Origin of the sequence: Nocardia vermiculata NBRC 100427 (assembly GCF_001613265.1) — a bacterium.
In the GTDB taxonomy this organism is placed as follows: Bacteria; Actinomycetota; Actinomycetes; order Mycobacteriales; family Mycobacteriaceae; genus Nocardia; species Nocardia vermiculata.
Genome location: NZ_BDCA01000014.1, coordinates 114,136 through 170,117, shown reverse-complemented (window position 1 = coordinate 170,117; position 55,982 = coordinate 114,136). Strand labels below are relative to the sequence as shown.

The window sequence follows — 55,982 nt, the reverse complement described above, 5'->3', positions numbered from 1 at the left end:
CAGAATTTCGCGCCCGGTGTCCTTGCCCGGCGGGCGGTGCTGTGCCCAGTCCAGTAGTTCGTCGACACCACGCCGCATATCTTCGGCCAGGCTGACGACGATGTCTTCCTTGGACCGGAAGTGGTAGTACACCGCGGCTTTGGTGATCGAGAGTCGATCGGCGATCTCGCGGATCGACGTGTGCTCGTAACCGTGCGCGGAGAAGAGTTCCATCGCCACCGAACGAATCCGGTCTCGGGTATCGGTTCGTCTGCCGGCCACGGACCTACCCTAGTTTCGCCCGTGCTCGGCCGGTCGATCCGCACCGCACCGGTTGCGGGCCGTTCAGCAGCCTTGACGGTCGCGTGCCGGCGATTGCGGTGCGGCTACTCGTCGTCCAGGCCGGCGGAGAGATAGGCGGCCGCGGCGATCCACTGCCGACAACCCAGGTGTCGATCGTGTGCGTGCAGGATGGCGCGAGCGCGGGGGTGAGTCAGTTCCCGAGGTTCGGTGGCGCAGTCGCCGACCGGATCGGCGCCGGTCGGCCGATGCTGGGAAATGCCGTGATCGCATGTACCGGAATGCTGAAGCAGTTGGTTCATGGGATGCCTTCGACCGTTGCGGGTGAGTGCGGAAGCGTGGGCCGAGTCTACGGCGCTGCAAGAAACAAATGCAAGTACATCTGCACAGTCGGATGGACTGCCGCGTGGGGTGGGAATCGTTGTGTGGCTTGGCGAGTGGCCGATGTTGCGGCCGCTGCGGAGCGAGGTAGAAAACCGACTGGTCGGACTCTGTGAATCTGCTGCTCGAGGGGTCGGCAATAGATGACAGGTCAATGGAAAACGCCTTGTCGCCCTTGTTTTTTCCAATTTTTCAGAGCACTCGATCCGAGCCTGTCGGCGTGCTATCGTTCAAATCGCGGTTTCAAATGCAAGTGCATTTGCTCGAACATATGCAAGAGCTAAGGCGTTGCCGTCGGTGTCGCCGATCGCTCATCCGGAACGCCGAGTGCGGACAACGCTGCCCGGCTCGGCCAGCACGAAACCTGGAGACAGCCATGACCGATTCCATTGCCACCACTGCCGGCCATCTCTCCGATGCCCCGTGGCGCAAGAGCACGTTCAGTAATCCGAGCGGAAACTGCGTCGAATTGGCCGATTTGTCCAATGGCCTGGTCGCGGTTCGCAACTCGCGGGACCCTGAAGGTGGGGTGCTGGTCTACACCCGCCCGGAAATCGACGCCTTTCTCCGCGGCGCGAAGAGCGGAGAGTTCGACGATCTGGCGTGATCGGCGGTAGCATGGCACTCGGCGCGGTGTCGGTGCGCGAAGGGGCAGTGTTTTCTGATGTTCGGCCAGCTGCTCTCGATGCTTGGTACCCTCACTGCCGGTGATCGTCGAGCATCGGAGTAGACCTCATGATGGCAGAGCCCGTCAGGATCGGCCGTGTGGATTCGCTTGTCGCTGAACGCGGTCCGACGGCCCTTCGGATTGCGGTGGGCGGCCAGCTTCGCAAACTACGGGAAGCGGCCAATATCACCCGCGAGCAGGCTGGTGAGCACATTCGTGGTTCCCACGCGAAGATCAGCCGACTCGAGCTGGGGCGCACCGGTTTCAAGGTGCGCGATATCCGCGATCTGCTGACCCTCTACGGCGTGCACGACGAGGAAGAGCGCGAGATCTTCCTCGATCTGGTGAGCAAGGCGAACCAGCCGGGGTGGTGGCACAGCTACAACGACCTGCTGCCCCAATGGTTCGAGACCTACCTGGGCCTGGAGCATGCCTCGAAATCCATCCGTACCTTCGAGGGACAGTTGGTGCCGGGGCTGCTGCAGACCGAGGAGTACACCCGTTCGGTCGTGGCGCTCGGTCATGAGAACGCAGAGGCCGCGCGTCGCGTCGAGTTGCGTAAGAAGCGTCAGGAGATTCTCGACCGTCCCGGTGCGCCGACGCTGTGGGCGGTCGTGGACGAGGCCGTCCTGCATCGGCCCGTCGGTGGCGAGCAGGTGCTGCGCGCCCAGCTCGACCATCTGGTGGATGTGTCCAACCGGCCGAACGTGACCATCCAGGTCCTGCCGTACGCGGCCGGCGGTCATGCGGCGGCCGGTAGCTCGTTCACCATGCTGCGTTTCGCCGAGGCCGAACTGCCCGATATCGTCTATCTCGAACAACTCACCAGCGCATTGTATTTGGACCGCCAGCAGGATCTGGAGTTGTACCGGCAGGTAATGGATCGGCTCAGTGTGCAGGCCGAACCGCCGGAGCGTTCGCGCGAGATGATGAAGAAGGCAGCGGCTGACCTGCCCGAAGTGGACTGAGGCGCAGCAGGCCGGATAGGTGCCCAGGGCGGAAGACAGTAGCAAAGCCCGGAAACAGCAGTGGCCGCCGACCTATAGGTCGGCGGCCACTGCTGTTGTCACTTTATTCCCTGATACAACTCGAGGCGATACGCCAGAAGGTCTCCGGCTGCATCGTGTCGAAATCCCAATCGTTCACCAGAGCATGCGCGGTGGTGACGATGCGATCGATATCGAAATCGTCTCGTGTGGCCGCGCCGGTGGACTCGACCGCATCGATGACGAAACACGTCGCGGTTTCCCGCGAGAAAATGTGATGTGCGGACCGATTCCGGTCCATAACTCCGAGCCGGTCGAGACCGCTTCGCTGGTTCATCCGAACGCCCCTGACGCCAGGCCGCACATGCCCCTCCGGCGCAATGCCTTCCGGCTCATCCTGCGGCTCACGGGTAGTCCCCTGCCTTGCCTTGCAGCTCGAAGTCTAGGGCGGCGTCGCGATCATTTGCAAGCACATCTGCAACATCGAAAGCCCGGTCAGAGCAAGGATTTCGGGTGCTGACGGGTTGCTGTCGACCCTGGCTCGGCCGGTGTCCGACAGGGCCGCACCAGGGGGGCGCGAGCCCCGCCCGCGATAGCGGCACAGATATCGGAGGCGGCGCCGTACCGGTCGTCCGACGGTGACTTGCTGCACAGTTCCCGTGTAGACCGGACGGGCGGTTCGGACACGAAAAAAATCTGGTCGCTACCCGGGCATATGCGACTCGCCGTCCGTCACCGGAACCGGAGTCGGCGCGGCGACCCGTGCACCATCCGGCGCGACCCGACGTGGAACACGGTCTCGTAGCCGTGCTATATCTCCCATGACCAGCAGGATCGGTTGCGGGCACGGTCCGCGACCCGAGGAGACAGGCGCACAGTGGACAGCTCGCACGGATATTTCGCGGCCGACGGTGCCGGCTTCACGCCGAACCGGATGGCTGCCAGCCAGTGGTCGGCCGAGCAGGTGGTCGGCCCGGCGCTGTGCGGTCTGCTGGCCCGTGCGCTGGACACCGAGCACGCCACCGACGGGTTCGTCCCCGTACGCCTGACGGTCGATCTGTTCAAACCGGCCCGGATGCGGCCGCTGAACGTCGCGACCACCCGCGTGCGCAACGGCAGGCGTATCCGGCTGGCCGATGCGATCGTGATGCAGGACGGCGAACCCGCAGCGCGCGCTTCGGCAGTTCTGCTGCAGCCGTCCGAGCAACCTCCGGGCGATATCTGGACTCGCGGCGTGCAGCCGGTGCCGCCCTCGCTCGAGATCGCGCCGGTGATCGACGGACCGGACGCGCCGTTGTGGCACAGCGACAGCTCGGCGGACTGGTCCCGGATGCCGTCGGAACACGAGAACGGCAGCCGCAAACGCAGCTGGCAGCATCCGGTGAACGTGGTGAACGGCGAGCGCCCGTCGCCGTTCGTGCTCGCCGCGCTGGCCGCGGAGCAGACCAGTATGGTGACCAACTGGTCCAGCCGAGGGGTCGGCTTCATCAATACCGACCTGACCCTGGCACTGGTGCGGATGCCCGAGAGCGGCGGCATCGGCGTGGAGGCCGACAACCACCTGAGTCACGACGGGATCGCGGCCGGCACTGCCACGTTGTTCGACCGGCACGGGTCCTTCGGCAGCGCCATGATCACCGCGGTATCCAATGCTGCCCGGCAGATTCCCGCGAGTCGCCTCGACGGACTGATCGCTGCGGCGGACGCCGGCCGGAGCTAGCTCGCAGCGCCCCGGTACTCGGCCCATCGGCGCGCCGCATCGCGTAGTCCGCACGTCCAGATGTTGGGCCGGCGATGTGCGGTGCCAGTCCATTCGGCCGCCAGCGCACCGGAGAACAGACGTAGGTCGCGCGCGGAGGCGGCATGCCAGGCCGGCACCCGCTGCGCCCACTGCTCGGCAACGGCCGGGGCGTGCCCGGCGAAGATCAGCCAGACGATCCAGCAGCCGGGATCGATCCATGGGGCTCCTCTGGTCGCCCACGGCCAGTCGACCAACCGGGCGTCGGTGCCGGTGACATCGTCGACGAGGACGTTGCTGTAGTTCCAATCGGTGTGCAGCAGGGCGGTGCCGCCGAAGGTCGCGACGGCTGCGTCCTCGTCCAGATAGGCGCCCCAGCGAACCTCGGCATCTTTGAGTTCGACCTCTGCCGGGCAGTGCAGCCGGCCCAGCGCGGTCATGGCCTCGGCGGTGGCAGCCAGGTCGGAATCGATCCGGTAGTCGGCGAAATGACCTGCGATGAATTCGAAACCGAGCAGATCCCAGCCGCCGGCCGCGAGCTGCCAGCGCAGTCGCGGGCCCACCGGCGTGACATGACGGGCCAGCGCGGCTTCACGGTGCTGGGTCCACACCTCCGGATCGCGTTGTCGCACACCCTTGATGAAGATCCGCCCGTGGGCGGTCTCGATCACCGTGGCGAGTTGGCTGCTGAATCCGGCGATCACGGAATCGGCACGGACGACCGGACCGGTCACCGCTTCGACCGCCGCGCGGGTCGCCGACGGTAGTTGTTCCCAGCTGCGCCGGTGCGCCGAGGTCTGCGCCCGATCAACTGTCACTCTGGAAGAGTTACCCCCAATTACCAGTTCTGGCAAGCGATCTCAGGTATTCGGGTGCCGGTTTCGTAAGTGTTCTTTCAGGTGTTCTTTCAGGCGATATAGGTGCGGGCGATGAGCGCGCTGCGTAGTTGCCACAGGCCGGTGGAGTGGGTGGGGTCGAGTCCGGTGAGTTGCGCGATGCGTTTGAGGCGGTAGTCCACGGTGTTGGTGTGTACATGCAGGTGCCGGGCGGTGCGCTGGCGGTTGAGGTTGTTGCTGATGTGGGTCTGCAGGGTGGTCAGGAGCTCGGGGTGGTGATCGAGGGGGTCCAGCAGCGTGGCGAGATGGTTGCGTCCGGGCCCCGGGCGGGTGAGCTGGTATTCGAGGGCGAGGTCGTCGAAGCGGTAGAGCCCGGGGGCGGTGCGCAGGCGGGTGACCATATCGAGCAGTTGATGGGTCTGATCGGTCGCGGTCGGGATGGTGTGGGCGGTGGCGGTCGTGGTGGTGGCGGTGATGGGCACGCGTGCGGCGTGTGAGAGTCGCGTGGTGAGGGCGTCGAGATCGGCGGTGGTGGTGCGGGTGGTGGGGATGAGTAGGGTGCCGCCGTCGGTGGACAGCAGATGCAGGGTGGTGCTGTGGGTGTGCGTGGCCAGGGCGGCTTGGATGCGCCGGAGTTTGCGGCGCGCGACGATGGTGGGGTCGAGATGGGGATTCGCCTGATCCGGATGGGGCGGGATGTGCAGAGCGACGATGTGATAGCTGTCGGCGATCTCGATGCCGCATTCCCGGGCCATGGTGGAGGTGGGGTGACCGGCGAGGAGAGCGCTGGTGAGGGTGTGCACCGCGTTGTGGTGTTCGGAGACGACGGTGCGCAGTTCGCGGACGTAGGCGCTCGACACCGCGGTGGTCATCGTGTCGAGTATCTCCACGAGGAGTTTGGCGCCGCTGATGAGATCGGCGTAGTCGGCGTGGGTGGGTTGGGCGTTGCTGTTGGTATTGGTGATGACGAGGTCGAAGCCGATTTTGAAGCCTTCGTGGATGGCGTGGTGAATGGTGTCGATGGGAACGCCTTCCCGAGCCCACCCGGCGGCCGCATCTTTGAGGCGTTCGGTCTTCTCCGGGATGTCGCGGCCGTCGAGCAGGCTGATGGCGAGTTCGAGGCAGGTGCGGGTGATGGTGGTGATGTCGCCGTGGATGGCATCGCCGGGCAGGGTCCCGCAGGGTGCGACATTTTCGACGAAATGGCCGACCATGTGGCGGGAGAGCGTCCAGACGTCTTTGAGCGGGGAGGAGATCGGCCGCCCCGACCACATCAGGCCGGTGGGGCTCGAGTTGTCCACGGTCATCACTGACTCCTTCCGCGCCCAAATTAATGTTTCGGCGATTAACGGTAAATGGCCGACCGCTACCCGACGCGGATTCGGTGACGGTTTGTGCGGGGATCGAAGAGATCCGGCAGGTTGTTGTGATCGTTCACAATGATCGCCCGGATTTCCAGCTTGTCACGACCATAATCGCCGGCAGGGGAGCGGACGCAGTCCGGGGCGAACCTTGCTGTCCACGGTGACGGCGAGGCCGGAGTGGACGGCCGCGGCCGCGAACTCCCACGCCTCGGCCCGCGTCGCGGCGTATTCGAGTATCAGTTCGCCGTTGGGGTCGGGGCCGTCGAAGTAGACGGTGATGCGCCGCGTCGGTGCTTCGGTGACTGTGTCGGGGAGGTTCATGTCCGCGCTCCTTTGCATCGGTGCAGGTTCGAAGCTACGTACCGGCGGGTAACAAAAACAGGTTTCAGTGTGGACTCGAGCTCCGAACACAGTGCCGCGCGCGCCGGCTTTGTGATGTGTCAGGGGGCGTTCGGGTCAGGGGGCCGATATCGATGCGGACTCGCACCGCGCACGATCGGAACACGTCGCCCGTTCGGCGGTGAGTACGCCGGTAACCTCGAAAGAACCTGGTTCAGCGTGGAATTCGGGTTGATGCGTCCGCGCGGCCAGGGGGTGCGTCCGAGTGGGCCGAGATCGGTGGGGGGAGTTATGCGCATTCGACATGCTCTGGCGGTGGTGCTGCTGTCGACCTGTGGTGTGGTCGGACCGACAGCGGCGGCGCAACCGCCGCCACCACCGTTGCCGTCGCTGCCTGCGCCCGGGCTGCCGCAACTGCAACAGTGGATCGACGTGCTGGTGCCGCCCCCGTCGATTCCGCCGCCGGATCGCACGGCATCCGGGCACGGTACGGCAGACCCCGACCTGGCCCGGCTGCAACAGGCGGTCGCTCCGTCGCCGGTCGGTGACCCGTTGCTCGACACCTGGCCGGCCGACCTGGACCGGTATCACCCCGGGGAGGTGATCGCCACCAGGGATGTGACCGCGACCGCGGCGCCGCTGCTGATGGTCCCCGTGCGCACCGCGCTGCAGCTGAAATTCCGCACCACCGACGCATCTGGCGGGCCGTCGTATGCCACTGCCACACTGGCGATTCCGGCGGCCGCATGGACCGGCGGCGGGGCGCGGCCGGTGCTGGTCAACAATCTGGCGATCGATGCACTGGGTCGCTCCTGTACGCCGGGCTACACCTTCTCGCACGGATACAACCCCGACACCAGCACCACCGACTTCGTGCCGCCGACCACGCAACTGGCCTTGCTGCGCGGATATGCGGTATTGATCACCGACCACGAGGGGCCGCGGATGGCCTATGCCGAACCGTATGTCGCCGGACATGCCGTGCTGGACGCGATCCGGGCGGTCCGCGCAGCGCTGCCCGCCGAGTTCGGTGCGAGCCGTTACGGGATGCACGGATACTCCGGTGGAGCGATCGCCACCCGGGGAGCGGTCGCGCTGATCGATTCCTACGCACCGGAGTTGGCGCCGGTGATCGCGGGTGCGGCGCTCGGCGGGGTGCCGGTCGACTACCGGCTGCTGGCGCAGAGCATGAACGCCAACCTCGCCTCCGGGATCTTCATGGCCGCCACCTTCGGCGTCGGCCGCGAACGTCCCGAGATCCTGGCCAGGATGAACAACCTGGCCCGATGGGTGGCCTTGTCTCCGTTCAAAGATGCCTGTTCGGGTGTCTTCTCGGTGCCGGGGGTGCTGTCGCTGCCGATCGATGTCGCCGCCGATATGCCCGATCCGCTGCACAGTCGGCTCGCCGACGACATCTACCGGGAAACCCGGATGCAGGGTATGAGATCCCCTGTGCCGCTGTACATCTACAACGGTGAACAGGAATTCTGGATCCCGGCCGCCGGCGCGCGCGAGCTTTATCGCGATCAGTGTGCGCTGGGTGCGGTCGCTGTCTATCGCAGCGTGCCGGGCGAGCATTTCATCGCGTCCGGAACCGGATATCCGGGAGCGATGGACTGGGTCGACCAACGCCTGCGTGGTGTGTCCGCACCCGACGAATGTTGAATTGCCTTTGTGTCGCAACCCCATCGCCCATATGCCGAATTGATGAATTGTCATCGTGTCGCCCGCCGCGGACGTTCGAAACGTTTTCGTGGCCGTACCGTGATAGGAACGCGGCACCGGAATTGCGCGGACGGTGCCGCGTTCCGCCCCGGCGTCGCCGCACCGTGAAGAAGAAAGGAGCCCGGTCTCGCGGACGTCGGACCGGCCGGCCGTGAGCGGCGCCGGTACTCGAGCCGTCCGCTCGCGGCGCACAGTCGGATTCGCGGTCGAGGACCACCAACCCGGTCCTCGCCGCGAACACTGTGTGGCTGTGGAATCCGCCCGCCGGATGCATCCGCACCCCGGCATTCGGCGGGCTCCCGCGCAGCAGGAAAGATTCCGGAGTGACCCGATGACCTCATCAGCACCCACCCTGGCGACGGCGCTGACCCGGCGTGCACACCAGCACACCCGCCGAGCTCGTACCGACGATGCCACGGAATTCGGCTCCGGAGTGCGGGAATGCCTCGCGCTCGCCGCGGATCTGGTGGCCGATCCGGATCCGGTACCCGCCGACGCGGCCCGGCTGGCGGAGCTGGTCGGGCAGGCAGGTGCCTGGGCCCGTGCCGGAATCGACCTCGATGCCGTGCTGCGGGCGTACCACGACGCGGTCCGGCGCGCGTTCGCCGATCTCGCCGGAGATCGCGGCACCGGCGACGAGTTGATCGCTGACGCCGACCAGGCACTGCGGTTGCTGGAAGCAGTGACGGTCGCGACGTCTGCCGCCTATCTCGACGAGCACCGCGCGGCGGCACGGCATCATCAGACCGCGGCGCAGACCCTGGTGACCGCCCTGCTCAGCGGACACGGTGGTACCGCCCTGGCGCGTCGTACCGGTATCGCGGTCGCCCCTGCCTATCAGGTGGTGGCGCTGTCGATCGGTGCCCATCCCGGCGAAGCCGATCCGCGGCGCAGCCGCGAAACCGTGGCGCGCCGGAAGCTGCGGCGGCTGCAGAGCGCCCTGGCTTCGGTACTGGGGTCGACGGCGTTGTCGCTGCTGTCGGCCGACGGCGGCACCGTCCTGGTTCCGGCCGGCGGCGACGATGCCGGGGCTCGAATCGACACTCCGGCAGTGACCGCGGAGTCGCTCGACGTCCTGTCGGCGGCAGCGTCGGTTCCGGTGACCGCGACCGTTCTCACCGGTTCGACCGCCCGCATTCCGGAACTGGCCGCACAGGCCCACGAGTTGCTCGACCTGGTGCGCGCACTGCACCGTCCGCCCGGGTTGTACCGGATCGCCGATCTGGCGGTCGAATACCAGCTCACCCGGCCCGGCCCTGCTCGTGAGCATCTGGCCGCGATGCTGACACCCCTGGCATCGCATCCGGAGCTGCTGGACACCCTGAGGGCGTGTGTGGAATCGGGTTTCGACAGCGCGGTGGCAGCGCGCCGACTCGGTATCCGGACTGCCACGGTGACGCAGCGGAAGCGGCGAATCGAGCGGCTCACCGGTCTCGAGCCGACCGCACCGGACGGGATTGCCCGCGCGAGTTCGGCGCTGCTCGCCTACGATCTCGGAATCGAGGCAGAGTCCGTGGCGGGAAATCCGGGCCCCGGCCGAGAGAACGGAGCGGCGGAACAGTGTTGATCCCACGAGTAGCCCTCGGCGCCGTTCTCGCCGTGGCCTCGGGGGCGATGACAGCGGTCCCGGTGCTCGCCGATCCGCCCGATCCGCCACCGCTGATCGATCCGTCGGTCGATCGGACCGAACTGACGCGCGTCGAACATCGCACATCGGCGTGGGACCGGCTGTATGTGGCCTCGGCCGCGATGCGGCGGGTGATTCCGATCGACGTGCTGCGCGGCGCGGGCCCCGGCCCGCGCCCGACGCTGTATCTGCTCGACGGTGTCGAGGGAGCGCAGACCTCGGGCTGGCTCACCCATGGTGACGCGGGTCGATTCTTCGCCGGCAAACCGGTCGATGTGGTGCTGCCGGGCGGCGGTATGGGAAGTATGTACACCGACTGGAAGCACTACGACGACAAGCTGGGTCTCAACCGCTGGGAAACCTTCCTCATCGACGAACTGCCGCCCGTGGTGGAGGGGTATCTGAATTCCGACGGCCGGCGCGCGGTGGCCGGTGTCTCCATGGGTGCGCAGGCGGCGATCATGCTCGCCCAGCGTCATCCCGGCTTCTACCGGGCCGTCGCCGGCATCAGCGGCTGCTACTCCACCGCCGATGGCATCGGGCAGGCGCTGACCCGGATCACGGTCGCCTCCCGAGGCGGCGACCCGGCGAATCTGTGGGGCCCGCCCGACTCACCGCAGTGGGCCGCCCACGACAGCTACCTGGCCGCCGACAAGCTCCGGGGTACCTCGATCTACCTGTCGGCGGCCTCGGGCCTGCCGAGTCCGCCCGATCTGGCCGCGATCGCCGCCGCCCGCAATGTCGCGGCCGCACTGGATTCCGCTGGGGGCGGTGCGGTGCTGGAGGCCGGTGCGCGCACCTGCACCGAGCGTTTCGCGGCCCGGCTGACCGAACTGCACATCCCGGCGACCGTGCGATATGCGGCTATGGGCACCCATTCGTGGCCGGACTTCGCGGCCGCGCTGGCGCCGGCATGGGACGCGCTCGCGGCCGGGCTGGGGATTTCGCGGCGCTGGGGGCCACGCTGAACGTGCTCAGCGCGCCGGGGCGACGACGTCGAGTACCGGCTGTGGCAGGTCCTGCGGGCTGAGGGTTCCGACGACCGGCACGCCCGCGCGGACGAAAGTGGCCACGGCACGTGGCATGTGGTTGGCCGAGGTGACCACCACCGCATCGACGATCCCCAGGGCGCGCATCAATTCCGCTGAGTTACGGGCGTTCTGGATGGTATCGGCGGCACGCCCCTCGACATGCACTCGTCCGGGTGCGATCCCGTGCCCGATCAGCCAGCCGGCCATCGCCGCGGCCTCGGTGGTGCCGCCCTGCGGATTGCCTCCGGTCACGATGATCGGCGAGACGGGGGAGACCATCGCCTGAACCTGCGCGGCCTGCAACCGGGCGATCAGTTCCGGCCGCATGGTGCCGTTGGGCAGCAGACCGTACCCGAGTACCACGATGGCGGTGCCGGGGCCGTGCGGAATCGGTATGTGCGGCAGCGACAGCGGAACGGCGGAACCGGATGGCCCGACGGAGCCGAAGGGATCGACGGAGCCGAACGGTCCGACGGAGCCGATGATGTCGGTGATCGGATCGGCGCGGGCCTCGGGTGCCGCAGCAGTGGGCGCGAGACCTGCGAACAGGGCGCCGGCAGCCAGTGCGGCGAGGGTGAGAAGGCGAATTCCGGTGGGCCGGAACGGTCTACGAAAGCCGGACATCGGGACTCCAGACGACGTAGGGACGGTGCCACGTGCTTACGTGCACCGGGCCGGTACGGACAACATTCTGTGATCATCCGAAATGCGTTCGTGATGGTGATGTAATTGGTTGCGAGGCTTGCTATGACGCATGGCAAAGAAATGTGCGTTCTCGATCGGTGGCACCGCATTGTGCGGTGTCACTGCGCCCGGTCGGGCCCGTCGTGAGATTCCGGAGAACTCGGCTGTTCACCTTCCGGGGGTCCGGAAGCGACTTTAGCGTCTGAATGCATGTGCGGCGTCGCGGCTCGCGGTCGGACTTCGCCACAAACCTTGCTGATTCTTCGAAGGAAGGGTTCACAGATGAGACCGACTCTGCGCCGCTGGACACGTGGCGCCGCGGTGGTCGCCGGTGTGTCGCTACTGACGTTGGGACTCACCGGGATCGACGCCGGAGCGGACCCGGCGGCCGTGCCGGACGTGCAGCGCCAGCTCGTCGAGTACATCGACAGCGGCCTGAAGGACCCCGCCGCACATCCGATCGCCGACTCCGGCAGCGCTGCCTCGGGGTCGGCGTGTACGTCCGGCAGTGGCGCCGGATCGGGTAACGGGTCCGGCGACTGTTACGGCGGATCCGGTTCCAGTTCCGGATCCTCGGGCGGAACCTCCACCGATACCGTCGGTTACGGTCCGGAACAGACCTCGTTCGTGGGTGCCTTCGGCTACGGGCTGGCGCATCCCGACGTAGCACCGCCGGGGACCAACGACTGGAACTGCACTCCGAGTGCCGAACATCCGGAGCCGGTGGTGCTGGTGCACGGCACCTGGGAGAACGCCTATGACAACTTCGCCTATGTGAGCCGCCCCATTCACGATGCGGGCTACTGCGTGTTCACCTTCAACTACGGCAGATCGAACCTGCTGCAGGGCGGAGGGCTCGGATCGGTGCTGCCGGGCACCAACGGCACCGGCTACATCCAGGACTCGGCGAAGCAGCTGTCGGAGTTCGTCGACCGGGTGCTGGCGGCGACCGGCGCACCCAAGGTGAACATCGTCGCGCACTCCCAGGGCGGCCCGATGTCACGCTGGTACCTGAAGTTCGAGGGTGGCGCCGACAAGGTCCATCACGAGATGACCTTCGGTGCCACCAATCACGGCACCACGCTCGACGGGATCGGCGCACTGGGCCGTGCCGTCAACAACTTCGGTATCGACGTGCTGGGCCCGGTCGAGATCCTCGTCGGACATGCGGGTATTCAACAGACCGTCGGGTCGAATTTCGTCAACGAACTCAACGCCGGTGGTGACACCATGCCCGGCGTGGACTACACCGTGGTCGGCACCCGGTACGACGAGGTCACCACGCCGTACGACCTCACCTTCCTGCGCGCGGGGCCCGGAGCGACGGTCCGCAACATCACCCTGCAGGACGGCTGCGAGCAGGATGTGTCGGATCACCTCACTCTGATGTACTCACCGCGGGTGCTCTCGATCATCCTCAACACGCTCGATCCGGCCCGGACACCGGAGCTGACCTGCAGCTTCAACCCGTGGCTGGTGGGCGGGGGCGGCAAGCTCTGAGTCTGGTTCCGAGGCACCGGCCGGTCCGGGGCGACGGTGGTCCGCACAGGGGCCGTCCGCCGCTCCGGACCGGCCGGACGGTCGTCGTAGACTGTGCGGCGACGGATACGACGATGGGATGGTCGCAACGTATGATTCGGGCAGGTGTACTGGTGCTCGGCGGGGGCTCACGGTGACGTCGGCAGCTACCGAGATCGCATCCGGGACGGAACCGATGGCAGCGCAACAGCCCGCACTGGAGAAGTTCGGCTTCGCGGAATTCCGCCGCACTGCCGCTATCGGCACGGTCATCGGTGGCCGGGTGTCGCGGCGAGTGCTCCGGGAAGGACTGCGCCCGGCGCGGCGCCGTCGCGCAGTGGCCGAGGGAACCGTCGACGGATTCGAGACACTGGGCCCGATGTTCGTCAAGCTCGGGCAGTTGATCGCCTCCTCACCGGCCTCGTTCCCGGACGAGCTCGCCGATGCGTGTCTGCGCTGCCTCGACGATGTGCCGCCGTTCCCGGCCGCCGATGCCCGCGCGGTGATCGAGGCCGACCTGGGTGCCCCGATCACCGAACTGTTCCTGGAATTCGACGACGAACCGTTGTCGGCGGCCTCGGTCGCCCAGGTGCACGCCTGCGTCCTCACCGACGGGCGGCCGGCGGTGGTGAAGGTGCAGCGACCGGATATCGCCCGCCGCATGATCGTCGACCTGCGTGCGGCCTATCGCCTGGCCGGGGTACTGAGCAAGCGGTCGGAGAATGCGCGCGTCGCCAATGCCGAAGGCGTGGTCCGGGACCTGTACGACACCACCGTCGCCGAACTGGACTTTCGTAACGAGGCACGCAATCAGGCGCAGGTCCGCGAGAATCTGGCCGCCTTCGGGGACAATTCCGGAGTCGTGGTCCCCGAGGTGTACTGGGATCACTGCGGACCGCGGGTGCTGTGCATGGAACGGATGCGCGGCATGCCGCTGGACCGTTTCGACGACATCCGCACGGTGCATCCGGATCCGGAACTGCTGATCCGCCGGCTGGTCAAGGCATGGGTGGAGAGCGTGGTGGTGCACGGTCTCTTCCACGGCGATGTGCATGCCGGCAACCTCTGGCTGCTCGACGACGGGCGCGCCGCGATGCTCGACTTCGGCATCGTCGGCACGATGACCCCGCAATGGCGGGCCTTCGTACGGGCACTGTTCCACGCCAGCGCCGTCGACGGCGACTTCCGCCCCGTGGCCCGGGCATTGCGCGAACTGGAACTGGTCGACGGCGATGCCGAGGACGACGCGACCATCGGCCGGCAGCTGGCGACCGCGCTGGCCCCGGTGTTGTCGGGCAAACTGGCGAAACTCGATATGGGGAAGGTCGCGGCGCGGCTGGTGGAGTTCGGGAAGCGCCGCGGCGCCTCCGGTCCACAACCGCTGCTGCTGATGGGCAAACAACTGGGCTATTTCGAACGGTACGCGGTGGCCCTGGCACCGGGCTGGCGGCTGGGACAGGACCTGTACCTGTTCCGCAACATCTTCCCCGAGGAGGTGGCAGACAAGGCCGCCGCCGAAGGCATCGAACTGCCCGCCGACTAGATCCGGTCGGCGGAATCCCGCGTGGAATGGACAGGAGTGCAGATGTCGCCGGAAACCACCGCCGAACCGATGCCCGCCGTCTTTCTCGGGCACGGCAACCCGATGAACGCGCTCGACCGCAACAGGTACACCGAGACCTGGGCGGCCTTCGGCCGCTCGGTGCCCCGTCCGCGGGCGATCCTGGTGGTGTCCGCACACTGGTACACCAACGCGACCGCGGTGACGGCGATGCCGCATCCGCGCACCATCCACGACTTCTACGGGTTCCCCGACGAGTTGTTCGCCGTGCAGTATCCGGCGCCCGGGCTCCCCGAACTGGCCGAACAGGTGGCCGATGTGGCACATCCGCAGTGGGTCGGCTGCGATACCGACAGCTGGGGGCTGGACCACGGCACTTGGTCGGTGTTGGTGCACGCCTTTCCCGATGCCTCGATTCCGGTGGTACAGCTGTCGCTGAACGCGTTCAAATCGTTGGACTACCACCTCGAACTCGGCCGCAAGCTCGATGCGCTGCGCTCGGACGGTGTGCTGGTCGTCGGCAGCGGAAATATCGTGCACAACCTGCGTGCAGTGGACTTCTCGGGGCGGCCCGACAGCGGATACGACTGGGCGTTGCGGTTCGACGAGGCGGCTCGCGAGGTCCTGACCCGCGCGCCGGCGCAGGTGGCGTCGCTGGACGCGCACCCCGACTTCGCCGCCGCTGTCCCGACACCCGACCATTTCCTGCCCCTGCTCTACATCGCGGGACTGGCCGGAACCGAACCGCTGGTGCCGATCGTCGACGGCCATTGCGCGGGTTCGATCTCCATGGCGGCCTATCAGCTGGGCGGGGTCTGCCCGCCGTCGGTGGACGGCACAGGTGCGCCCGGGCTGCCCGACCGGGTTCCGGCCGACGACAGCAATATGTGAGGTCCGGCAAGGGAGCGTGCGTGGCCCGCGCCGCGGTCGGAGTGCTCACCCCAGCCACATCGATCCGACCACGGCGGCGCATCCGAGCGTCAGCCAGGCGGCGTAGTCACCGAGGTGCCCACTGTGCAACCGATGCAGACCACGTCGCACACCGGTGAGCATCGCGGGCTGCGCGACGTTCCGCGGCAGGAAATTTCGCGCATAGATCCCGAGCAACGCGACAGTGATCGCCGCGACGGTCGACAGCACCCCGAGGGCTACTCCGTGCGGAGTCCAGGCAACCTCGGGTAGGTCCGACAGCTCGGGTGCCGCACCGGTCAGCGCGCGGTCGCGGTATCCGATATGATCGCAGAATTCGGCTGCGGCGGCGGCGATCTCGGACCCGAAGCGCCCTGGAATGCCGCACAGCACCCCGACAGCCAGCAAGGTGAACACCGCCGCGAGCATGGTCACCGGAATACGGCCCGGCGGGGTGTCGGCGTCCGGGGTCTCGTGCGCGCCGGTGGTCTCGTCCTCTCCGGCGGGTGGACGTGGCGTGCGTCCGAGTCCGAAGAACACTCGTAACCCCACCCGCAGCACGGCCGCGCCGGTCAGTGCCGAGACTGCCACCACGAGGATCGTCAGCGCCGCCGAGTGGACCGACTCCTCCAACAGAGACTTGCCGAAACCCGTGCCCGACAGGGGGACCCCGCTGAGCATCAAGGCGGCCAGGACAAAGGCGACGCCGGCGGTGCGGTGCCGCCGGGCACGCCCGTGCAGGTGCACCTCGTCGAGAGATCGGTACCGCGCCAGCAGAATTCCGGCGAGCAGGAACAGGGCGCCCTTCACCGTAGCATGTCCGGCGAGATAGACGGCCGAGGCCGCTATCCCGTCGGAGGACAGCATCGCCACTCCGAGCAGGAACAGCCCGATGTGCGCGATTGTCGAATAGGCCAGCAGGCGTTTCACATGCCGCTGCAGCACACACATGACCGTGCCGAGCACCGCGGTGATCAGCGCCAGGACCAGCAGGGTGCGGCGCACCCCCGGCGCCGGTACCACGGTGTCGAACACGGTCCAGTAGACCCGCGCCACCCCGTACACACCCAGTGGTGCCATCGCCCCCGAGAACAGCACGCACACCGGCGACGGCGCCACCGCATGCGCGTCGGCCAGCCAGAAATGAAACGGAACCACCGCGGCCTTGACCAGCCAGCCGGTCGCAATGAGGCCGAACGCGATGGGTACCACCGGATCCGGTGCGTTACGCGACAGCGCGACGCTCAACTGCGGCAGACCCAGCTGCCCGGTTCGCGCATACAGCAGGCCGATCCCGAACAGGCACAGATAGGCGCCGAGGGAATTGACGACCGCGAAATTCAATCCGCCCTGCACGGTTTCGGGATCTTCGATCTCACGTCCGGTGAGTGCGTAGGCGGCCACACTCATCAGTTCGAAGAAGACGAACATGTCGAACAGGTCGCCGGTGAGGGCGAAACCGGCCATTCCCGCGGTGAACAACAACAGCAGTGCCGGATAGTGCGCGCGCAAGGTGTCGAAGTAGTGCCAGCCGAACAGCAGTGCGGCGGTGGCCAGTACCGCTATGAGCAGGACCAGAGCCGCGCCCAGTCGATCGGCGACCAGCACGATGCCGACCGTGAACTGCGGGCCCGGATCCCAGCCACCCGACCAGGTCACCACCGCCCCGGACCCGGTCTCGACCAGTAGTTGCCCCGCGAGGGCCGTGGTGGCGGCCGCGGTCAGCAGTGCCAGCGCATCGATGACGCGGCGGCCCACGATGCGGCCGAGCAGCAGCAGGACACAGGCGCCGGCGATCGGCACCACGATGATCAGCGGGGGGAGCGCGCTCGAGGACACTCCCATCAGCCGCGCAGGGCGTGCAGTTCATCGGGAACCACGGTGCCGTGACGTTTGGCGACCTGGATCACCAGCGCGAGCAGCAGCGCGGTGACCGTCGCCGAAACCACGATGTCGGTCAGGGCCATCGCCTGCACCACCGGGTCGACCGCCGGGGAACCGGGCGGGTTCGACGACCCGAAGATGGGGGCGCCCGCATCCTTCCGGTATCCGATCGCCAGCAACAGGACATAGGTGCTCGACTGCGTGACCGAGACGCACACCACGGTGTGCACCAGATGCCGGCTCCGGACCACACCGAAGAGGCCGACCAGCAGAATCCACACCGCGACCAGATAAGGGAATACGCTCATGTCGCCCTCTCGTCGGCACCCAGATATTCGTCGAGGAACTGCGCCAGCAGCACCACGATGCCGCTGCCCACCGCAATGCCGACGGCGCAGCTGAACAATGCGACCGTGCCGGCCGAGAACAGCTGCCCGCTGGAACCTTTCGGCAAAAAGTTGGACAGGAATCCGGTGCCGGCCGCCAGCCCGGTGACACCGAGTGCGAGCACCGCTGCCATGCCCACCGCCTCACCGGCCTCGTACCAGATCAGCGGACGCACCCGCCGCAGGGCGCGGTAGTCGCCGGCGACGTAGAGCAGATGCAGACCGGTCGCCAGCACCACGCCGCCCTGAAAACCACCGCCGGGCGTCAGATGCCCGTGCACGACCACATCGACGCCGAGGAGCAGCGTCACCGGAAGCAGCACGTATCCGGCGAGCCGGGTGGCGGCGAGCAGCGGCGGACGAGTGGACGCGGTGACCGCGGCGCGCGGCGGACGCAGGCGTGGGCTGCCGGTCCGGCGTAACAGGGTCGCGGCGCCCACCACCGCGGCCACCAGGATGGCCTCCTCACCGACGGTGTCGAGGCCGCGCTGATCGAAGTTGATCGACGACACCGCATTGGCGGTGTGCTGACGAGTGGCGATCGCGATCGCGGCATCACTGTAGGGGTGGAAGTCGCTGCCGAAACCCGGAATTCGGGTCAGCGCGGCGAGGAGAGCGATCAGAATGACGACGGCTCCGGCGGCGAAGACCAGCAGCCGGCCCCGGGTACTCACGAGCGCCTCCGCCTGCGCACCGACCGGACGGTCAGCAGCACCATCAGCGGCACCACCGCGGTGCCGACCGCGATCTGCGACAGTGCGACATCGGGCGCGCCGAGCAGCAGGAACAGTGGCGCCAGCAGCGCACCGTACACCCCCAGACTCACAGCCTGCCGCTGCGGATTCCGGGTGAACACCACGATCGTCGCCGACACCGCCACCAGGACCAGAGCGAGACAGAGCAGCACATTCATGACTGTTCCTGTTCGCCGGTACGTTGTTGCGGCCCGCTGACAACGACATTCAGCTTGGCGATCGCCGCGGCGGACACCGCGCCGGTGAACCACAGCAGCATCACGGTCAGCGCGACGCTCGCGGTGGTCAGGCCGGGACCGTATTCGAGCAGTACGGCAAGCGTGAGCAGCGGACCGGTCACCGTGGCGAGCATGCCCGGATAGTGCAAGCGCGCGTAGACCCCTCGGGGCCGCAGCGCCGCCCACGAGGCGGCCACCGCGACCGCAACAGCCACACCGAGTGCGACGGCGGCGACGATCGTGCCCGGATCAGTCATCGCCTGCTCCGATCAGGCGCGTGAACACCAATGTTCCGGCGAACGCCAGCACCACCAGCACCGTCGCCACGATCAGGTAGTCGGGACGGTTCGCGGCCAGGCTCATGGTGATCAGCACGAGTACGGTCACCGCCGTGACCATCTGGAGTCCGACCAGGCGGTGTTCGGACCGGCCCCGCGAGGCCAGCCAGATCCCCGGCGGCATCGCACCCACCAGTAGGGTCACCGAGGCCACGGTCCACATCACCGCCGCCTCCCCGCATCCCGCACGGCGCGCTGCAGTCCGGTGTCGCCCACCGGCAAGGTGTGCAGCCGCAATCCCCCGGCCTGCGGATCGGTGGAGACCACGAGCGAGCCCGGTGTGGACGACAGCAGTACTGTCGCGACCGCCTCCCACCCCGCTCGCCGGGATTCGGGCCCGGTCGCCGGAGCATCGACATCGGTGAACCGCCCCACCGGCCGTCGTCGGCGGACGGCCACGGCGAGCGCGGCCGCGCTGTCACGCACGACGGCCGGCACGGTGAGCAACGCCCACATCGGTGTGCGGGCAGGCAGCCGCCAGCGACCGCGCACGGCCCGGCGCGCGGCGTGCGCGGCGACCGCACAGGGCACCGCGAGCACCGCCGCGACGATCCATTCCGCCCGCGCCGCAGTGGTGAGGGTGGCCTGCCAGATCAGCATGCAGAGCAGCCACCAGCACACCACTTCCACTACCGTGCCGACCTGCCGCATCGGGTCACTCCTTCTCGCCTCGTGCTGCCGTGCCCGGCTCGCCACTGCTCAGCGTGCCGGCGTGGCCGCGCGCAGCGGCGCGTCGAGTTCGCGCCGGTAGAAATCGATGAAGCCGTCCGGATCGGGGCCGGCGTTCTGCATCACCAGATGGTCGAACCCGGCATCGACATAGGCCTGGGCCGCCTCGAGATAGCGGGCCGGATCGGGGCCGCACGCGAAACTCTGCAGAATGTCCTCGATCCGGACGGTGCCGGTCGCGGCCGCGAAGTTCGCCGGATTCGGAAGTTCGCTCATCACCTTCCAGCCGGTCACCGCCCACCGCGAGGTGTCGAGCGCTGCCTGGGCGGCGGTCTGCTCATCGGGCGCCCACGCCATGCCGACCTCCGCGTAGGCGTCACCGCTGCCACCGGCCGCGTGATAGTGCTCCAGGAGCCGGCCGTCGGGATCGGTGGCGAACAGTCCGTCCCCGAGGTCGGCCGCGAGGCGCGCCGCCTTCGAACCGCCGGCCGCGACCAGGATTTCCGGTGCCCGCTCGGGCAGATCGAAGATCCGCGCATCCGAGATCGACAGATATTCGCCGCGATAGGTCTGGTAGCCGCCGCTCCACAGCAACCGCACGATCTCCAGCGCTTCCCGCAGCATCCGGTGCCTGATGTCGGCCGGCGGAAACTCGCGGCCGACGACATGTTCGTTGAGCCGCTCACCGGCACCGACGCCGAAGTGGAATCGGCCGCCGGAGACCAGCGCCAGCGTCGCGGCCGCCTGCGCGACGATCGCCGGGTGATAGCGCAGCGTAGGACAAGTGACACCGGTGACCAGCCGGATCCGTTCGGTGCGTTCGGCAATCGCGCCCAAGACGGTCCAGGTGAACGGTGAATGCCCCTGATTGTCGAGCCACGGGTGATAGTGGTCGCTCATCTCCACGAAATCGAATCCGGCCTCTTCGGCGCGGACCGCCTGCCGGATCAACTCCCGCGGGCCGAACGCCTCCGACGCCAGTTTGTAACCGATCTGCATGGCGCAACTCCTCCCGTCTGTGAAGGCCGGACGTTCCCCGGCTACCCCGGCCGAGCCCGGACAACCACGGCCCGCGCTGTTCGCTCGTCGCGTATCCCGGGATCCGGCGGCGCGAAAACGTTGTCGGGCCGGTCGGATCGTCGTAGCGTCGCGGGAGTGAGTGTCGTCGAGAACCTGCCCGCCACCGCGGGTGAACTGCGCGCCGCCGGATATCATCCGCGCGGGGTGAAGACCGAGATCCGGGAAAATCTGCTCGCCGCCCTGAAATCCGGGACCGATCCGTGGCCCGGCATCGTCGGCTTCGAACGGACCGTGATCCCGCAGCTGGAACGCGCGCTGCTGGCCGGCCACGACGTGGTGCTGCTCGGTGAGCGCGGCCAGGGCAAGACCCGGCTGCTGCGCACCCTGGCCGGGTTGCTCGACGAGTGGACCCCGGTCATCGACGGCACCGAACTCGGCGAACATCCGCTGGATCCGGTCAGCCCGGCCGGTAAACGGCTCGCCGCCGAACTGGGTGACGACCTGCCGGTCACGTGGCGGCACCGTAGCGAACGGTATGCCGAGAAGCTGGCCACCCCCGACACCTCGGTCGGTGATCTGATCGGCGATGTGGACCCGGTGAAGGTGGCCGAGGGACGCAGCCTGGGCGATCCGGAAACCATCCACTTCGGGCTGGTGCCCCGCGCGCATCGCGGCATCGTCGCGATCAACGAACTGCCCGACCTTGCCGAACGTATCCAGGTCGCGTTGCTCAACGTGATGGAGGAACGCGACATCCAGGTGCGCGGCTACACGCTGCGACTCCCGCTCGATGTGCTGCTGGTCGCCACCGCCAATCCGGAGGACTACACCAACCGCGGCCGCATCATCACCCCGCTCAAGGACCGCTTCGGCGCCGAGATCCGCACCCACTATCCCCTGGAAGTGGACGCCGAGACCGCGCTCGTGCGCCAGGAAGCCGATCTGGTCGCCGAAGTGGGAGATCCACTGCTCGAGGTCTTGGCCCGGTTCGTGCGGCAGTTGCGCGAATCCACCGCGGTCGACCAGCGTTCGGGTGTGTCGGCGCGTTTCGCTGTCGCCGCCGCCGAGACCGTCGCCGCCGCGGCACTGCGCCGGGCCGCCCTCACCGGGGAACATCCGGCCGTCGCGCGCCCGGTCGACCTGGAATCGGTGCCGGCCGTGCTGCGCGGCAAGGTCGAATTCGAATCCGGGGAGGAGGGCCGCGAAACCGAACACCTCACCCATCTGCTGCGCCGCGCGTTCGCCGAGACCGCCCGCCGCCGCTTGGCCGGAGTGGATCTGGCGCCGCTCGCCGAGTCGGTGAGTGCCGGACATCCGGTGACCACCGGTGAGCGGGTGCGTGGCCAGGACGTGTTGTCGGCGTTGCCGGAACTGCCCGTGCTGGCGCAGGTCGCGCAGCGGCTCGGTGTCGAATCCACCGATGCACCGGCACGGATCGCCGCCGCCGTCGAATTCGCTCTCGAGGCACTGTATTTGAACCGGAAGATAGCCAAGGATTCCGAGGACGGAACCGCCACCTATGGCTCCTGAACATCGAACAACGGTGACATCGTGAGCTCTCCCGATCGCTATCTGTACGGGCCTTATCACGACGGGCCCGACCCGCTCGCACCACCGGTGGACCTGCGTGAGGCCCTCGATCAGATCGGCCGCGAGGTGATGGAGGGCAGCTCGCCGCGCTCCGCACTCGAGGAGTTGCTGCGTCGCGGCACCGGGTTCACCGCCGGCCTGGACGAGCTGACCCGGCGGCTGTGGCAGCGCCGGTCCGAGCTCACCCGCCGCCACCGCCTCGACGGCACCCTGCAGCAGGTCCGTGAACTGCTCGACCAGGCCCTCGACGCCGAGCGCACCGCACTGTTCCCCGACCCGTCCGACGACGCCCGCTTCGCCGAGGCACAACTGGATGCCCTCCCGTCGAGCACCGCCGCCGTCGGGGAGCTCGCCGAATATCCGTGGCGGTCGGAGACCGGCCGCGAGAACTACGAACGCATCCGCGACCTGCTGGGCCGTGACCTGCTCGAATCCCGGTTCCAGGGCATGAAGCAGGCCCTCGAGAACGCCACACCCGACGATGTCGAACGCGTTCGGCAAATGATGGCCGACCTGAACGATCTGCTCGCCGCCCATGCGCGCGGCGAGGACACCGCGCAGCGCTTCGCGGAGTTCATGGACCGGCACGGCGAATTCTTCCCGGAAAATCCGCGCAACACAGAGGAACTGATCGACGCTCTCGCCGCCCGGGCCGCCGCCGCGCAGCGCATGATGAATTCGCTCACCCCCGAGCAGCAGGCCGAATTGAACGAACTCGCGGGGCAAGCCTTCGGTGATCCGCGAGTGGCGCAGCAGATCTCGGCGCTCGACGCGCAGCTGCGCGCGTTGCGCCCCGGACAGGATTGGGAATCGAGCGGACGCTTCCGCGGCGACGACCCGCTCGGCATGGGGGAGGGCGCCCAGGCCATGCAGGATCTGGCCGAATTGGACGCGCTGGCAGAACAACTCGGCCAGTCCTACCCCGGCGCCCGGCTCGAGGACATCGATCTCGACGCCTTGAGCCGGCAGCTCGGCGAGCAAGCCTCGGTCGACGCCGGCCGGCTCGCCGAACTCGAACGCGAACTACGTCGCCAAGGGCTGTTCGAGCGCGCCCCGGACGGCTCACTGCGTTTGACCCCCAAGGCATTACGCCGACTCGGCGAAGTCGCCCTCCGCGACGTGGTGGCGCGGCTGCGAGCCCAGCGCGGACAGCGCGAAATGACCACCGCCGGTGCGGCCGGTGAGCCGACCGGTGCCACCCGGCCGTGGCGGTTCGGTGACACCGAACCGTGGGACGTGCCGAAAACCGTGCGCAACGCGGTATTACGCTCCGCGTCCACCGGCAGCCGCCGGGTATCGCTCGACGTCTCCGATGTCGAGATCACCGAAACCGACGCGCGTTCCCGCGCCGCGGTCGCCCTGTGCGTGGACACCTCGTGGTCGATGGTCCAGGACGGCCGCTGGCTCCCGATGAAACGCACCGCCCTGGCCCTGCATCAGCTGATCAGCACCCGATTCCGTTCCGACGCACTGGAAGTCATCACCTTCGGCCGCCACGCCACCACCGTCGACGTGGCGGAACTGACGGGCCTGGAAGCGGTGTGGGAACAGGGCACCAACCTGCACCACGCCCTGCTGCTCGCCGCCCGGCACCTGCGCCGCCACCCCGACGCCGTCCCGGTGGTACTGGTGGTTACCGACGGCGAACCGACCGCCCACCTCGAACCCGACGGCCACTCGTACTTCAACTGGCCACCGGATATGCGGACCTTGGCGGTGACGATGGCGCAGGTCGACGCGCTGGCGAAACTCGGGGCATCGGTTTCCGTTTTCATCCTCGGGGAGGACCCGCGGCTGGCGGCGTTCGTGGATCTGATGGCGCGGCGCAGCGGGGGACGGGTGATCGCACCGGATCTCGACGGGCTGGGCGCGGCGGTGGTGTCGGATTATCTGAGCGGACGGCGGCGGTAGGGCGGCTTACCGCGGACGATGGCACTGCTACTGCACGGATGCGATAGTCGATCCGACGCCGGGCAATGCCGCAAACTCGAGGCAAGTTCTGACCACAATGGTGCGGCATGCCCGACTCCGGCCGCCGGTAACAGACGGCGCAGTCGCACCACGCCATTGACTGATGCGCCGGTTTTCTCCTGGTCAATTGTCGGGCATCGAGCTGCTAATCTCACAGTTCAGGGGGCATCGTCGACAAAGGGAGTGGAGATGACCGGCAGGTTCGAAGGTTCCCAGCGTAAGGAGATATTGTCCGCTACTGCCTGCTGGGAATTGCTGGAGAACCACCGGCTCGGCCGGTTGGCGACAGCTGCCGACGGCAGGCCCGACATCATTCCTGTGAATTATCGGGCTCAGGATCATACGGTCTACTTCAAATCTGCGGAAGGTAGCAAACTCGCGGCATTGACCGTCAATCCGCAGGTGGCCTTCGAAGTCGACGGGATGTCCGAAAATGCAGCGTGGAGCGTCGTCGTGCACGGTACGGCCACAGTCGTTCAATCATTCGGTGAAATGGCCATACTCGACGAGCTCGGAATCGAGCCGTGGGAGAAGGGCGCGAAATACAACTACATCGCCATCACGGCGGATCAGGTGACCGGCCGGCGCTTGTCCGGAGTCGAAACTGTCTGATCTGATTCGGTCACCCGCCAGACGTCCGGTGGACATGACAGCGCCCATCAGCTGTGCCCCTGATGTTCTCCATGACGACGTCGACCGCTGCGGGAGACCACCAGCCTCGAGGAGGTCGGGCACGTGGGTGAGATCTGGGTCGAGAACGAGTACGCGCCCCTGAAGACGGTGGTCCTGGCGCAGAGTGAGATCTGCGTGCCGCGGTCGGCGCTCGAGGACCCCGACATGAGTTTCCTGCCGGAACGGCCCACTCGGCTGGGATTCACCGGCGATCTGAGGGACGCGGATCCGCCGCGGCAGCAGGCGTGGGAGGCCGAGCGACGCGCCTTGGCTGCGGTGCTGGACCGGCACGGCGTCCGGATCCTGCGGCCACGGCTGCTGACGGCCGCCGAGAAGGAAGCCGCCGGTGACCGGGGGGTATTCGAACTTCTTCGCGAGGGACCCGTTCTTCAGCGTCGGTGACCACATCATCGAGGGATCGCTGCGCTTCCGCCATCGGCGCGGCGAGGTCTTGCCGATGCGTGACATCTTCCGTGCGGAGGTCTACCCGTCCCCGGCGCGCTACGTTGCGGTCCCCGCACCCGAAGTGGCCGACGCCGACGACCCGACGCTCGGTCCCGGCCCCTTCCTCGAAGGAGGCGACGTCCTCGTCCTCGGCCGGCACGTCTTCGTCGGTTCGTCCGGGCTGGCATCGAACGGTCTCGGGCATCAGTGGTTGCGCAAGTACCTCGAGCCGCACGGATATACCGTAGAGAGCGTGCGGCTGCACGAGCGTATTCTGCACCTGGACTGCGCACTCGGACTCGTCCGCGACGGCTTGATGGTGGTCTGCCCGGAAGCATTTCTCGATGGCATCCCGGAGACGGTCCGGACGTGGGACCGAGTCGAGGTGTCGTTGGAAGACGCCGGTCGGCTCGCGACCAACGGTCTCCCGCTCAGTGCCGACACCTATGTGACCGACCCGGAATTCTCTGTGATCGGCTCCCAGCTCGCGAGTCGTGGCGTCAAGGTCGAGTACGTGGATTTCTCCATCTCCCGGTCCTTCGGCGGTTCCTTCCGATGTAGCACGCAGCCACTGCACCGTGCCCTGCTGCCGAGCGCGCTGCCACGGCTCCGCGACTCCGGGCGGGAGACTGGATAGCGTGAGCGTCTTTGTGCTGAAATGGACTTCGTCATGGCCTACGGCGATATCATCACGAGTCCTGCCGGAGTGTGAAATCCTTTCGGGCCCAGCGGGACACGATCGGTGACTACTCGGACAACTCGTTACGGGGCAGCCGGCCCAGCGGTGGCGCCGGCAAGACGCTCGGCACCGGTTCAGTTTGCCGGCTCCTGATGATCGGTCGGTGTGTGGACGATGTCGAAGAATACGGCCTCGTCGTCCTGGTTCGGATAGACGCGGTAGGTGAATTCTTTGCTGTTCAGCGCCACGATGTCGGAGTCGCGACGGAACTGTTCGGCGCCGTCGTCGGTTTTTGCGACGATGGTGCGTGTCGTGCCGTCCGGTGTGACCGACCAGTCGCCGTGCATCTTCGGCGCGTCGTCGAGCGTGTACATCGTAAAGGTGCCGTTCGGCTTGAAGTAGGCGAATCCGACGTAGTTGCTCACCTCGGCATCGGTGAGCGGAACCGGGGCACCCGACGCGTCCCGGGCCGAGGTTGTCTCCCACGGTGTGGAGGACAGGCTTGCGGACGGTGTTCCCTGGGAGGACGACTGCGAGGTCGTTGCAGGTGGCGTGGAGGTGGTGCCTCCGCTGTCGCCGCCGGTACCGCATGCGCCGAGGACGCCGGCGGCCACGAGAGCCGTCAATGCGACTGCCAACTTTTTCATGTGATGTCACCTGTCTCGAGATGGGTGGTTGAGGGTGTCGTTCTGATTGAGTACGTTGCGCCCCTGTTGGAGTGAGTTGCGGCGCAACGGGTCCAGAAATCGAGACGAACGGCCACCTTGCACTGCGGTGTGACGGCGCCGTGTCAGGGTGGAACCGGCGGTGCGATCGGTAGGACGAGTGCATCAGCGCGTGGTGGCGTCCGATTCGACAATCAGTCTGTATGGCCTGGTGTTATAGCGTCCAATACGGACTTCCGATGGCTGCAATTGAGCGCATCAATAGCCCCTCGGGGTGCTACGGCCTGGCCGCCCGTTGTATATCCCCTGGTTTGCGCGAATGCCGCGCGCCACAGTCGTCTGCCACGGCACTCGGCCAACGGCCGGTCCGTCGGCGTCAGACTCTGGCGCATGGTACGTCAGTGAAAATTATTGTGCGAAGGTATTATTCGCGATTCAGGGTGTCCGAGGTAGTCGAGGATTCGTGGGTGCCGCCTCCGGGATGGGCACGGACGAGAACTTTTCGGAGTCGGCTCAGGCGCCGAGGGGATGGGCTGCCACGCGACGCCGGAAATCGGTGGTGAGCGGGGACGTTCTCAGGGGAAGAGCCGGAAAACCGGTTGGCTGTCATTGCCCGAAATGTCACGATCACTGTCGTGCGAACCCCAGCGATCGTGATCGGCGCAGGGCAGGCCGGTATCGCCGCCGCGCTGGCGCTGCAGGACGAAGGGTTCCGGCCCCTGGTGCTCGAATCCGGCATTGACACGGCCGGCTCCTGGCCGCATTACTACGACAGTCTGCGGCTGTTCACCCCGGCCGGGCTCGACGCCTTGCCCGGACGGCCGTTCCCCGGTGCGCAGGACCGATATCCGACACGCGACGAGATGGCCGACTACCTGCGAGAGTGTGCCGCGGACATCGTCGGCGAGGTATATGTCGGACAGCAGGTCACCCTCGTCGACCGGGCCCGCGACGGCTACCGCGTGCACACCCGTGCCGGGGCGGATTTCACCGCACCCGTGGTGGTCTCGGCGACCGGTGGGTTCGCCAACCCCTATCGGCCCCGGATCCCGGCGCTGGCGGGCTACACCGGGGAACTGCTGCACGCGGGGCACTACCGTGCACCGAACCGGTTCGCCGGTCGGCGCGTCGTCGTGGTGGGGTCGGGGAACTCGGCGGTCCAGATCGCCGTCGAACTGGCCGGTGTCGCCGACGTGATCCTGGCCTGCCGGACACCGCTGCGATACGCAACCACGGAACCGATCCCGGGCGACTCCCGCTTCTGGCGGGTACTGTCGTGGGCTGCGCGCCTGCCCGCGGGGCGGTTCTTCCACAGTGACACGATCCCCGTCGTCGACACCGGCGGGTACCGCGCGGCAATCGACCGCGGCCACCCCGAGGTACGCCCCTTGTTCGACAGTTCGGCGGGGACCACGCTGCGCTGGACCGACAGCCACGCCGACCGGGTGGACAGCGTGATACTCGCGACCGGCTACCGCCCGGCGCTCGAGCATCTGCGAGAACTCTGTCCGGTCGGCGACAGCGGATATCCGCGGCACCGTTCCGGCCTGTCGACCACCCACCCGGGCCTGGCCTTCCTGGGGCTCGACTATCAACGAACCATCCTGTCGGGCACCGTGCACGGGGTGGGACGCGACAGCCGCTGTCTCGCCCGCCGGCTCGCCCGCTACCGCTGAGCTGCCGAGGACGGCGCCGCCGGTCGGGGCCGGACCGAACCTGCCGCCGAAATAGGCGCTGCGGGCCCGGTTGTGCCGTAGGTTTGCGGGATACCCTTCACCGGGCGGGTCCGACTCCGAGGAGGCGTGTCTACTGTGACGGTGCGGCCTGGCGTTGCCGATGAGTATCCGTTGTCCACAGCCCAGTGGAGCTGGTGGCTTGCTCAGCAGTTGCAGCCCGAGGTGCCGGTGACGGTCGCGATGTATCTGGATCTGTCCGGGCCCGTCGATATCGACTTGTTGGCGCGGTGTACCCGGCAGGCTGCCGTCGAATTCGAGTCACCGCTGCTGCACCTGCGGCTCGTCGGAGACAGCCCCCATCAGTATGTCGACGCCGATGCGGATCTGCCCCTGGAACCCTTCGATTTCACCGCGGAAGCGGACCCGGTCGCCGTGGCCGTGGACCGGATGGAGCGGGACTGCAGTGCACCGCTGGATCCGCTCGCCGACCGGCTGACTGTTGCCTGGGTATGTGCGGTCGAACCGCGGCGGCACCTGTTGTATCTGCGCAGTCATCACATCGTGCTCGATGGTGTCGGAGCGGCCGCGGTGCTGCGCCGCACCGGTGAGCTCTACCGCGCCGGGCTCGGCGCAGCCGCGGCGGACGGCGAGGAGGGTACCGGGACGGGCCCGGTGCGGGCGCCGCTGTCGATCGCCCGGATTCTGGAGGACGATCGTGCCTACCACCGGTCGCCGCGTGCCGAGTCCGATCGAGACTATTGGTGCACGCGACTGGCCGGAGTGGGCGGACCTGCGAGCCTGGCCGAGCGTGCCGCCGCTCCCGAGGCCAGGCCGTACCACGTGAGCGCGACGCTGGGTGCCCCGACGGCGCAGCTGCTCCGCGCGGCCAAAGCGCGTCACGGTGCCACCTTTCCCGAACTGGTCATCGCGTCGTTCGCGTGCTACCTGGCGCGAATGACCGGACGCGCCGACCTCACCGTGACCATGCCGGTCCCCGCGCGTCCGACGGCGGTGCTGCGCCGGTCGGCGGGATCGATGTCCAACGTGGTGCCGCTGCGGCTGCGCGATCTCGACCGCAGCACGATCGGCGCCGTCATCGCACAGGTGCGTTCGGCGGTGATCGGTGCCGTACGCCATCAACGACACCGGCACGAACAGGTCCGGCGTGACCACCCGGCGCTGCGCGACGGATTCGGCCCGGTCGTCAACGTCCTGGGATTCGCCGAACCCCTGCGATTGGGCCCGGTGACGGGCACTGTCCGTCTGCTCGCGCTGGGCCCGGTGACGGACTTGCACGTCAACGGTTTCCAGATCGGCCCCGGTGAGGAATCGGTGTGTATCGACTTCCAGGCGAACCCGGCCCGCTACCGCCGCGACACCGTCGAGCAGCGGCACCGCGCATTTCTCGACTACTTCGCGAACTTCCTGGCGGCCGACCCGGAATACCCTGTCGCACACCTGGATATCGTGACCCCGGCGCTGCGGCTGCCGGTACCGGCAGGTCCGGAACGGTTGTTGCCCGAGCTGTTGTGCGCGGGGATGTCGCCGGATGCGGTGGCGCTGCGTGACGGTGATCGCAGCCTGACCTATCGGCAGCTGGACGAGGCATCCTCGCGCTGGGCACGGGCCCTGATCGCTCGGGGAGCCGGGCCCACCGAGTTCGTGGTCGTGGCGATTGCGCGGTCGATCGAATCGGTGCTCGGGTTGTGGACGGTCGCGAAAACCGGTGCGGGATTCGTACCGGTGGACCCCGACGAACCCTCGAACCGCATCGCCTCCATCGCCGCCGCCTGCGGGGCCCGCTGCGGACTCACCGTCGTCTCGGTGCGCGGCGGCCTTCCGGGGCATGCGGGGGCCGCGGAACCTCTCCACAACGGGGACCGGGATGCGGCCGCGATCTGCTGGATCGCCTTGGACGACCCGGCGGAGATCGCCAGGGTGGACCGGTACAGCAGCGCCGCGGTCGGTGACGCCGACCGCCACCGGCCGCTGCGCCCCGAGCACCCCGCGTATGTCATCCACACCTCGGGAACCACCGGAGTCCCCAAAGGGGTCATGGTCACCCATCGTGGTCTGGCGGAGCTGACCGACTATCTACTGAAACAGTATGCAATCACCCGGGATTCGGTCCTGCTGCACTCTCATGCACCGATCTTCGATGCGCATCTGCTGGAGTTGCTGGCCGGATTCGCGGCCGGCGCCCGGGTGGTGGTCGCGCCACTGTCGGCCACAGCGGGCGCGGAGCTGGCCCGGCTGATTCGCGACAGCGGCTGCACCATTTTTCAGACTGCACCGGCGGTGCTGGCGACACTGTCTCCGCACCAGGTGCCGGGTCTGCGGATGGTGGCGATCGGCGGAGAATCCTGCCCGGTCCGCCTGCTGCAGCAGTGGGCGCCGCACCTGCCGGTGTTCAACGGCTACGGGCCGACCGAGGCCACGGTGATGGTGACCGAAACCGCGGCACTGCAGGGCGAGGGCCCGGTCACCATCGGCCACGCACTGCCCGGAGTTTTCGCGGTAGTACTCGACGGCCGGCTGCGGCAGCTCCCCACCGGCGCCCGCGGCGAGCTGTATGTGGGCGGCCGGTGTCTCGCCGACGGTTATCTGCACGCCCCGGCCACCACCGCCGCACATTTCGTCGCAAACCCCTTCGGTCACGGTGACCGTCTCTATCGCACCGGCGATCTCGCCTCCGCACGCCCCGATGGCGACTTCGAGTTCTGCGGCCGACTCGACAATCAGCTCGAACTGCACGGTAGACGCGTCGAACCGGCCGAGATCGAGGCCGCGCTTCTCGCCGAGCCCGACATCGCCTACGCCGTGGTGGCACTGTCGGACACCGGCGCCGCGAACGGGCAGGGCACCCGGCTGCTGGGCTATGTGGTCGCTGCGCCGGGCGCACGGATCGACACCGCGGCGACGCTGCGGCGACTACGGCTCACCCTGCCACCGGCGCTGGTTCCCACCACCCTGATCACCCTCGACGAACTGCCGTTGGCCGGCAACGGGAAGGTCGACCGGTCGGCGCTGCCCGCTCCGGTGGCGTCAGTGCGCCCGCTGCGAGTGCCACGGACCGGTCTGCAGCGCTTGATCGCCGACCGCATCGCGGCCGCGGTCGGCGCCGAACGCGTCGGGATCGACGACGATTTCTTCGAACTCGGCGGCAATTCGCTACTCGGGGTGAATATTTCCGCCGAGCTCACCGCCGCGACCGGGGTGCCGGTGACAGTTCGCTGGCTGTACAGCACACCGACGGTCGCGGGCCTCGCCGAACGGATATCGGCCTACGACGGCGGCCGCCGCGACGATGATGCGCTCGGCACCGTTCTCACGCTGCGACGCCACGGATCCCGGCCACCCCTGTTCTGTGTGCACTCGGCGGTTCCGCTCGCGTGGTGCTATGCAGGATTGGCGCGCTACCTCACCGATCGGCCGGTCTACGGGCTGCAGGCCACCGAGCTGACCACCGATTCGGCCGCCGCGACCGTCGAGGCACTCGTCGATCGGTACGTCGACGCCATCCTCGCGCTGCAGCCGGACGGGCCCTGCAACCTGCTCGGCTGGTCGTTGGGTGGGCAGCTCGCGCATGCCGTGGCGGTCCGGCTGCAGGCTCGCGGCAAGACGGTATCGATGCTGGCGATGCTGGACAGTGTGGTGATTCCACCCGGCACCACGCCGCCGGTGCCGCGCATGCGTGATCTGGTGACCCATCTGCTCGGTGACGAGCCCGAGGACGCCGACAGTGCGCCTGATCTCACCGCAACCGAGGCGGCCGCCGAGTTGGCTGCCGCCGCAACGTCGTTCGGCTCCGGATTGACCGCCGAGCAGCTCGAACGATTACACCGTGGCTATATCGCCGGTGTCGCACTGTCGCACAACTACCGCCCGGAGAAGTACGACGGCGACCTGCTGTACTTCTCGGCCACCCGGGGCGTGACCGCGGCGCTCGGCGCGGAGCTCTGGCGACCTTATGTCAGCGGAGAGCTCATCGAACATCGCGTCGATGCCACCCACGCCCAGATGGCCAACACCGCGGTCTTCGCGAATATCGGCCCGGTCCTCGATCGTCACCTCGGATCGCAACCGGCGGCGGTCGGATGAGCGCGCCCTTCGAGGCGTGAGCAGGACCCGTCGTGACCGGTGTGCGGGTCGTGCACGTGGTGTGCGCAGCGACCACGTGCAGCGTTCCGCTGTGTGGGAAGCCGCGCGGGCCGGCCTGCGGTGAAGTGATTGGGTGCAGGGATCGCGTCGAGAGCAGGAGAGGCAACTATGGCAACGTCGGAACAGATTCGTGCTGCGGTGCAGCGTTATATAGAGACCGTCGGATCGGGAACCTCGGCCGAGATCGCGGCGCTGTTCAGCGAGCACGCTACCCTGGAGGACCCGGTGGGATCGGATCCGTTGTCGGGGCGACCGGCAATCGAAAAATTTTATGCTGCACTCGATTCCGTACAGACCTCGACCGAGCTGTACACCGTGCGGGTGGCGGGGAACAGTGCCGCATTCGCGTTCCGCGTCGTCACCGAAACGGGTGACCAGGTGATCACCGTCGAGCCGATCGACGTCATGACCTTCGACGACGACGCACGGATCACCAGCATGCGCGCCTTCTGGTCCCCCGAAGACGTACAGGCGCGATGAACGCATTCTTGCCCTGAGTGGCGCCGGGCGAGCATCGGTGGGTGCGGGCGGACGATTGAATGTAACCGCTAGTACCGCTAATGTGGCCGGTGGGTATCACCACAGAAGGAGACATCGCCGATGCTGTCCGCCACTTCGACCGACGCGCGCTACCGCGAGATCCTGCACGAGCTCTCCGAAGGGTCGGTGCGCAAGAATTTCGATCCCTACGACGACATCGACTGGGATTCTCCCGACTTCGCGGTCGACCCGACCGACACTCGCTGGATCATGCCGGCGGAGGATCCACTGGGGTGTCATCCCCGGTACAAGGCGCAGCCGGTGCACAAGCAGATCGCCATGGGGATGTGGCGCCAAGCCGGCATCGCCAAGGTGGGACTCGATTTCGAGCAGTTGCTGATCCGCGGGCTCATGCAGTATTCGGTCTCGGTTCCAGGCGGCGATCCCGAGTTCCGGTATATCGCGCACGAGGCTGCCGAAGAGTGCAACCACACCATGATGTTCCAGGAGATGATCAACCGGATCGGCGAGGACGTCGTCGGGATGGGGTCGATCGACCGCAAGCTCACCATGGTCATCTGGCCGCTGGTCAAGTACTTTCCGGCCGCGTTCTTCACCATGGTTCTCGGTGGTGAGGAGCCCATCGACCACATGCAGAAGTCCATTCTGCGCGCGGGCGACGAGATGCATCCGATGGTGCAGCGCGTGATGCAGATCCATGTGGCCGAGGAGGCGCGCCACATCTCCTTCGCTCACGAATACCTGCGGCGGGCGGTGCCGGTCCTGCACCCGCTGCCGAAACTCTTTCTCTCCCTGACCTTCCCGTTGACGATGCGGGTCATGCTCGGGATGATCATGACCCCGCCGAAGGAATTCGTCGAGAAGTTCGACATCCCCGACGAGGTGATGCGGGAAGCGTACTGGTCCGGGCCGGAATCGCGCACGGTCAAACGCAACATCTTCGGCGACGTGCGCGCACTGGCCACCGATATCGGCCTGATGAACCGAGGTTCGGAGCTGGTGTGGCGGGTGCTCGGCATCGACGGGCCCGCCTCTCGCTACCGCAGCGAGCCGGCCCGCACCGCCGCCGCATGAACCGATGGGTGGTGACGCGGAGCGGCGGGGCAGGCGTGGTTCAGGGCCGGTCGGGCGCGGTATCGCCGAGGCGTTCGGTGATCACGGTCCACGGATCCGCGTAGCTGCGTCCGCTGCCGCGATACGGCGAGAGCCGGCGCAGGAACCAGCGAGCCGCCGGAGTCAGTGGGCCCGTGAGGAAACCGAGGCGGTGCATCGTCGCGGTGCGCGCCCGGATCTCGTCCAGCATGCCGGGAAAGGAATGATGCTGGAACTGCAGGATCTTCTGGGAGTACTCGGTATCCATCCAATCGGTCGCGAACCACGCGTCGTCGCGGTCCGGATCGCCGGGCAGCCCCTCGGGAATCACGCCGGGCATCCCGGATGCGGCCGCCACCGACGACCCGATATCGCTCTGCCGCAGCCGATGTGACTCGTCACCGCCGATCAGGAACACTTCGCCGGTGTGCGGGGTCGAGGTTGCCGCAACCATCGCGGCGGCGACGTCGCGCACATCGACGGTCTGCAGTTTCCCGTCTGCCGGAATCGCGGCCTCGAAGGCGAGCAGATCGGTACTCGGGCTCGGCATCGGCTCCACGGACAGTACGCCGCCCAGGCGCAGGATCACCCACTCGAGTGAGGAATTCCGGACGAGGTCCTCGGCCTCCACCTTGTGTGCACCGTAGATGTCGGATGGTGCGCGGGGCGTCTCGGCGGTCAGGAGTTCGTCGCCGCGGTGCGGGTTGCGCGCGCCGTAGACCGCGATACTGGAGGCCTGCACGAACCGCGGCGGTTCCGCGAGCGCCGCGGCCACCTCGAGCAGAGTGGCTGTGGCACCGACGTTCACCGCGCGGGCCAGACCACGATGCTGGTAGCAGACGGGTGGAATGACCGCGGCCAGATGGATGATCGCGACGGGGCGTACGGACTGCAGCAAGGTCTGCACCGCGCTGGAGATCGTGAGATCGGCCCACCGCACCTGCACACCACGTGGCAGGCCGGCGCCGGTGCGCCGATTCGCCGGAGTGTCGAGATCGGTGGCCACCACCGGGATTCCCTCGTCGGCGAGCCGGCGCACGACTGCCGAGCCGACCAGTCCGAAGGCGCCGGTGACCAGAACCGGTCGCGCCGGGCGATCGGACGGGGGAGTGGAGTCGGCCTCGCGGTCCGGGTGCTCGCCGGCCCCGTCTGTCGCGCTGGCTTCCATGTGTATCCGCTCCTCGTGTTCGTGGTCTGCCCGGTAACCGCCCCCATCTTGCTCGAGGTCCGAACAACTGTCCAGACCTCGGCGGCGACAGCTGTCCGGCCGGTGCGGGTTCATTCGGTCCGATATCTGGAACGTGTTCTAATTCGCGTGGTAGCGTCGCATCGATAGGACGTGCCGTGACCACCGTCACCGGATGGGTAACCGGTGGCGCGGGACGGGCACACCGGATTCACGAGGATCGGAGATCATGGCCGAAACAGCAACAACCACAGTGGATCCCGCAACCCGGCTGCGGTTGCCGACGCACAACGGCCACACCCTGCTGGCAAGTCTGCGCAGGCATCGGCGGGAACCGGTCATGACACTCGGAGAGACGGTGCTCACCGGCGGCGATGTGCTCGACAACGTCAGCCGCTACATATCCGCCTTCGCCGCGCACGGTGTCGAGGCCGGCACTCCGAGCGGCCTGCTGGCACTCAATCGCCCCGAGGTGCTGTTCATCCTCGGCGCGGGCCAGATCGCGGGACATCGGCGCACCGCGCTGCACCCGATGGGCGGCCTCGACGACCATGCGCACGTCCTCACCGACGCCGGGATCACCAATCTGGTGATCGATCCGCAGCCTGCCTTCGTACAGCGGGCGCGAGACCTGGTCGACCGGGTGCCCGAGCTGAAACGCGTCCTGGTGCTGGGGCCGGTGCCGGAGGAACTGGCCGATGTCGGCGTCGACCTGATCGCCGCGGCGGCCGAGTTCAGTCCGCAGCCGATCGAAGCGGTCGATCTGGCGCCCACCGACGTCATCTCCATCAGCTACACCGGTGGCACCACCGGAAAGCCGAAGGGCGTCATCGGAACCGCCGCCACCATGGCCACGATGACGCAGATCCAGCTCTCGGAATGGGAGTGGCCCAAGCGTCCTCGCTTCCTGATCTGCACCCCGCTCTCGCATGCCGGTGCGGCATTCTTCCTGCCGGTGGTCGTGCTCGGCGGCCAGTGTGTGGTGCTGCCCCGCTTCGACGCCGGCGAGGTGCTGCGCGCCATCGAGGAACATCGCATCACCTCGACGATGCTGGTGCCGTCCATGCTGTACGCGCTGCTCGACCATCCCGATATCGACAAGCGGGACCTGTCGTCGCTGGAAACCGTCTACTACGGTGCCTCGTCGATCGATCCGGCCCGGCTCACCCAGGCGATCGACCGCTTCGGCCCGATCTTCGCCCAGTACTACGGGCAGTCCGAGGCGCCGATGGCGATCAGTTATCTGGGCAAGCACGAGCACGACGAGGCCCGCCTGACCTCCTGTGGCCGGCCGTCGGTCGCGCTGCGCACCGCGCTGCTGGGACCGGACGGACAGCGGGTCGAGCGGGGCGAGGCCGGTGAGGTCTGTGTGTCGGGACCGCTGCTGGCGGGCGGATATCTGAATCTGCCGGAAGTCACCGCGGAGACCTTCCACGACGGCTGGTTGCACACCGGTGATCTGGCGCGTGAGGACTCCGACGGGTTCTGGCACATCGTCGGACGCACCAAGGACATGATCGTGACCGGCGGCTTCAACGTGTTCCCGCGTGAGGTCGAGGACGTGGTCGGTGCACATCCGAAGGTGACCGGGGTGGCGGTCGTCGGTGTCGCGGATCCCCGCTGGGGCGAGGCCGTCACCGCGGTGGTCGTGCTGACGCCGGGGACCGCGGACGATCCCGATGCGGTCGCGACGGTGATCGACGAGATCGGGCAGGAGGTCAAGCGTCGCAAGGGTTCGGTGCAGGCACCCAAGCATGTGATCGTCGTCGACGAACTGCCGCTGACGGGTCTGGGCAAGATCGACAAGAAGGCGGTGCGGGTGCGCGCCGAGGCCGAACTGGCCGGCTAGATTCCGACCCCCGGTTCCAGCTGCCGCCACTCGCGCCCCCATTCGGTGGCGCGGTGGCGGTCCAGGCCGTAGCCGGTGGCCCGGGCCAGTACGTAGGCCAGACCCCAGCAGGCGAGCAGTACCGCGATCCCCGTGGCGATCCCCGAGGCCACGGCAGCATCGTCGGCAACCGGTGGGCCGGTGACGGTGCCGCCGGGCGCCAGCCACACGGTGACCTGCTCTCCCGGTACGGCGGTCTCGACGACGTCCACCGTCGCGCGGTGCTGCTGCCCGTCCCGGATCCACTGCGCCTCGGCCTGCATCTGATCGGCGTACATCCCGGTCGGTGCGGGGGTCCGCACCGGATCGGTGACGATGACCGCGGGGACGGGTGTCTTGGCGGCGTTCTCGGCCCGGATGCGCGCCGCGTCGGTCTGCTGCTGGTGCATTCCCGCGACCACGGCCACCGCGATCGCGGCCACCGCCAGTAGTAGCAGCACCAAGCGCAGCGCATGCTCGAACCGGTCGGCGCGGCGCATCAACGGCGAGCGGGCGCACGGAGCGATACGCCCCGCTCGCAGCACCTTCGAGGTCGTACGCACCATCTCATCTCCCACCATGACCGGCAGTCGCGGACGCGTTACAGTCGTGACAATACCCCTTATCCCGATCCGGTCCGGGCACGGGAAAGAATCAGTCCGGACGCGGAAAATAGGAATCGTCGTCGTCGGATTCGCGGCGCACGATCTCCTCGACCGCTTCGGAGTCGCTGTCGCCGGTGGGCGAATCGGTGCGCACCGTATCCACGCCCTCGGCCGGCCCGGTCTCGGGAAGGCCCGGCTCCGCAGTCGGCGCTGCGCCGGTGTCGGGTTCCTCCTCGGCCAGTCGCTGGGCCAGCGGTCGTTCGCTGCGTTGCCCGCGCGCGGTCATGCCGTAACTGTCGGCGCCGGACCAGTCGTCGGGCGGTTCGACGACATCGTCACCGTCGGAGTTGCCGACATCGTCGGAATCGAGGCCCTCGGTCGCGTCGAGCAGCTCCTCGTCGGATTCGTTCGAAGTCATGTGGATCGCGTGCCCCCGAACACTCGTCGCAAACACTTGCGCGGCACCGGCCGCCGTTTGGTCCACCGGAGCGCGGGTAGCTCGACGATGGCCGTATCCGGCAGCAACGCAGAGTCGAGGTGGCAGTGATGAAAGCAGTGACCTGGCAGGGCCGCCGGAACGTCTCGGTGGACGAGGTGCCGGACCCACGGATCCAGGAGCCGACCGATGCGATCATCGCGGTGAGCTCCTCCGGTCTGTGCGGATCGGATCTGCACCTCTACGAGGTGCTCGGGCCGTATATGAGTGCGGGTGACATCCTGGGGCACGAACCGATCGGGGTGGTGGTGGAAGTCGGCGCCGAGGTTCGGTCGCTGGCGGTCGGGGACCGGGTGGTGGTGCCCTTCCAGATCGCGTGCGGGCACTGCGTGATGTGCGAGTCGGGGTTGCCGACCCAGTGCGAAACGACCCAGGTCCGCGAATACGGCAGCGGCGCCGCTTTGTTCGGCTATTCGAAGTTGTACGGCCAGGTGCCGGGGGCGCAGGCGCAGTATCTGCGAGTTCCGCACGCCGACTTCACCCACATCTCGATCCCCGCGGGTCCCGACGACAGCCGCTTCCTGTACCTGTCGGACGTGCTGCCGACGGCATGGCAGGCGGTGGAGTACGCCGGTGTGCCCGACGGAGGTTCGCTGGTGGTGCTGGGGCTGGGGCCCATCGGTGACATGGCCTGCCGGATCGGCGCGCATCGCGGGTATCGGGTGATCGGCGTGGACCGGGTGCCCGAGCGGTTGCGCCGGGTGTCCGAGCGCGGTATCGAGACGGTGGATTCGGCGGCGATCGGAGACGCCACGATCGGGGACGTGATTCGTGACCGGACCGACGGACGCGGGCCCGACAGTGTCGTCGATGCCGTAGGGATGGAAGCACACGGGTCCCCGGTGGCGGAGTTCGCGCAGCGGGCGGCCGGCTATCTGCCCGACTCGATCTCCGAGCGCCTGCTCGACACGGCCGCGGTGGACCGGCTCGCGGCCCTCGACAGCGCGATCGATATCGTGCGCCGGGGTGGCACGATATCGCTGTCCGGCGTATACGGGGGCATGATGGATCCACTGCCGATGCGCATCCTGTTCGACAAGCAGATCCAGCTGCGGATGGGCCAGGCCAACGTCAAGCGCTGGGTCGGAGATCTCCTGCCGCTGCTCGCGGACGGAGATCCGCTGGGCGTGGAAAGCTTTGCCACTCACCGCCTTCCGTTGTCCTCGGCCCCGCGCGCCTATCGGGATTTCCAGCGCAAGGCCGACGGCATGGTGAAGGTGGTACTCGATCCGGCGGCATGAGATTCGCCGGTGATTTCGATGCATAGCTCCGGGCGCCTCGGGTAGTGCGCAGTTGTGGCCGGACGGGTTTCCGGTCGCAACCGACGAACGAGCTACGACTGCGAAGGAGGTTCGTCATGGCAGACCCGAACAATGCAGGTCAGTTCGGTAATCGCAATGACACCGAGGAGCAGGCGCGTCGGGGTGGTCAGGCCAGCACCGGCAGCTTCGGCGAGAGCAACGCTGCCGATCCGCAGGCCGCCGGGCGTAAGGGAGCACAGGCCCAGCCGACCGCGGCCAAGCAGGCCGGCGGTGAGCACAGTCACAGCGGAAGCTGAGCGAGAACCGGACATGGTCTCGACGGGTGCGAATCGGATCGCATTGATCCGGTTCGCACTTCCCGTTTGGGGGGTTTGCCTGGTCTCTCGATTTTTTTCGTCCTGCGTGGTTAACATCGAGTTACAAGCTTCCGATGATCCCCATGCCGTCGCCGCGAGACGGCCCCGGGCGCGATGATTCCGCCCGGAAGGGATAAAGCTAGCGGACACGAGCATCGACGCTCGGCGTTACTCCACTGGCGGTCCGGCGACGAGGCCGGGTACAGCCGCCGATCCTCGACGATCTGCGAGACGAAAAACGGTGTGCGATGGAGATCGAACAGCGTTCCCCCGAAAGACGTTCCACTGTCACAGCGGCAGAGCTGGCTGTTCTGCTGCACGAGTCTGCGGAAGGGAATGCCGATTCCTTCGCCGCCTTCTACCGCAGTACCAACACCCGCCTGATGGCGCGGTTGGTCACCATTCTGCGCAGTCCGGTCCTGGCACAGGAGGTCTGCCAGGAGGTGTATCTGCAGGCGTGGACAGCGGCGGGTGACTACGACGCCGACCGCGCCAGCCCGATGGGCTGGCTGCTGATGTTCGCCCATCGGCGCGCTGTCGACCGGGTCCGGTCCGAACAGTCCCAAGCGGACCGGGAACGCGTCTTCGGCCGCGGCCAGTACCAGCGTGACCGTGACGTGGTCTTCGACGAGGTGACTCAGCACCTGGACGAGTTGTCGGTCGCGGGTGAGGTACACCGGCTGGGGGAGCGGCAGCGCGAGGCGATTCTGCTGGCCTTCTACGGCGGGCGCAGCTATCCGGAGGTCGCGCGCGACCTGGGCATCCCCCTGCCCACCGCGAAGGCGCGCATCCGGGCGGGGCTGCGGACCCTGGGCTCCCGGCTCTCGGCGCCCCAGCGGGAAGGCAGCCACTGATGCCCGCCCGCCGGGGCCGCCCGAAGCGTCATGCGCGCCGGATCGAGACCACCGGGATCGTGCGGATGCCCTCGGTCTTGCGGGCGTAGTCGGCGAAGCCCGGATAGCGACGGGCCTGCTCGGCGTAGATCCGATCGCGCCGATCGCCGTGGACCTCGGCGGCTGTCACCGCATACCGTTCGGTCCCGCGCTCGATCTCCGCGGTGGCTGCCGTGGTCAGGTTGTAGTACCAGTCCGGATGCGTCGGCGCCCCGGCCTTCGAGGCGAAGACGTAGACGGTATCGGGGTCCTCCTCGTCGGGCAGGTACATCATGGGCGTGACCAGCTGCCGTCCCGATTTGCGGCCCCGATGGTGCAGCAACAGCATGGGGGCACCCTCGAAATTGCCACCGACACGGCCTTCGTTCGCGCGAAACTCGTCGATGATCGCGGTATTCCAGTCGCTCATCCGGCGATTGTCGCGCTGTTTTCACCGCCGCGCCCGCAGGCGCGCTGGACGGGGCGAGCTGCCGTCCGAGCGCTCCCGGCGGTGCGGGGCGGTGTGCGATGATCGGTGCGATGTGCGGGATCGGCGAGGCGTCATGAACGAGTTGTACGGGCGCGCCGGTGAAATCGCGGTAATCGAGGCGGTGCTGGAGCAGGCTCGCGCCGGACAGAGTGGCTGGCTGGTGCTGCGCGGCGATCCGGGCATCGGTAAGACCGCGCTGCTCGACCACACCGCACTGACTGCCCCCGATCTCCGGGTGCTGCGTGGGGCGGGAATCGAGGTCGAGGCGGAGCTCCCCTTCGCCGGCCTGCACATGCTGCTGCGCCCGGCGCTGGGCACACTGCCGGCGCTGGCATCGCGCCAGCGTGCGGCCCTGGAATCGGCGCTACGCCTGGGGGACGACGACACCGCCGACGATGTCATGATGGTCGGCCTCGCAGTGCTGTCCCTGCTCACCGAATACGCCGGCGACGACGGGCTGCTGTGCCTGATCGACGATGCGCAATGGCTCGACCGTGCCTCGTTGGACGCGATTCTGTTCGCCGCCCGCAGGTTGTACGCCGAGGGCATCGCGATCATCCTCGCCGCCCGCGACGGGGCAGGCTTCGCACCGGCCGCCGACCTGCCCGAATGCCGTCTGGCCGGCCTGGACCCGGCTGCTGCCGCGGCGCTCGCCGACCGGCGCGACCTGCCCGCGGCGATGCGCCGCCGGCTGCTCGACCAGGCATGCGGTAACCCTCTGGCACTGCTCGAGCTCGCCGATATGGGAGCCGACGAGCCCGGTGGGCCACCGGCGCTGACCCACCGGCTGCAACAGGCGTTCCACGGCCGGATCGGCCGCATGCCCGAACCCACCCGGGACCTGCTGCTGGTGGTCGCCGCCGAAGAATCCGGCGACCCGGCGACAGTGCTGCGCGCAGCAGCCGAACTCGGCGCGGGAATCGACGATCTGGCACCGGCGGAAGCGGACGGGCTGCTCGTTCGCGGCGACACCCTCGCATTGCGCCATCCGCTGATCCGGGCCGCGATCTACCAGGGCGCTGCGCGCGGCCGCCGGTTGGCGGTGCATCGTGCCCTGGCCGCCGTACTCGACGGCCCCGCCGACGCCGACCGGCAGGCCTGGCATGCCGCTGCCGCCACCACGGGCACCGATGCCGGTGTCGCGGCCGCACTGGAAGACACGGCGTCGCGGGCGCTGGCACGGCACGGCCACGAGGCCGCCGCCGCGGCCTACGAGCGTGCCGCACAGCTGACCGCCGATCCGGCGCGGCGCGCGCACCGCGAAGCCCTGGCGGCCCAGTCCGCGCTGGATGCCGGCGATACGGAGCGCGCGGCGGCACTGGCGCAACGCGCCGCGGCGCGTCCCGGCCCGGCCGCTGATGTGGCCGCTCGCCTCGCCCATGTGGAAGGTCTCGCGCACTTCTGGCAGGGCCGATTCCAGGACGCCGACCGGTTGCTGCGCGCGGGCGCCGCACCGATCGCCGAGTCCGATCCCGTGCTGGCGACCGCGATGCTCGTCCAGGCCCTGCACACCGGCTGGTACCTGGGCTCGGACCAGTTGGCGCGGACGCTGGAGCAGCTGCGGGCGGTACCGCTGCCCGAGACCGAGCCGATGGCCCCGATCGTCGATTTCATCGCGCGGATTCTGAGTGATGGTGCCGGCGCGGGCCCGCCGCCGGATCTCGGCGATACCGTCGAACGCAGCGAGCGGCTCGGCAGCATTCCCGATCGCGTGAAGCTGCTGCTGTGCGGTGTGGGCGCCACCAGCGGGCAGGATGCCGCAGCACACGAACTGGCGGTCCGTCTCATCCGCGACTACCGGACCGGCGGCGCGGCCGGGCGGCTGCCGACGGCCATGTTCTTCGCCGCCGAGGGGGAGGTGTTCACCGGTCGCCTCCGCGACGCGCGGACCACCGCGACCGAAGCACTCGGCTTGGCCCGCGATCTCGGTCAGCAACAGTGGGTGAGCCAGTTGCACAGCGTGCTGGCACGGATCTACGCCGCCGACGGTGACGAGGAGCAGTGCCGCCGGCATGCCGAGGCCGGGCTGGCCGACAGCACGCCGGGGGCGGTGTCGCCGGGGGCCGCGTGGGCGCACTGGGCACTCGGCGTGCTGGAACTCGGCCACGGCCGCGCCGAGCCCGCGCTCGCCCGGCTGGAGCGCCTGACCCGCGATCCGCTGCGCCATCATCTGTGCGCGATGCGGTCGATCCCGGATCTGGTCGAGGCGGCGGTGCGGGTCGGCGCGGCTGAGCGGGGCGTCGCGGAGGTCGACCGGCTCGACGAGTGGGCCGCGCGGACGGGCCGGCCGTGGGCCGAGGCACTGGTGTTGCGTTGCCGGGCGCTGCTGGCTGCCGACGACGAGGCCGAAAAACTCTATGTGCGGGCGTTGGCGCTGCACGACCGGGAGGCCCGGCCGGTGGAATACGCCCGTACCGCGCAGCTCTACGGGGAATGGCTGCGGCGGGCGCGCCGCAAGAGCGAGGCCCGCACCCTGCTGGGCGACGCGCTGGAGATGTTCTCCGAGATCGGAATGCGGCCGTGGGCCGAGCGCGCCCGCAGTGAACTCGTCGCCACCGGAGCGGCGCCGAACGGTGGCGCCACGCCGCAATCGCAGCGCCGCAATGTATCCGGGCTCACCCCGCAGGAGTTGCAGATCTCCCGTCTGGCTGCGCGGGGGTTGTCCAACCGGGAGATCGCGGCGCAGCTGTTCCTCAGTCATCGCACCGTCGGTTATCACCTCTACAAGGCGTATCCGAAGCTCGGGGTGGCCTCCCGAGGTGAACTGAAAACACTTGCCGATCAACTGGATTGACCTCCGACGGGAATCACCGGGTACGACGATCAGAGCCCGGTGCGCCGGGGGAGCAGTTGTACGAGCGCCGCGGTGAGCAGGCACAGCAGTGTCATCGCAAGCAAGCTGACCGCGAACGCGCCGGCGAATCCGGCGTGTGCACCGAGCTGCTGATAGAACACCAACCCCACCAGCGCCACTCCGAGCGCACTGCCCAGCTGCTGCGCGGTGGCGAGTACTCCACCGGCCGCTGCGGCGTGCTCGGGTGTCACCGAGGCCAGCACTATGCCCGGCAGCGGGACCAGCGCCAGGCCCATTCCGGCGCCTACGACGAGCATCGCCGGGACCAGTGCGAGTACCGGGCCGGCGGTGTCCAGCTCGTGCACGATGAGCGCCACCAGTAGGTATCCGGCGGCCTGCAGTACCGCACCCACCGCGACGACCTGGCGTCCCAGCCGGGCCGTCAGCCGTGACGACAGCAGCGAGGTGAGCAGATACGGTGCGCCGAGTGCCAGGAACAGCAGGCCCGACCCGAGCGCCGACAGCTGTCGCCCCTGTTGCAGGTACAGCGCGAGGAACAGGAAGAACGACGCCATGGTCATCTGATAGCCGAGTGCGATCACGGTGCCGATCGCGAAGGAGCGCTCGCCGAACAGTGCCGGGTTCACCAGTGGGGCACCGTCGCGGTGCGCCAGCCGACGCTGATAGCCGGCGAAGACCGCGATCAGCACTACCGATAGCGTGAGTGACACCCAGGTCCACAGTGGCCAGCCCTGTTCACGGCCCTGGATCAGCGGCAGAATCCCGGTGGTGAGCGCGGCGCACACCAGACCTGCTCCGGTCAGGTCGAGGCGGGTGCCGCCGACACCGCGTGAGCCGGGCACCAGCCGGGTGAGTACGGCGAGTACCAGCACACCCACCGGCACATTGATCCAGAAGATGGTGCGCCAGCCCAGTCCGAACAGGTCGGCCTGGATCAGCACCCCGCCGATCAACTGACCGAAGACCGCGGCCAGACCCATCGTCAGGCCGTAGGCGGCGAAGGCGCGGGTGCGCCGGGCGCCGCTGAACACCACGCTGATCAGGCCCAGGACCTGCGGTGTCAGCAGCGCCATCCCGGCACCTTGCGCGATCCGCGCGGCGATCAGAGCGCCCGGCCCGCCGGCCACCGCGCAGATCACCGAGGCGAGCGTGAACACCGCCATCCCGATGCCGTAGAGCCGGCGACGGCCGTAGAGATCGCCGAGCCGGCCGGCGGTGATCAGGCCGGCCGCGACGGCGAGACTGTATCCGGCGACCACCCATTGCATGGCCGCGCTACCGGCGTGCAGATCGGCCTGGGTGTCCGGCACAGCGACATTGACGATGAAGAAGTCGAGGGTGACCATGAAGGTCCCGGCGAGCAGGACGAGCAGGGTGGCCCATTCGGGTGCCGAAGACGATCGGGTGTGCGGGGTGGGGGACAGAGTGGGAGCCGACATGACGATCCCTTCGCGGTGATATCGGGTAGGGGAGCGAAAGTCGTTCAGCCCTTGATGAATTCGAGCAGATCGTTGTTCAGTTCGGCCGCATGGGAGGTGTAGAGACCATGGCCGCCGGTCGGATATTCGCGATACGTCGCACCCGGCACGAGTTCGGCGGTGCGGCGTCCGGTGACCTCGACCGGAGCCGAGAAGTCGATCGCGCCGTGCACGATCAGAGCCGGAACAGTGAGGGCGCGCAACGCGTCCCGGCTGTCGCAGTGGAACACCGCTTCCTGCATACGCAGGGTGGCCCACGGTGCGGTCGACATGCACTGCCGGTAGGTGGCGTCGAGCTGTTCGGGTGAGACACCGGGATTGAGGTGGCTGTTGAAGTACACCTGGGTCTGGCGGGCCATCCAGCGGCCGCGGTCGGTGCGCACGCTGTCGAGCAGTGCGTCGAGCATCGCCTCCGCGATGCCGCCCGGATTGTCGTCGGTGGCCTTCATGAACGGCAGGATCGCGGAGACGAATGCCACCCGGGCGACGCGGCCGGCGCCGTGGCGGGCGAGACAGTGCGCGATTTCCGCACCGCCGGTGGAATGCCCGACCAGGGTGGCCTCGCGCAGGTCCAGGTGGTCGAGCAGGGCACCGAGATCGTCTGCGGTGGTGGCGATGTCGTAGCCGGTGGCCGGACGATCGGAGCGGCCGTGGCCACGGCGGTCCAGCGCGATGCAGCGGTAGCCGCGGTCGGTGAAGAAGGGGATCTGATACTCCCACATCTCCGTGTTCAGCATCGCGCCGGCGACGAAGACGATCGGTTCGCCGGTGCCGTAGTCCTCGTAGGCGAGGGTGGTTCCGTCTGTGGTCGTGAAGTTCATGACCACAAAGTTATGGAGTTGCGGGTACCGGGGAATCTGTCGTCGTTAGGTACTTTCGACCTGGATCAGGCGGGTCGCAAAGGGCCGATATAGGTACCCGGGTGGGTGGCGCCGTCCTGGCGCGCGACGCTGCCGGCCTGCGGCCAGGGCACCTGCACCTGGGTGGTGGTATCGGGCGGGGTCACCACGATGGTGCTCGGTGTCCACCCGTCCGGACCGTCCGCCAAGTAGGTGAGTTCGCTGCTCACCGCGGCGCCCGGAGCCACCTCCACGGGGGCGAAACCCGCGTCCTGACGGGGCAGCGAATAGGTGGGCCCGAAGGTCGGATCGTCCGGCCCCGCCAGGTCGACGCCCGGATACCCCTGCACCAGGCAGCTGCTCGGGGACGTATTGGTGAGCACGATGCGCAGCGTGTTCTGCCCGTCGGGTGTGGGCGCTTCGTCCTGCTGGGTGGTCGCATTCAACATCTCGGCCGCACAGACCGGTGGCTGCGCGGAACCGATCGCCGGCACCGCGAACATTGCCGGCATCGTGGCGGCCGCGATCACCATCGCTCGCCTGGTCCTCACCGTCGGACTCCTTCCGCACACCACGTCGATCGGGAATCTTTCCTCCGACGGTAGGCGATTCGGAGCCTCACGACGAATCGAGGGCCCGTGCCCCGCGCCTCCGCTACCGGTGCTCGGTGGTCCGGGCGAGGATGCCGAGGGTGGCGCGCAGGCCCGACTCCGGAATGATCGGGAAGATGCCCGCCTCGCGGTATGCGGGCGCGATGTGGCTCCAGTCGTAATACGACGTCACCAGAGTGCCGACCTCGCTGGGTTCCAGACGGTAGCCGTAGTGGTGGCCCAGCGGCGGCTGAACGGTGCCCGAGATCGTCCATTCGATGTGCGTATTCGGCTCGTATGCGGTGATGATCACCGTGACGTCGTATTTGCCCATCGGGAAGTCGTTGAGAGATTCGCGGTCCATATGCACCACGAACTGGTCGCCGACAGCGCCGACCGACTCGCCGTCGGCGGACTGCAGCATCCCCGAGCTGTCGATGGTGACGTGCCCGGCGGGCGAGCACAGCACTGCGAAAATATCTGCCGGTGAAGCCGCGATCTGGCGCCGGACTTCGAACCGTTCCTCACTCATGCGATCACCTTTGCACACCGGGCCCGCATTGTCGTCCGGCGTGCCGGTCGTGAGGGGCGTCGCAGCCGTGGATCGCTCCGAGTCCCGGGCGGTACCAGCGTATTTGCCGACCAGTGGAAGCCGAGCGAGCCGCCGCCCGGCCTACCGCGCAGGATGGACCCATGGGCGATGCGGACTCCTGGGACGACACGCTGCGCGATCTCGAGCGTCGGCGGGCGCGGGCGCGGGCGATGGGAGGCCCGCAGCGGGTCGCGGCGCACCGCGACGCAGGCGGACTCGATGCCCGCGAGCGAATCACGCGCCTGCTCGATCCGGGGTCTTTTCAGGAATTCGGCACCCTGGTCGGTGGCGAGATCGCCGCCGACGCCATCGTCACCGGGGCGGGAACGATCGACGGGGCACCGGTGCTGGTGGGCGCCGAGGACTTCACCACCCTGGCCGGCAGCATCGCGCCGGGCAGCAATTCCAAGCGCTACCGCCTGGCCGAACTAGCGCTGCGCAACCGGGTGCCGCTGGTGATGCTGCTGGAGGGGGCAGGCTACCGGCCGTCCGGCAAGCATTCCGGCCGCAATCCCACGGACCTGCTGGCCCAGGCCCGGTGTTCGGGGAAGGTGCCGATGGTGACCGCCGTACTGGGGCCCTCGGCCGGCCACGGTGCGCTGATCGCCCCGGTCTCGGACTTCGCGATCATGAGCCGCCGGGGCGCGATCTTCACTGCCGGACCCCCGGTGGTGAAAGCGTCCACCGGAGAGGATGTTTCGAAGGAGGACCTCGGCGGGCCGGACGTCGCGCTGCCCAGCGGGCTGATCCACAATCTCGCCGACACCGACGAAGCCGCCCTCGACGAGATCCGGCGCTACCTGTCGTATCTGCCCTCCAGTGCGTGGTCCTATCCCGCTGCGCTGGAAACGGATTCGTCCGCCGATGCGCGGCGCACCCCGGAGTTGACGGCGATCGTGTCCCGGGACAACCGGCGTACCTACGATATGCGTGCGGTGCTGGACGTCGTTTTCGACAGTCCCGACTGGTTCGAGGTGCAGCCCGGGTTCGGGCAGGCGATCATCTGCGCACTGGCCCGTCTCGGGGGACACCCGGTGGCCGTGGTCGCCAATCAGCCGCAGGTGCTGGCCGGCTCCATCGATGCCGACGCCGCGGACAAGGCAGCGCATTTCATCACCGTCGCCGATTCGTTCCACCTCCCGATCGTGTTCCTGGCAGACAATCCGGGGATGCTTCCGGGCAGTGCGTCCGAGCGGGATGCGGTGCTGCGCAGCGGGGCCCGCATGTTCGTCGCCCAGACCACGGCGACGACGGTGAAACTACATCTGACCCTGCGCAAGGCCTACGGATTCGGGTCGATGGTGATGTCGCTGTTGAGCTTCGACGGTCAATCGGGGACTTTCGCCTATCCGGGAGCGACGATGGGGGCGATGAGCGCCGCGGCGCTGAGCGATGCCTCCCATGCCGGGCGCGACGTCGCCGAATCGCTGCGGGAGCTGGAACTGCAGGCCTCCTACGACTGGGCGGAACGGATGGGCTTCGACGAGCTCATCGGCCCGGAGGAGACACGTGACGCGCTGCTGGGGGCATTGCGGCGCGGGCTGTCCGCCCGGCAGCTTCCCGCGCAGCCGGTCGCGCGCACCGCGATAGTGCCCTGAGTGCGGTGCGGACCGGCCGGTGCTCCGGACGTGTTGTGCAGTCCGGTCGGTGGGAGCAGGGATTGGCAAGCACCATCGGGATCGGTAACTTGCACCGGTATGCCTGATCTGACAGCTTTCCGCGACATCGCTGCGCGCGTGAACAACTGGGGACGCTGGGGCGCCGAGGACGAGATCGGGACGCTCAACCTCATCACCGACGAGGTGGTGCGGGAGGCGGTGGCGACGGTGCGCACCGGTCAGCGGGTCGCACTGGCGCTGCCGCTGCAGCAGCGTGGGGTGCAGACCGGCCTGGTACCCGGCCGGGTGAATCCACTGCACACGATGGTCGCGGTGAACTGGGAACTGTTCGGTCCCGGATTCGCGGCGACCAGCGACGATTCGGTGACGATGGGTCTGCAGGCGGGCACGCACTGGGACGGGCTCGGTCACGTCTCGCACAGCGGGCACATCTACAACGGCCGGCCCGCCGAATCGATCACCGCACATCGCGGTGCGAAATTCAGCGGGATCGAGACGGTGCCCCACATCGTTTCGCGGGGCGTGCTGCTCGACGTCGCGCGGGCGCACGGGGTGGCCCGGCTGGCCGGTGACCATGCCGTCACGCCGGAAGATCTCGACGCCGCCGAGGAACTGGCCGGGGTGCGGGTGCGAGCCGGGGACGTGGTGCTCGTGCGGACCGGGCAGATGAGCCTGTATCTGGCCGGTGATCGGGACGGATACGGCGCGCCCTCGCCGGGACTGTCGATGCGTTGCCCCGAATGGTTCCACGCTCGCGATGTCGCCGCGGTCGCGACCGATACGCTCCCGTTCGAGATCTGCCCACCCGAGGTGGAGAACCTGTGGCTGGTGGTCCACGCGTTGCATCTGGTCGAGATGGGCATGCTGCAAGGGCAGAACTGGAACCTCGAGGAGTTGTCGACGCGGTGTGCTGCCGAGGGGCGCTCCGAATTCCTGCTGTCGGCGATGCCGGAGCCGTTCGTGGGTGCGACGGGTACCCCGGTTGCGCCGGTCGCGATCTTCTAGACCGGACCGCCCGGGGTGGTGCAGGTAAAAACTATTGGGGTGCAGCGCTTCCCGGGTTGACGGGCAGATCGGGGAGTCGAGGGCGGATGCGCCGGTAGGCGGCGAGGGTGGGGGCGAGTTCCGCCGGGGTGGCGCCGTGCAGGATGACCGAGTCGACGCCGAGCGTGAATTGCCGGGCCACCGCAGTGGCGCAGTCCGCCGCGGAGCCGGTGGCGCAATCGCGGACCCACGCCTCGGGAATCAGGCTGGACAGCTCGCGCAGTTCGGCGGTCGTGGCGGTGGCGTCGATGGCTCCGCGGGCCGAGGTGAACGCCGTACCGGCCCGCACCCGGTCCAGATCCTTGCGGTGCCAGCCGTTGGCGTTCAGCAGCGCATCCGGATAGCCCTGCAAATAGGTCGCCAGCCGCCCGTAGAGGCGACGCAACTGTTCTGCTTCGGAGTGCCGTTCATCGACTGTGGCCAGCACCGACCAGATCCGCACGGCCGCCGGATCGCGCCCGGCCCGTTCGGCTGCCGTGCGCACGGTGTCGACAGCGGCTGCGGTGGCCTCGTCGCCGAGGAAGGTGTGCAGCACCACCGCATCGCAGTGCCGTCCGGCGAGTTCGAGGGTGCGAGCGCCCATCGTCGCCACCAGAACCGGTGGGGGACAGGTCAATTCCACGCCGAGATGCAGGATCGGATACGACCCGATGTCGCCGTCGTGCCCGATGATCGTTTCCCCGCCCCACAGCCGGCGCAGCACATCGATGAATTCGGTGAGGTGCGCACCGGTCACCGTGGGCAGGCCGAGTATCTGCCATTGCGCGGTGATCCCGCGCCCCAGCCCGAGCGTGAACCGGCCCCCGCTGAGCTCGGCGAGGGTCGCACCCATGGTGGCTGTCACCAACGGATGACGCGTGTGGTGATTGGTGGCCGCGGTAGCGATGCCCAGCCGCGGTGCGGCCGCGGCGAGAGCGCCCGACAACACCGCCGCATCCTTGACGTTGAACCGTTCGGAGACGAATGCGGCACCCAGCCCGATCCGTTCGGCCTCGCGCGCCTCGGCAACGAGATCCGCCGGCCGGACGGGGTGGCGCGACAACGTGTAATACCCGAGCTCGGTGAGCATTCCGGCGTTCGGATCCGATGATGTCATCACGGCCTCGGAGTGTCGATCGGAGCGTTCGCCGTATTGTAGACATAAGTCTGGACAACAGTCCACGCTTATCGGCCGTGGCAGCGGCCGTCCACGGAGGTATCAGCGGGGCAATCGCGGGTATTGCGAGGGTGACCGGTTTTCGGCGGTTCTGCGCAGGTACGCGGGCCGCCGACACGATCGGCGCTCACAGGAGGTGATCGGAATGTCGCACACGATCGACGGCCGGTCGGCGGATACCGCGTCGGTGGCCGAATTGGTGGGTACCACTGCCGAGCAGTTGAGCCGGCTCGTGCGGGAGGAAGCGAAACTGGCGGCCGCGGAGGCACAGGGCAAGGCCAAGCGCCTCGGTGCGGGCGCCGGGCTGGTAGCGGTGGCCGCGGTGCTGGCGCTGCTGGCGGCGGGTGCGCTGGTCGCGGCGGCGATCGCGGCGCTGGCGCAGGTCCTGCCGGTGTGGGCGGCGGCCCTTGTCGTGGTGGGTGGGCTGGTGCTGATTGCCGCGCTGGTGGGGCTGCTGGGGTGGATGAGTATCCGCCGGGCGACGCCGCCGATACCGGAGCAGGCGGCGGCGAGCCTGCGCCAGGACATGGCCGTGATCAAGAACAGGAGCCGACGATGAACATTCCCACCGATCCCGAGGCGCTGCGCTACGACCGTGACCTCACGCGCGCCGAGCTGGGCAGGACCATCGAGGCGCTGAGTCACAAGCTCGACGTGCCCGCCCGCACTCGCGACCGGCTCCGTCGCGGCACGCACGCGGCGCAGGACAATGCCGACCGGGCCACTCAGGTGGCCAAGCAGGTGCCACTCCCTGCCTTCGGCCTCGTCTTGGTCGCGGTCGTGGCGATGATCTGGGTGCTACGCAAGCGATCTTCGTGAGGCCCGCCCCGTAGAACGGGGAGTGAGCAGTGCAGGTGGCACCGCTGGTCAGCGGAGGCCGGTGAACAGGTCGGTCTCGTGGGCGGGTGCGTCGGTGCGGTCGAAGTGCCGGACGAAGGTTTCGGTAGAGAAGATCATCTGTTGTACATCCGCCGGCATCCGCAGAAACGGCACGCTGTCGCCCTGGCTGCCGTGGGCCGCCAGTGCTTTGATCTTGCGTTGTGTGTAGGCCGCGACATCGACGACCGCGGTGATCCGGTCGGCCGGGGTACCGAAGTCCTCCGGTGGTTCGAAATCGACCAGGCCTCTCGCCTTCAAGGCCTCGAACATCTCGAGTGAGCTCTCGCGGGGGATGGCGGTGTAGTACAGCTTGTCCGGTATCTCGGTGGCCGCCGTCGCCGCCAGTGCGATGCGATTGGCCTGAATATGGTCGGGATGCCCGTAATTGCCGTTCTCGTCGTAGGTCAGGACCACCTGGGGGCGATAGTGCCGCATCAGATCGGCGAGCCGGGTGGCCGACTGTTCGACGGGGATGTTCCAGAACGCCTCGGGGTCCTTGTTGCCGTCCCAGCCGTCCATCCCCGAATCGCGATAGCCGAGCAGCTCGACGTGCTCGATTCCCAGCAGCGCCGCCGACTCCTGCAATTCGGAGAGTCGTTGCGCGCGTACCGCATTCGGATCATGCCCCGATTGCCCGGGTTTGATGCCGCCGGGGGCGTCGCCCTGCTCGCCGCCCGTGCAGGTCACCAGGACCGTCCGGATGCCCTCCCCGGCGTACCGTGCGAAAACCCCTCCGGTACTGATGACTTCGTCGTCGGGATGGGCGTGTACGGCCATGATGGTCAGTTGGTCGGTCATCGGTCCCCGTCTGTCTGTGCTCGGCGATACGGTGCTCTCACTCTACGAAGCAACACCGACACCGTGGCCAGTGATTCCGCTGCCGGCAGAATCCGGGGGCGAGCCTCAGTACTGGTTCTTGATGACGAAGTAGGAGCCGCGGATGGTGCCCGCCAGCTTCGACTTCTGCCGGGCGAACTTGAATGCGGACAGCTCGTCCGGGATCTCCATCCCGTCCGACAGCTTGAAGCCGACCGCTCGTTTGCCGCCGTCCTCGATCGAGTACATGACGTTGATCGCCAAGCCGTCCTCGTAGAAGACGTAGTCGAAGCGGAGGCCGTCCACCTGGAACGACGTTGCCTCGAGCGGACGGGCCGAGATGACGATGTCCCGTTCGCGCTCGAGGATCCGGCCGACCCGCTCGAGTGTCGGCGCGGCGTCCGCGGCGGCCTCCACGGTGAAGGTGTGGTTGTACTTGTTGCGGAAGTAGCGCGCCTCGTTGGCGCGCAGACCCGCCAGCGCGGGCGCCACCGGCGACGATTGCAGACCTTCGGTCGAGACGGTGTCGAAGTCGACGGTGTAGGTCATATGAACTCCTCAGCGCGGGCAATGGCATCGACGTCGTGCAGGGGCCGAACCGGAACGCTCCGAACCGGACTCTACCGGTGCCTGCCCGGCTGATCCGTCAACTCGCGCGCGAGAAGATCGCGACCAGGAAATCGGACTCGTCGGTGAACGGGCGCAGATCCCACGTCGACAAGCGCAGCTCCAGCCTGAGTCCTGCCTGTTCGGCATCGGCCAGGAACTGCGGGAATTCGTAACCGCGATCCGCACCGAACCCGACGACCGCGCGGCCCTCCGGGCCCAGATGCCGGGCGAATCCGGACAGCACCGCGGTACGGGTGGAGGGGGCGAGGAAGGTGACCACATTCCCGGCGCAGACGATGGCGTCGAACTCGGCGGCGATCCCGCGTCCCGGCAGATCCAGCTCCGCGAGGTCGCCGACCAGCCAGGTCGGGCCGGGATGGTCCTGCTCCGCCGCGGCGATCAACACCGGGTCGACGTCCACACCGACCACCGTGTGCCCGGCGCGATGCAGATAGCCACCCACGCGTCCCGGACCGCAGCCGGCGTCGAGCACTCGGCTGCCGCGACCCAGCATGGCGTCGACCAGCCGCGCCTCGCCGACGATATCGGCCCCTTCGGCGGCCATGGTCCGGAACCGCTCCACGTACCACGTCGAATGCGAAGGGTCGGCGGCGGTGATCTCCTCCCACTGGCTGGGGGTGCGTCCGCTCATGGTGTGTTTCCTCCTGACTCGGGCCTCTGCGCACGACTGTGCCACCGCCGCACCCACAGTGGGCGCGCGGCCCGATGGCGGCGATCGAATTAGAACGTGTTACTGCTACGTTGGGCAGGGGATCACCCGAGAGGAAGGCGTTTCGTCGTGCCGTACACAACCTCGGCCGGAGCGAAGGTTCACTACAGCGACACCGGCGGCCCCGGACCGGTCGTCCTGCTGGGGCACGGCTTCTTCCTGGATCGGCAGATGTTCGAGGCGCAAGCGGCCGCGCTCGCCCCGCACTACCGCGTGGTATCGGTCGACGCGCGAGGCCACGGCCTGACCGAGGACGACGGGACACCGTTCAGCTATTGGGATCTGGCCCGCGACGGCTGGTCGGTGCTCGACGCGCTCGGTGTCGACCGTGCCGTCGTCGGCGGCATGTCGCAGGGTGGTTTCACAGCACTGCGCATGGGCCTGTTACAGCCGCGGCGGGTGGACGGGCTCATCCTGGTAGGCACCTCGGCACAGGCCTACACCACCGAGCAGAAGGTCGGCTATCGCGAGATCATGGAGACCTGGATGGGGACGACACCGCTGGCGCCGCTGGCCAAGACGATGGCTTCGGTGATGATCGGCGGCACCCGCGACGACCAGCAGCCGTGGATCGACAAGTGGGTGAACGGAGACCGCACCCGGCTCGGTCTCGCTGCGGATTGCCTGATCAACCGGGAAACGATCACCGAGATGCTCGGCGCCGTCACCTGCCCGGCGACGCTGATCCGCGGAGTGAGCGATCAAGCGTTCAGCAACGAGGAGATGCTCGCGCTGGCCGAGGCGCTGGGCGGTACGGCAACCCTGCACAACGTTGCCGGTGCCACGCACGCGGTCAACATCACCCACGCACCAGAGGTGAATGCGATCCTGCGGCAGTTTCTCGACGAAATCTACTGAGCCGCAGCGATATCGGTCAGTAGACAGACGAGAACCCGGGTAGCGCGGTTGGTTTCGACCGTGCGGAACTGCTGCAGGTGTGCGCTGTACACGGCGCCGGTGCGGGGATTGCGAAGGCGCACCAGGGGATCCGGTCGCGCGACCTCGATGCGTCCGGAAGTCCACAGCCGGTGAAAATCGGGGTGTTCGGCCAGGTGCCCGATCAACGATCGTAGCCGCTGCGGATCGGGTGGCCGGGCCGCGTAGTGCCGCAGCCCGGCCACGGCTGCTGCCGCCTCGTGTTCCCAGTGTTCGAGAACCAGCCGGGCGTGCGGGTCGTGGAACAACCACTGCAGCATGTTCCCGGCCCTGTGCAAGCCGGGAAATGCCGGCTCGAGCGCGTCGTTGGCCGACAGAATGTCGAATCGGTCGTTCACTACGGCCGCCGGATGAGGTGCGAGCGCGTCGAGGGTCTGCC

At 67.9% G+C, this 55,982-nt stretch carries 57 protein-coding genes (2 of these 57 only partly in view); 28 read left to right on the top strand and 29 right to left on the bottom strand.

Features of this window, described 5'->3' with window-relative positions; genetic code table 11:
- Together NV2_RS16385 and NV2_RS16380 are read right to left on the bottom strand one after the other, a co-directional pair.
- On the bottom strand, window positions 1-261 hold the 5' end (the start) of the coding sequence (locus tag NV2_RS16385; protein WP_067874473.1) for a TetR/AcrR family transcriptional regulator. The gene continues 294 nt to the left of window position 1, outside the view; 261 of the gene's 555 nt are visible here — the first part of the coding sequence; the start codon lies at window positions 259-261; its stop codon lies beyond the left edge, outside the window.
- Between the two features lie 104 nt (window positions 262-365).
- Window positions 366-581 carry a hypothetical protein gene (locus NV2_RS16380; RefSeq protein WP_067874470.1) on the bottom strand — a complete coding sequence of 72 codons (216 nt, stop codon included), beginning with the start codon at window positions 579-581 and terminating at the stop codon, window positions 366-368.
- A 455-nt stretch (window positions 582-1,036) separates the two neighbouring features.
- Between NV2_RS16380 and NV2_RS16375 the strand changes: the two genes are divergently transcribed.
- Window positions 1,037-1,267, top strand: a complete 231-nt coding sequence (locus NV2_RS16375) for a DUF397 domain-containing protein (protein ID WP_067874467.1) — start codon at window positions 1,037-1,039, stop codon at window positions 1,265-1,267.
- A 128-nt stretch (window positions 1,268-1,395) separates the two neighbouring features.
- Window positions 1,396-2,295 carry a Sco1979 family transcriptional regulator gene (locus NV2_RS16370; RefSeq protein WP_067874465.1) on the top strand — a complete coding sequence of 300 codons (900 nt, stop codon included), beginning with the start codon at window positions 1,396-1,398 and terminating at the stop codon, window positions 2,293-2,295.
- Between the two features lie 103 nt (window positions 2,296-2,398).
- On the opposite strand, the gene NV2_RS16365 is transcribed toward NV2_RS16370, so the two are convergent.
- Window positions 2,399-2,650 (bottom strand): hypothetical protein, encoded by a 252-nt coding sequence (locus tag NV2_RS16365; protein ID WP_084474815.1) that lies wholly within the window; start codon window positions 2,648-2,650, stop codon window positions 2,399-2,401.
- A gap of 540 nt (window positions 2,651-3,190) precedes the next feature.
- On the opposite strand from NV2_RS16365, the gene NV2_RS16360 reads away from it, so the two are divergent.
- Window positions 3,191-4,033 (top strand): acyl-CoA thioesterase domain-containing protein, encoded by an 843-nt coding sequence (locus tag NV2_RS16360; RefSeq protein ID WP_245662625.1) that lies wholly within the window; start codon window positions 3,191-3,193, stop codon window positions 4,031-4,033.
- Here the strand turns inward: NV2_RS16360 and NV2_RS16355 are convergent.
- From NV2_RS16355 to NV2_RS16345, 3 genes are all read right to left on the bottom strand, one after another.
- Window positions 4,030-4,869, bottom strand: a complete 840-nt coding sequence (locus NV2_RS16355) for a phosphotransferase family protein (protein WP_067874459.1) — start codon at window positions 4,867-4,869, stop codon at window positions 4,030-4,032. The genes NV2_RS16360 and NV2_RS16355 overlap by 4 nt on opposite strands.
- Before the next feature lie 89 nt (window positions 4,870-4,958).
- The gene (locus NV2_RS16350) at window positions 4,959-6,194 is read right to left on the bottom strand and encodes a PucR family transcriptional regulator (protein ID WP_067874456.1); all 1,236 of its coding nucleotides are present in this window, start codon (window positions 6,192-6,194) and stop codon (window positions 4,959-4,961) included.
- Between the two features lie 156 nt (window positions 6,195-6,350).
- Entirely contained in the window at window positions 6,351-6,572 is a 222-nt protein-coding gene (locus NV2_RS16345) for a hypothetical protein (protein ID WP_245662624.1), read from the bottom strand.
- 309 nt (window positions 6,573-6,881) lie between these two features.
- Between NV2_RS16345 and NV2_RS16340 the strand changes: the two genes are divergently transcribed.
- The 3 genes from NV2_RS16340 (at window position 6,882) to NV2_RS16330 (ending at window position 10,910) form a co-directional block, all read left to right on the top strand.
- A complete protein-coding gene (locus NV2_RS16340) occupies window positions 6,882-8,255 on the top strand; it encodes a lipase family protein (RefSeq protein ID WP_067874450.1) in 1,374 nt (457 codons plus the stop codon).
- Window positions 8,256-8,646: 391 nt separating this feature from the next.
- Window positions 8,647-9,882, top strand: coding sequence for a PucR family transcriptional regulator (locus NV2_RS16335; protein WP_168436156.1), 1,236 nt, complete (start codon window positions 8,647-8,649; stop codon window positions 9,880-9,882).
- Window positions 9,876-10,910 carry an alpha/beta hydrolase gene (locus NV2_RS16330; protein ID WP_245662623.1) on the top strand — a complete coding sequence of 345 codons (1,035 nt, stop codon included), beginning with the start codon at window positions 9,876-9,878 and terminating at the stop codon, window positions 10,908-10,910. The genes NV2_RS16335 and NV2_RS16330 overlap by 7 nt, the downstream gene beginning before the upstream one ends.
- Before the next feature lie 6 nt (window positions 10,911-10,916).
- Here NV2_RS16330 and NV2_RS16325 read toward each other — a convergent pair whose 3' ends face one another.
- Complete coding sequence (locus tag NV2_RS16325) at window positions 10,917-11,597, bottom strand: YdcF family protein (RefSeq protein ID WP_067874441.1); 681 nt, start codon at window positions 11,595-11,597, stop codon at window positions 10,917-10,919.
- Window positions 11,598-11,939: 342 nt separating this feature from the next.
- Here NV2_RS16325 and NV2_RS16320 point away from each other — a divergent pair, with 342 nt between their 5' ends.
- The 3 genes from NV2_RS16320 (at window position 11,940) to ygiD (ending at window position 15,627) form a co-directional block, all read left to right on the top strand.
- Window positions 11,940-13,157 (top strand): esterase/lipase family protein, encoded by a 1,218-nt coding sequence (locus NV2_RS16320; RefSeq protein ID WP_067874438.1) that lies wholly within the window; start codon window positions 11,940-11,942, stop codon window positions 13,155-13,157.
- Window positions 13,158-13,371: 214 nt separating this feature from the next.
- Window positions 13,372-14,718 carry an ABC1 kinase family protein gene (locus NV2_RS16315; RefSeq protein WP_067874433.1) on the top strand — a complete coding sequence of 449 codons (1,347 nt, stop codon included), beginning with the start codon at window positions 13,372-13,374 and terminating at the stop codon, window positions 14,716-14,718.
- A 69-nt stretch (window positions 14,719-14,787) separates the two neighbouring features.
- Window positions 14,788-15,627: a 4,5-DOPA-extradiol-dioxygenase gene (gene ygiD / locus NV2_RS16310; RefSeq protein ID WP_084474855.1), complete on the top strand. Its 840-nt coding sequence runs from the start codon at window positions 14,788-14,790 to the stop codon at window positions 15,625-15,627.
- Between the two features lie 45 nt (window positions 15,628-15,672).
- Here ygiD and NV2_RS16305 read toward each other — a convergent pair whose 3' ends face one another.
- The 8 genes from NV2_RS16305 to NV2_RS16270 are packed head-to-tail and all read right to left on the bottom strand — an operon-like array spanning window position 15,673 to window position 20,894.
- Window positions 15,673-17,490, bottom strand: coding sequence for a complex I subunit 5 family protein (locus tag NV2_RS16305; protein WP_067874427.1), 1,818 nt, complete (start codon window positions 17,488-17,490; stop codon window positions 15,673-15,675).
- Window positions 17,490-17,837, bottom strand: coding sequence for a sodium:proton antiporter (locus NV2_RS16300; RefSeq protein ID WP_067874417.1), 348 nt, complete (start codon window positions 17,835-17,837; stop codon window positions 17,490-17,492). Before NV2_RS16300 ends, NV2_RS16305 begins: the two co-directional genes overlap by 1 nt.
- Window positions 17,834-18,589, bottom strand: a complete 756-nt coding sequence (locus NV2_RS16295; protein ID WP_067874414.1) for an MnhB domain-containing protein — start codon at window positions 18,587-18,589, stop codon at window positions 17,834-17,836. The genes NV2_RS16300 and NV2_RS16295 overlap by 4 nt, the downstream gene beginning before the upstream one ends.
- Window positions 18,586-18,828, bottom strand: a complete 243-nt coding sequence (locus tag NV2_RS16290) for a hydrogenase subunit MbhD domain-containing protein (RefSeq protein WP_067874406.1) — start codon at window positions 18,826-18,828, stop codon at window positions 18,586-18,588. Before NV2_RS16290 ends, NV2_RS16295 begins: the two co-directional genes overlap by 4 nt.
- Window positions 18,825-19,145, bottom strand: coding sequence for a monovalent cation/H(+) antiporter subunit G (locus NV2_RS16285; protein ID WP_067874403.1), 321 nt, complete (start codon window positions 19,143-19,145; stop codon window positions 18,825-18,827). Before NV2_RS16285 ends, NV2_RS16290 begins: the two co-directional genes overlap by 4 nt.
- Complete coding sequence (locus tag NV2_RS16280; RefSeq protein WP_067874400.1) at window positions 19,138-19,389, bottom strand: MrpF/PhaF family protein; 252 nt, start codon at window positions 19,387-19,389, stop codon at window positions 19,138-19,140. Before NV2_RS16280 ends, NV2_RS16285 begins: the two co-directional genes overlap by 8 nt.
- Window positions 19,389-19,877 (bottom strand): Na+/H+ antiporter subunit E, encoded by a 489-nt coding sequence (locus NV2_RS16275; protein WP_067874397.1) that lies wholly within the window; start codon window positions 19,875-19,877, stop codon window positions 19,389-19,391. Before NV2_RS16275 ends, NV2_RS16280 begins: the two co-directional genes overlap by 1 nt.
- 48 nt (window positions 19,878-19,925) lie before the next feature.
- Window positions 19,926-20,894 (bottom strand): TIGR03557 family F420-dependent LLM class oxidoreductase, encoded by a 969-nt coding sequence (locus tag NV2_RS16270; RefSeq protein WP_067874392.1) that lies wholly within the window; start codon window positions 20,892-20,894, stop codon window positions 19,926-19,928.
- Between the two features lie 156 nt (window positions 20,895-21,050).
- On the opposite strand from NV2_RS16270, the gene NV2_RS16265 reads away from it, so the two are divergent.
- The 5 genes from NV2_RS16265 to NV2_RS16250 all read left to right on the top strand — a co-directional run bounded on the left by NV2_RS16265 (window position 21,051) and on the right by NV2_RS16250 (window position 26,229).
- The gene (locus NV2_RS16265; RefSeq protein ID WP_067874390.1) at window positions 21,051-22,445 is read left to right on the top strand and encodes an ATP-binding protein; all 1,395 of its coding nucleotides are present in this window, start codon (window positions 21,051-21,053) and stop codon (window positions 22,443-22,445) included.
- Between the two features lie 21 nt (window positions 22,446-22,466).
- Window positions 22,467-24,416: a VWA domain-containing protein gene (locus NV2_RS16260; protein ID WP_218018993.1), complete on the top strand. Its 1,950-nt coding sequence runs from the start codon at window positions 22,467-22,469 to the stop codon at window positions 24,414-24,416.
- Window positions 24,417-24,665: 249 nt separating this feature from the next.
- Window positions 24,666-25,088: a pyridoxamine 5'-phosphate oxidase family protein gene (locus tag NV2_RS16255; RefSeq protein WP_067874386.1), complete on the top strand. Its 423-nt coding sequence runs from the start codon at window positions 24,666-24,668 to the stop codon at window positions 25,086-25,088.
- 123 nt (window positions 25,089-25,211) lie between these two features.
- Window positions 25,212-25,550, top strand: a complete 339-nt coding sequence (locus tag NV2_RS31945; RefSeq protein ID WP_210749541.1) for a hypothetical protein — start codon at window positions 25,212-25,214, stop codon at window positions 25,548-25,550.
- Entirely contained in the window at window positions 25,495-26,229 is a 735-nt protein-coding gene (locus NV2_RS16250) for a dimethylarginine dimethylaminohydrolase family protein (RefSeq protein ID WP_210749542.1), read from the top strand. Before NV2_RS31945 ends, NV2_RS16250 begins: the two co-directional genes overlap by 56 nt.
- 176 nt (window positions 26,230-26,405) lie before the next feature.
- Here the strand turns inward: NV2_RS16250 and NV2_RS16245 are convergent, their stop codons facing one another.
- The gene (locus tag NV2_RS16245) at window positions 26,406-26,918 is read right to left on the bottom strand and encodes a DUF4822 domain-containing protein (protein ID WP_067874384.1); all 513 of its coding nucleotides are present in this window, start codon (window positions 26,916-26,918) and stop codon (window positions 26,406-26,408) included.
- Window positions 26,919-27,571: 653 nt separating this feature from the next.
- Here NV2_RS16245 and NV2_RS16240 point away from each other — a divergent pair.
- The 4 genes from NV2_RS16240 (at window position 27,572) to NV2_RS16225 (ending at window position 34,348) form a co-directional block, all read left to right on the top strand.
- Window positions 27,572-28,612, top strand: a complete 1,041-nt coding sequence (locus NV2_RS16240) for a flavin-containing monooxygenase (RefSeq protein ID WP_067874382.1) — start codon at window positions 27,572-27,574, stop codon at window positions 28,610-28,612.
- Between the two features lie 126 nt (window positions 28,613-28,738).
- Window positions 28,739-32,713 (top strand): non-ribosomal peptide synthetase, encoded by a 3,975-nt coding sequence (locus tag NV2_RS16235; RefSeq protein ID WP_245662622.1) that lies wholly within the window; start codon window positions 28,739-28,741, stop codon window positions 32,711-32,713.
- A gap of 168 nt (window positions 32,714-32,881) precedes the next feature.
- Window positions 32,882-33,253 (top strand): nuclear transport factor 2 family protein, encoded by a 372-nt coding sequence (locus NV2_RS16230; RefSeq protein ID WP_067874378.1) that lies wholly within the window; start codon window positions 32,882-32,884, stop codon window positions 33,251-33,253.
- Between the two features lie 120 nt (window positions 33,254-33,373).
- The gene (locus tag NV2_RS16225; protein WP_067874376.1) at window positions 33,374-34,348 is read left to right on the top strand and encodes an AurF N-oxygenase family protein; all 975 of its coding nucleotides are present in this window, start codon (window positions 33,374-33,376) and stop codon (window positions 34,346-34,348) included.
- Between the two features lie 40 nt (window positions 34,349-34,388).
- On the opposite strand, the gene NV2_RS16220 is transcribed toward NV2_RS16225, so the two are convergent.
- Window positions 34,389-35,534 (bottom strand): NAD-dependent epimerase/dehydratase family protein, encoded by a 1,146-nt coding sequence (locus NV2_RS16220; protein WP_084474812.1) that lies wholly within the window; start codon window positions 35,532-35,534, stop codon window positions 34,389-34,391.
- Window positions 35,535-35,781: 247 nt separating this feature from the next.
- Here NV2_RS16220 and fadD8 point away from each other — a divergent pair, with 247 nt between their 5' ends.
- On the top strand, window positions 35,782-37,401 hold the full coding sequence (gene fadD8 / locus NV2_RS16215) for a fatty-acid--CoA ligase FadD8 (protein ID WP_067874585.1): 1,620 nt from the start codon (window positions 35,782-35,784) through the stop codon (window positions 37,399-37,401).
- On the opposite strand, the gene NV2_RS16210 is transcribed toward fadD8, so the two are convergent.
- Both NV2_RS16210 and NV2_RS16205 read right to left on the bottom strand, forming a co-directional pair.
- Window positions 37,398-37,985 carry an Rv1733c family protein gene (locus NV2_RS16210; protein WP_157102927.1) on the bottom strand — a complete coding sequence of 196 codons (588 nt, stop codon included), beginning with the start codon at window positions 37,983-37,985 and terminating at the stop codon, window positions 37,398-37,400. The genes fadD8 and NV2_RS16210 overlap by 4 nt on opposite strands.
- 88 nt (window positions 37,986-38,073) lie before the next feature.
- Window positions 38,074-38,442 carry a hypothetical protein gene (locus NV2_RS16205; RefSeq protein WP_067874366.1) on the bottom strand — a complete coding sequence of 123 codons (369 nt, stop codon included), beginning with the start codon at window positions 38,440-38,442 and terminating at the stop codon, window positions 38,074-38,076.
- A 128-nt stretch (window positions 38,443-38,570) separates the two neighbouring features.
- On the opposite strand from NV2_RS16205, the gene NV2_RS16200 reads away from it, so the two are divergent.
- From NV2_RS16200 to NV2_RS16190, 3 genes are all read left to right on the top strand, one after another.
- Window positions 38,571-39,761, top strand: a complete 1,191-nt coding sequence (locus NV2_RS16200) for an alcohol dehydrogenase catalytic domain-containing protein (protein WP_067874364.1) — start codon at window positions 38,571-38,573, stop codon at window positions 39,759-39,761.
- A gap of 116 nt (window positions 39,762-39,877) precedes the next feature.
- On the top strand, window positions 39,878-40,078 hold the full coding sequence (locus NV2_RS16195; protein ID WP_067874362.1) for a hypothetical protein: 201 nt from the start codon (window positions 39,878-39,880) through the stop codon (window positions 40,076-40,078).
- Window positions 40,079-40,386: 308 nt separating this feature from the next.
- Window positions 40,387-40,992, top strand: a complete 606-nt coding sequence (locus NV2_RS16190) for a sigma-70 family RNA polymerase sigma factor (RefSeq protein WP_067874358.1) — start codon at window positions 40,387-40,389, stop codon at window positions 40,990-40,992.
- Window positions 40,993-41,020: 28 nt separating this feature from the next.
- Here the strand turns inward: NV2_RS16190 and NV2_RS16185 are convergent, their stop codons facing one another.
- Window positions 41,021-41,440, bottom strand: a complete 420-nt coding sequence (locus tag NV2_RS16185) for a nitroreductase/quinone reductase family protein (protein WP_067874355.1) — start codon at window positions 41,438-41,440, stop codon at window positions 41,021-41,023.
- A 133-nt stretch (window positions 41,441-41,573) separates the two neighbouring features.
- Here NV2_RS16185 and NV2_RS16180 point away from each other — a divergent pair, with 133 nt between their 5' ends.
- Window positions 41,574-44,294, top strand: a complete 2,721-nt coding sequence (locus NV2_RS16180; RefSeq protein ID WP_067874352.1) for a helix-turn-helix transcriptional regulator — start codon at window positions 41,574-41,576, stop codon at window positions 44,292-44,294.
- A 29-nt stretch (window positions 44,295-44,323) separates the two neighbouring features.
- On the opposite strand, the gene NV2_RS16175 is transcribed toward NV2_RS16180, so the two are convergent.
- The 4 genes from NV2_RS16175 to NV2_RS16160 form a co-directional block, all read right to left on the bottom strand.
- The gene (locus NV2_RS16175; RefSeq protein WP_067874349.1) at window positions 44,324-45,754 is read right to left on the bottom strand and encodes an MFS transporter; all 1,431 of its coding nucleotides are present in this window, start codon (window positions 45,752-45,754) and stop codon (window positions 44,324-44,326) included.
- Window positions 45,755-45,798: 44 nt separating this feature from the next.
- Complete coding sequence (locus NV2_RS16170; protein WP_067874339.1) at window positions 45,799-46,614, bottom strand: alpha/beta fold hydrolase; 816 nt, start codon at window positions 46,612-46,614, stop codon at window positions 45,799-45,801.
- Between the two features lie 65 nt (window positions 46,615-46,679).
- A complete protein-coding gene (locus tag NV2_RS16165; RefSeq protein ID WP_245662621.1) occupies window positions 46,680-47,183 on the bottom strand; it encodes a DUF4232 domain-containing protein in 504 nt (167 codons plus the stop codon).
- A gap of 103 nt (window positions 47,184-47,286) precedes the next feature.
- On the bottom strand, window positions 47,287-47,754 hold the full coding sequence (locus NV2_RS16160; protein WP_067874331.1) for an SRPBCC family protein: 468 nt from the start codon (window positions 47,752-47,754) through the stop codon (window positions 47,287-47,289).
- A gap of 161 nt (window positions 47,755-47,915) precedes the next feature.
- Between NV2_RS16160 and NV2_RS16155 the strand changes: the two genes are divergently transcribed.
- The gene (locus NV2_RS16155) at window positions 47,916-49,412 is read left to right on the top strand and encodes an acyl-CoA carboxylase subunit beta (RefSeq protein WP_067874328.1); all 1,497 of its coding nucleotides are present in this window, start codon (window positions 47,916-47,918) and stop codon (window positions 49,410-49,412) included.
- 99 nt (window positions 49,413-49,511) lie between these two features.
- A complete protein-coding gene (locus NV2_RS16150; protein ID WP_067874326.1) occupies window positions 49,512-50,438 on the top strand; it encodes a cyclase family protein in 927 nt (308 codons plus the stop codon).
- A gap of 31 nt (window positions 50,439-50,469) precedes the next feature.
- Here NV2_RS16150 and NV2_RS16145 read toward each other — a convergent pair whose 3' ends face one another.
- On the bottom strand, window positions 50,470-51,573 hold the full coding sequence (locus NV2_RS16145; protein WP_245662631.1) for a TIGR03857 family LLM class F420-dependent oxidoreductase: 1,104 nt from the start codon (window positions 51,571-51,573) through the stop codon (window positions 50,470-50,472).
- Window positions 51,574-51,778: 205 nt separating this feature from the next.
- On the opposite strand from NV2_RS16145, the gene NV2_RS16140 reads away from it, so the two are divergent.
- Together NV2_RS16140 and NV2_RS16135 are read left to right on the top strand one after the other, a co-directional pair.
- Window positions 51,779-52,192 carry a phage holin family protein gene (locus NV2_RS16140; protein ID WP_067874581.1) on the top strand — a complete coding sequence of 138 codons (414 nt, stop codon included), beginning with the start codon at window positions 51,779-51,781 and terminating at the stop codon, window positions 52,190-52,192.
- Window positions 52,189-52,452, top strand: coding sequence for a DUF3618 domain-containing protein (locus tag NV2_RS16135; RefSeq protein WP_067874323.1), 264 nt, complete (start codon window positions 52,189-52,191; stop codon window positions 52,450-52,452). The genes NV2_RS16140 and NV2_RS16135 overlap by 4 nt, the downstream gene beginning before the upstream one ends.
- Window positions 52,453-52,500: 48 nt before the next feature.
- On the opposite strand, the gene NV2_RS16130 is transcribed toward NV2_RS16135, so the two are convergent.
- The 3 genes from NV2_RS16130 to NV2_RS16120 form a co-directional block, all read right to left on the bottom strand.
- On the bottom strand, window positions 52,501-53,310 hold the full coding sequence (locus tag NV2_RS16130) for a PIG-L family deacetylase (RefSeq protein ID WP_067874321.1): 810 nt from the start codon (window positions 53,308-53,310) through the stop codon (window positions 52,501-52,503).
- A gap of 105 nt (window positions 53,311-53,415) precedes the next feature.
- Window positions 53,416-53,877, bottom strand: coding sequence for a DUF8821 family protein (locus NV2_RS16125; RefSeq protein ID WP_067874317.1), 462 nt, complete (start codon window positions 53,875-53,877; stop codon window positions 53,416-53,418).
- 97 nt (window positions 53,878-53,974) lie between these two features.
- A complete protein-coding gene (locus tag NV2_RS16120) occupies window positions 53,975-54,589 on the bottom strand; it encodes a class I SAM-dependent methyltransferase (RefSeq protein WP_067874314.1) in 615 nt (204 codons plus the stop codon).
- Window positions 54,590-54,736: 147 nt separating this feature from the next.
- Between NV2_RS16120 and NV2_RS16115 the strand changes: the two genes are divergently transcribed.
- Complete coding sequence (locus NV2_RS16115) at window positions 54,737-55,525, top strand: alpha/beta fold hydrolase (RefSeq protein WP_067874311.1); 789 nt, start codon at window positions 54,737-54,739, stop codon at window positions 55,523-55,525.
- On the opposite strand, the gene NV2_RS16110 is transcribed toward NV2_RS16115, so the two are convergent.
- Window positions 55,519-55,982, bottom strand: partial view of a helix-turn-helix transcriptional regulator gene (locus tag NV2_RS16110; RefSeq protein WP_067874307.1) — the 3' portion only. Its footprint extends 301 nt past the window's final position; 464 of the gene's 765 nt are visible here — the last part of the coding sequence; the start codon falls outside the window, past its right edge; the stop codon is at window positions 55,519-55,521. The two genes, NV2_RS16115 and NV2_RS16110, sit on opposite strands and share 7 nt — an antisense overlap.

Coding starts and splice junctions, on each gene's coding strand:
- NV2_RS16280 (WP_067874400.1), bottom strand. CDS start 19,389: ATGTGGACCGTGGCCTCGGTGACCCTACTGGTGGGTGCGATGCCGCCG.
- NV2_RS16190 (WP_067874358.1), top strand. CDS start 40,387: ATGGAGATCGAACAGCGTTCCCCCGAAAGACGTTCCACTGTCACAGCG.
- NV2_RS16380 (WP_067874470.1), bottom strand. CDS start 581: ATGAACCAACTGCTTCAGCATTCCGGTACATGCGATCACGGCATTTCC.
- NV2_RS16345 (WP_245662624.1), bottom strand. CDS start 6,572: ATGAACCTCCCCGACACAGTCACCGAAGCACCGACGCGGCGCATCACC.
- NV2_RS16245 (WP_067874384.1), bottom strand. CDS start 26,918: ATGAAAAAGTTGGCAGTCGCATTGACGGCTCTCGTGGCCGCCGGCGTC.
- NV2_RS16365 (WP_084474815.1), bottom strand. CDS start 2,650: ATGAACCAGCGAAGCGGTCTCGACCGGCTCGGAGTTATGGACCGGAAT.
- NV2_RS16255 (WP_067874386.1), top strand. CDS start 24,666: ATGACCGGCAGGTTCGAAGGTTCCCAGCGTAAGGAGATATTGTCCGCT.
- NV2_RS16195 (WP_067874362.1), top strand. CDS start 39,878: ATGGCAGACCCGAACAATGCAGGTCAGTTCGGTAATCGCAATGACACC.
- NV2_RS16185 (WP_067874355.1), bottom strand. CDS start 41,440: ATGAGCGACTGGAATACCGCGATCATCGACGAGTTTCGCGCGAACGAA.
- NV2_RS16325 (WP_067874441.1), bottom strand. CDS start 11,597: ATGTCCGGCTTTCGTAGACCGTTCCGGCCCACCGGAATTCGCCTTCTC.
- NV2_RS16220 (WP_084474812.1), bottom strand. CDS start 35,534: ATGGAAGCCAGCGCGACAGACGGGGCCGGCGAGCACCCGGACCGCGAG.
- NV2_RS16270 (WP_067874392.1), bottom strand. CDS start 20,894: ATGCAGATCGGTTACAAACTGGCGTCGGAGGCGTTCGGCCCGCGGGAG.
- NV2_RS16205 (WP_067874366.1), bottom strand. CDS start 38,442: ATGACTTCGAACGAATCCGACGAGGAGCTGCTCGACGCGACCGAGGGC.
- NV2_RS16125 (WP_067874317.1), bottom strand. CDS start 53,877: ATGACCTACACCGTCGACTTCGACACCGTCTCGACCGAAGGTCTGCAA.
- NV2_RS16130 (WP_067874321.1), bottom strand. CDS start 53,310: ATGACCGACCAACTGACCATCATGGCCGTACACGCCCATCCCGACGAC.
- NV2_RS16315 (WP_067874433.1), top strand. CDS start 13,372: ATGGCAGCGCAACAGCCCGCACTGGAGAAGTTCGGCTTCGCGGAATTC.
- NV2_RS16135 (WP_067874323.1), top strand. CDS start 52,189: ATGAACATTCCCACCGATCCCGAGGCGCTGCGCTACGACCGTGACCTC.
- fadD8 (WP_067874585.1), top strand. CDS start 35,782: ATGGCCGAAACAGCAACAACCACAGTGGATCCCGCAACCCGGCTGCGG.
- NV2_RS16300 (WP_067874417.1), bottom strand. CDS start 17,837: ATGAGCGTATTCCCTTATCTGGTCGCGGTGTGGATTCTGCTGGTCGGC.
- NV2_RS16120 (WP_067874314.1), bottom strand. CDS start 54,589: ATGAGCGGACGCACCCCCAGCCAGTGGGAGGAGATCACCGCCGCCGAC.
- NV2_RS16145 (WP_245662631.1), bottom strand. CDS start 51,573: ATGACATCATCGGATCCGAACGCCGGAATGCTCACCGAGCTCGGGTAT.
- NV2_RS16170 (WP_067874339.1), bottom strand. CDS start 46,614: ATGAACTTCACGACCACAGACGGAACCACCCTCGCCTACGAGGACTAC.
- NV2_RS16285 (WP_067874403.1), bottom strand. CDS start 19,145: ATGACTGATCCGGGCACGATCGTCGCCGCCGTCGCACTCGGTGTGGCT.
- NV2_RS16150 (WP_067874326.1), top strand. CDS start 49,512: ATGCCTGATCTGACAGCTTTCCGCGACATCGCTGCGCGCGTGAACAAC.
- NV2_RS16275 (WP_067874397.1), bottom strand. CDS start 19,877: ATGCGGCAGGTCGGCACGGTAGTGGAAGTGGTGTGCTGGTGGCTGCTC.
- NV2_RS16225 (WP_067874376.1), top strand. CDS start 33,374: ATGCTGTCCGCCACTTCGACCGACGCGCGCTACCGCGAGATCCTGCAC.
- NV2_RS16370 (WP_067874465.1), top strand. CDS start 1,396: ATGATGGCAGAGCCCGTCAGGATCGGCCGTGTGGATTCGCTTGTCGCT.
- NV2_RS16335 (WP_168436156.1), top strand. CDS start 8,647: ATGACCTCATCAGCACCCACCCTGGCGACGGCGCTGACCCGGCGTGCA.
- NV2_RS16175 (WP_067874349.1), bottom strand. CDS start 45,754: ATGTCGGCTCCCACTCTGTCCCCCACCCCGCACACCCGATCGTCTTCG.
- NV2_RS16140 (WP_067874581.1), top strand. CDS start 51,779: ATGTCGCACACGATCGACGGCCGGTCGGCGGATACCGCGTCGGTGGCC.
- NV2_RS16160 (WP_067874331.1), bottom strand. CDS start 47,754: ATGAGTGAGGAACGGTTCGAAGTCCGGCGCCAGATCGCGGCTTCACCG.
- NV2_RS16290 (WP_067874406.1), bottom strand. CDS start 18,828: ATGAATGTGCTGCTCTGTCTCGCTCTGGTCCTGGTGGCGGTGTCGGCG.
- NV2_RS16305 (WP_067874427.1), bottom strand. CDS start 17,490: ATGGGAGTGTCCTCGAGCGCGCTCCCCCCGCTGATCATCGTGGTGCCG.
- NV2_RS16200 (WP_067874364.1), top strand. CDS start 38,571: ATGAAAGCAGTGACCTGGCAGGGCCGCCGGAACGTCTCGGTGGACGAG.
- NV2_RS16340 (WP_067874450.1), top strand. CDS start 6,882: ATGCGCATTCGACATGCTCTGGCGGTGGTGCTGCTGTCGACCTGTGGT.
- NV2_RS16180 (WP_067874352.1), top strand. CDS start 41,574: ATGAACGAGTTGTACGGGCGCGCCGGTGAAATCGCGGTAATCGAGGCG.
- NV2_RS16230 (WP_067874378.1), top strand. CDS start 32,882: ATGGCAACGTCGGAACAGATTCGTGCTGCGGTGCAGCGTTATATAGAG.
- NV2_RS16375 (WP_067874467.1), top strand. CDS start 1,037: ATGACCGATTCCATTGCCACCACTGCCGGCCATCTCTCCGATGCCCCG.
- ygiD (WP_084474855.1), top strand. CDS start 14,788: ATGCCCGCCGTCTTTCTCGGGCACGGCAACCCGATGAACGCGCTCGAC.
- NV2_RS16320 (WP_067874438.1), top strand. CDS start 11,940: ATGAGACCGACTCTGCGCCGCTGGACACGTGGCGCCGCGGTGGTCGCC.
- NV2_RS16210 (WP_157102927.1), bottom strand. CDS start 37,985: ATGGTGCGTACGACCTCGAAGGTGCTGCGAGCGGGGCGTATCGCTCCG.
- NV2_RS16155 (WP_067874328.1), top strand. CDS start 47,916: ATGGGCGATGCGGACTCCTGGGACGACACGCTGCGCGATCTCGAGCGT.
- NV2_RS16350 (WP_067874456.1), bottom strand. CDS start 6,194: ATGACCGTGGACAACTCGAGCCCCACCGGCCTGATGTGGTCGGGGCGG.